Raw genomic sequence first — 54752 nt, forward strand, 5'->3', positions numbered from 1 at the left:
ATTTTATCTTTGTTCTCCTTTTCTGTTTATTTAAGTGAAATGTCTTCGATTTTCCCTCCTTCCTTTAATAATAGTTTTGTATATAAATCACCTGGACCTATGAACTGTTTTGCTTCAGGGGAACGGACTCTAACTTTTCTCTTCACTTCCTCCATTTGGATTCGAATCAGGGTGGATAACTGGGTTTCTTGTTTGGCAAGAACTCCTAAGGTTATCGGCTGCTTTCTATATTTGTGTTTCACATTTTCTGATATGGTTAACAAAGTCATGAATTTAATTCTGGGTGGGACTTTCCGGATAAGCTCCTGAGCTTTCTTGTCTTTCGAACCGTTGGCTTGTGCGGGAACCTTTCGATGTAGCATAAATAGTTTCATACTATCACTACCTTTCCGAAAAGATTATGGGTGTTTTCCCTATAGTTATTAATTCCAGATATTGTGTAAATTTCCTTTAGATTATTCCTCTCTTTTCATCGTCATTTTCCAATAAAAAATGACAAGACTTGTGTGGAATTTGGATAACAGGAAATAAACGTATTTGTCCACTCTTTTTATAATTTCCAGAATTAGCTATCATATAAGTATAATAGAGAATGCCCTTAAGGAGGCCAATACGATCATGCCATTGGAAATCGTTCGCAATGATATAACAAAAATGAAGGTTGATGCGGTTGTGAATGCTGCGAATACCGCTTTGAAAAGGGGCGGGGGAGTATGCGGCGCCATTTTTGAAGCAGCAGGGGCCGAGGTACTCCAAGCGGCATGTGATGAAATCGGTGGCTGCCCATCTGGACAAGCGGTTATCACCGATGCCTTTAAGTTACCGGCCAAATATATCATTCATACACCTGGACCGATTTGGCAAGGCGGTTCCAACAAAGAAGCCGAACTATTAAAGGCCTCCTACGAAAATTCTTTAAAACTAGCGATTAAACACCAATGCGAGTCCATCGCGTTTCCGTTGATTTCGTCTGGAATATACGGTTATCCAAAGGAAGAAGCATTGCAAATTGCCGTCTCCACGATCGGATCGTTTCTATTAAATTATGACATCCTCGTATACCTCGTTGTTTTTGACAAAAAGTCTTTTGGTTTAAGCAAGCAGCTCTTTGCCTCGATCCATCAATACATTGATGAGCATTATGTAGAGGAAGCCGAAATTTGTTATAGCCGTGATCGAAATGAAGAACTTTTTCACATGGAACCATTGCATGAAGCTAAGAGTATCGAACAGGATTATTACAAAATAGAGGAACAAGTACAAAAGCAAAGAAGTTTAATAGATCTGGTGAACCAGCTCGATGAATCCTTTTCTGAGCGGCTGTTTCGTTTAATTGACGAAAAAGGAATGACCGACGCCGAGACCTATCATCGGGCAAATATTGATCGCCGCTTGTTTTCAAAAATTCGCAACGGAGTCGATTATACACCTAAGAAAAAAACAGCGATTGCGTTTGCCATAGCATTGAAATTAAATTTAGATGAAACGATTGACTTATTAGCAGCTGCTGGCTATACATTATCACATAGCAGTAAATTTGATGTAATTGTTAAATATTTTATCGAAGAGGGCAACTACAATATCCACGAAATGAATGAAGCGTTGTTTGCCTTTGAACAGCCTTTGCTCGGAGCTTAACTGAAGGGCGAAGTCTAACTTTCGGAGCTTGCTTAATACATGACACAAAAATGACGTATGAATTGACATACGTCATTTTTTGTATATTGCAGACGTCCTCCCGAAAAAATCAGTTTCGTCTCAGTCGTTCGAGCGCAAAAAAAAAAACACATAAAAATGTGTGGATTTTTTATGTATTAATAAATCATCATTGAGGATTGGCTTCATCCACTTTGTCTAAAGATTATGCGCAAGCTGAAAGGAATAGGCAATCATTTATATAACCGAAATCCCTTGTATGTAACGCAAATAATTATTCTTCGTATTGATACATAACCGGAACGTTTCCAATACTTTTATAATGCTTTGGTGTAATGCCATATTTATTTTTAAAGAGTGCAATGAAATAAGAAATATTCTCATAACCCAGTTCGTAGGCTACTTCAGTAACATTCCGAGTTTTCAGTAAATTCTTTGCGTGAGTCAGTTTGAGGTTTGTTATATACTCCTTTGGCGTCGTTCCAATGATCTTTTTGAAAGAATTACTGAAATTCGTTTCGGACATATTTAGATTGTGTGCCAATTGGCATATGCTTAACGGCTGCCTAATATTCTCCTGTATATACTTGATCGATTGGTAAATAGGATGATCATGTTCAACATTGATGACTTGCTGTATCCCTTTAATCTGAACGAGATGATAAACCATTTCCTGAACGTAAAGATCAATCAGGAATTCTTTATTTTTATCGGCTTTTACAGAAACATTGGTCACTTTATTCAAACATTTTCTAAGCTCGTCATTTATTTTGCCAAGTAAAAATTTTTCCTCATTAAGAGAGTCATAATCTGCATCTATTTCTATACTTATTTTCTCTGTCACCTTTTTTAAGAGACTGTCGTTGAGCTCAAAAACCAAAGCCTTTGTAGGGCAGTCAATTTCCATATGGACATTCGAGTGGGGTGGCAACACAATAAACTGACCCGGATTATATGTAAAATGAATGTCTTTGTTTACTGAAACATGTTTACAGCCGTCTAGTATGGTACATAGCCTCGTGTATTCATACGATTTGTAATCACATTTCATTGGAGAAAGATCATAGTATAACAATCTAGCATAATCCGTTTCCAACCCGTCCGCTAATTCTATTCCTCGATTAAAATTCGTCAGCATCCTTCAAACACCTCCTTATTCGAACACATTTACACCTTTATAGTACTATGAGGGCCAATATTTTAGATATGGACAATTCGTGACAAAAAAAATAGGATTATTTTTTAAAGAAATTTGTTAGTTTTAAAAAAATTTAAGGATTATAGTGAAAGCGTAGTAAATTTTCCGTGTCGAGGAGGTGTAACTGGCATCGCAAATTGCGGTTTCCAGGATAATCATGAGCAAAATTTTAACGATTTCTCCTGAAAAATGCACGAACTGTAGAAGCTGTGAGTTGATTTGTTCTTTTATTAAAATTGGAGAATTCAACCCGAGGGAATCAGCTGTAAATGTCATAGCTTACGAGGAGGCTGCCATTTCAGTACCGGTCATGTGTATGCAGTGTGAAGATGCTGCGTGTATGACAGTTTGTCCCGTCAATGCGTTTTCGAGAGATGAAAACGGCGCAGTTGTATCAAATGGTGAAAAATGTATTGTCTGTAAAATGTGTATCAGTGCCTGTCCACTGGGGAATATTTCCTTCAGCCCGAGCCAAAAAAATATTGTGAAGTGTAACCTGTGTGACGGAGATCCTCATTGCGCCAAAGTCTGTCCATCAGGGGCCATACAGTATGTAGATGGATCCACTGCCAACATCAACAAGAAAAGAGCCATTGCTGAAAAGTTTAAGGATTTGTTTGCGGAGGTGAAGAGTTAATGAACGGTTGGAAGGGAAAGATTATCCGAGTTGATTTAACAAATGAAACAATTAAAACCGAACCCCTGAATATGCAGGATGCAAAGCTTTATCTGGGAGGCCGGGGCCTTGGGACAAAAATCTATCAAAATGAAGTGGACCCAAGGGTAGAAGCTCTCAGTCCCGAAAATAAGATGATTTTCATGACCGGTCCGTTAACCGGCACAATTGCTACCTGTGCAGGAAGATATGAAGTGGTAACAAAATCTCCTTTGTCCGATACGATCGGCGCCAGTAGCTCAGGTGGTCATTTTGGACCTGAACTGAAATTTGCAGGATATGATGGAATCATTTTTGAAGGGAAAGCCCAAAAGCCAATCTACCTCTATATCAATGATGATCATATGGAACTGAGGGAAGCGAGTCATCTATGGGGCAAGGAAGTTCCTGCTACTACAAATGAATTGCTGAAAGAAACCGAGGAGGATGCAAGAGTTGCCTGTATTGGTCCAGCCGGTGAAAAACTCGTCTTGTTCGCCACCATCATGAATGATCTAAACAGAGCTGCCGGACGCTCAGGACTTGGAGCGGTAATGGGTTCTAAAAACTTAAAGGCAATCGTTGTAAAAGGTACGAAGTCGATTACCGTAGCGAAGCCAACGGAATTTCTGAATGCATGCATGGATTCATTGAGCAAAATCAAAGCAAATCCTGTAACTGGCACCGGACTGCCTACATATGGAACAGAGGTACTCGTCAATATTTTGAACGAGTCGGGAGGACTTCCAACTAGGAACTGGCAGGAATCTGTATTTGAAAAAGCAGACGATATCAGCGGTGAGGCCCTTGCAGAAAAGTATCTCGTAAGAAATCGGGGCTGCTTTGACTGTTCGATCGGTTGCGGCCGGGTCACGAAAATCGAGAGATCACAATATACAGACTTTGGTGAAGGACCTGAATATGAAGCAGGCTGGTCGTTTGGAGCGGACTGCGGCGTAGGTAGTTTGGAAGAGGTATGCGAAGCAAACTTCCTGTGCAATGAGCTTGGTATGGATCCGATTACAATGGGTTCAACAATCGCCTGTGCAATGGAATTGTATGAGAAAGGTTACGCAACAAAAAATGATATTGGCAGGGATTTACCTTTTGGAGATGCCAAATCAATTGTTGAGCTTACTAGAATGACAGGTTATCGAGAAGGTTTCGGAGATAAGCTTGCATTAGGCTCCTATAGAATGGCTACAGAATTCGGACATCCTGAACTGTCAATGACTGTAAAAAAATTAGAAATGCCAGCTTACGACGGACGCGCCTTACAGGGAATGGGTCTGGAATATGCTACTTCTAATCGTGGAGGCTGCCATGTTCGCGGGTATATGACATCACCTGAAATCCTTGGCTTGCCTGTAAAAATGGATCCACTTGTGACCGAAGGAAAGGCTGGCATGCTAAAAACCTTCCAGGATCTAACCTCCGTTGTAGATTCGGTAGGAATGTGCCTCTTTACTACATTTGCAATTGGTCTGCCTGAGATTTCAGAAATGGTTCGGACAGCTACAGGTATCAACTATACGGATGAAGAGGTTCTGCAGCTTGGTGAAAGAATATGGAACCTTGAAAAACTCATGAATATGGAATACGGAATTTCTAAGGAAGATGACACTCTTCCTCCAAGACTTTTGAATGAACCTATTACTGAGGGTCCAGCAAAAGGAAAGGTTACCGAGCTGGATAAAATGCTCCCAGAATACTATTCCTTAAGGGGATGGGATCCTGATGGTGTACCAACCGAAATGAAAAAGAAAGAACTTTCGATAAAATCATTTGAAAATACCCCAATTTAAAATGATTTGAATAAAAAAAGTGTCGTAGCGATCGACCTGTGCAAGAGAATTGTTGGTAGCAAATCATCACGCAGAAAGTCGAGCGAGTTATTTTAAAATAACACATAATGGAATAAAAGTAAATAATTTACTTATAATGTGCGGCAGGTTTATACAGCAACGTATAAGCCTGCCAGCAACTTCAATCTCAGGTGATGGTTTATGATAATTAAATTTTTTGCCTATATACGTGATTATACACATACGAAAGAAACCAAGATGGATCAATGCGAAACGCTCGAGGAGCTCTTAAAGAAGCTTTGTCATAAGTACGGAAAAAAATTCGAAGATAAAATATTTGAGAATAACAACCTTAGTGCAGAAATCATCATTCTTGTTAATGGACGGCATATAGAGCATTGTGAGGGAATCCATACAAAATTAAAACAGGAGGATGTCATTTCTATATTCCCTGTTGTTGCAGGAGGTTGATTCATATCAACCTTTTTAATTTAAAAAAGTAAGGGGGGAAATGCATTGAATGCATTGCCATTATTTGGCGTAATCATTTTGCTGCTCTTTGAACTATTGGCAGTTACAAAAACAAAAAAATTAATGGCATTACTAATCTATTCTTCGCTAGCCGAAGTAGGATATATACTTCTTGGGTTTGGCAGCGGCACTTTTGCCGGGCAAACCGGGGCGTTTCTGCATCTTGAATATCAATTTCTGATGAGGGGCTTAGTTTTCCTTGCGGCCTTCCTAATCATTAAACGCGGCGGATCACCATACATTGAGAAATTAAGAGGAGTGGGGCGGACTTCATCATTCATAGCGACGATGTTTGCTTTTGGGATCTTTTCGGTAATGGGTCTATCCCCATTTAAAGGATCGATCAGCAAATTTTTAATCGAATACTCCTACATTGAAACCAGTCAATATCTTTATGCTGCAGCCATTCTAGTAGGTAGCGTTTTGGAAGCATGGTATTTTATCAGGATCATCCATCAAATCTGTTTTGCTAAAGCAGAGGATGGTGCACAAAATCCCGATCAGACTGAAAAGACATTTGCACGTTTTAATTCGGTCCTTTACGGATTTGTAATGGTTCTTGGAGCCCTTACTGCTTTAACTTCGTTGTTCCCTGAACCATTAATAGGGTTTAGCGAACATTTGGCCACTTCACTATTTGGAACACCTGAGCTTGAATTACCTGTTTTTGATTCACATTGGCCGATTACAGTTTTAGTACCTTATATCGGGGCTTTTATCGTTTTCATCATCGGTCATTTTTTGCCGAAGCTGACAGGAACACTTTCAGTCTGTATTGGAGCGGCGACAGTCGGAATCGTTTTAATCGATGGCAATGTCGATGGCCTATCCAAATTTTTTGCGATTATTATTTCAGGTATTATTCTTTTGGCCATCATTTATTCGATCGGATATTTTAAGAATGAAAAGAACAACAACCGTTACTTTTTCTTTTTGCTGCTCACTTTGGGCAGTTTGATCGGTGTTGCGACGAGCACAAAGTTTGGCAATTTCTATGTGTTCTGGGAACTGATGACTTGGGCGTCGTATTTGCTCATCGTTCATGAACCAACAGAGAAGGCTTTAAGTGCAGGATTCAAGTACTTTATGATGTGTGCAACCGGTGCTAATATTATGCAGTTTGGTCTATTAATACTGCAGGACAACGCCGGCACACTTGACATGGGAATGGTGGCGAGCAAACTGCCTTTCATAGAGCCTAGTCTATTAATTGCAGTCATTTGTATGGTTATTATAGGAACCGGAGTTAAAACCGGTCTTGTGCCATTGCACAGCTGGCTGCCTGAAGCCCATCCTGCCGCACCATCACCTGTATCATCTATTCTTTCCGGTATCCTTACAAAAATAGGTGTATATGGACTTGTGAAGATTTTGTTTGCTATTTTTGGTGTCGGTCTATTGACTCAATTAGGGTCTGCTGGAAAGCTTTCCTATGCTGGTTTGGTACTAGCCATATTAGGAATCATAACGTCCCTATATGGAGAGGTAATGGCTTTACTTCAGAAAGATGTTAAACGTCTGCTAGCCTATTCGACTATGGGGCAGATTGGTGAGATTGTCGCCACACTTGGATTGGGGACCTATCTGAGTATGGTTGCCGGCCTTTACCACGTGTTGAACCATGCGATTATGAAAGGATTGCTGTTCCTTGCTGTCGGCATACTCGTACACAAATTGAAAAGCCGGGATATTTCAGCATTAAAAGGAGTCGGAAAGGTCATGCCTTTTACGGCGGGATGCTTGGCTATCGGCATTCTTGCCATTATGGGTTTGCCTCCATTTAACGGGTTCATCAGTAAATTTCTCATGCTGTATGCTGCTGTGAAATCCGGCTACTGGTATATCGCTGCTCTCCTCTTGTTTGGAAGCATTATCGGGGCGATTTGTTATATCAGACTTATCAAAACGATTTTCTTTGAAAAATATGAAGGGTCATCCGTAAAGGAAGGATCTTTGTCAATGCTGGTTCCAATTGGTTTCCTTACTGGACTGGTGTTCTTTAACGGATTGTTCCCTCAGTTTGCCTTGAAGCTCGTAGTTTCTGCAGCAAATTCTGTTGCGCATAACGGAGGATTAACGATCACCGCGATTCCTCAGATTCAGGTGAACTGGCCATTATTCATCATTATCCCGATGCTTGGTAGTTTGTTATCCTACTTTTTGGGGAAACGCACCCCTAAAGTCGCAGGCTGGATATCTGTGGCTGTGATGTCGGTAACACTTGTTGCGATTGCTGTTTTACATGCAAAGATGGATATTTACTCATTAAGCTTTGCAGTGCTGATTGCCTTTGTAGGCCTGCTTAATATGCTGTACTCATTAGGATATATGGAGGCGCACGGACATGCACAGAACCGCTATTACATGTTTTTCTTAATGATGATAGGTGGGCTGATTGGTGTTGCGACAAGCAAGGACTTTTTCTCCTTCTTTATTTACTGGGAGATTATGAGCAGTTGGACGTTGTATTTTTCAATCATCCATGAGGAGACGAAGGCTGCGTTAAAAGAAGGCTTCAAATATTTCTTATTTAACTATATAGGCGCAAGCATTGCCTTTTTAGGAATACTCATTTTAACAGCGAAGACAGGCGCCTTTGACATGAGTGTGCTTATGGAACGCTTGAAAGGAATCGATCTTGGTTCAGCAGGGTTGGGCTTGACCTTAATCACAATTGGTTTTCTTATGAAAGCTGCGGTCCTGCCTTTCCGGATTGACTATCAGATGCACCCTTCAACCGCGCCGACACCTGTCAGCGGATATATTTCTTCCGTACTTTTAAAATGCGCGCCATATAGTCTAATCAAGCTGTTCTTTATCATGGGAGGCGCAGTTGTGGTAGGGCGCCTTGGAATGGTCTTTAATAGTTCTGTTTTGATGTACATTGTGTCATGGATTGCCGGTCTGTCTATTGTAGGCGCGGGTGCGATGGCGCTTGTACAAAGGGGCATTAAAAGAATGCTGATTTACAGTACCGTCAGTCAGATTTGTTATATCATCCTTGGTTTGAGCCTTGGTTCAACGCTGGGACTTACCGGTTCTATGCTTCATTTTGTCAACCATATGTTCTTTAAAGATCTGCTTTTCCTAGCTGCAGGTGCCATTATGGTACAAGCACATATCAGAAATCTCGACGATGTCAGCGGTCTTGGCAGAAAAATGCCTGTAACATTATCGTTCTTTATGATAGGGGCCATGTCCTTAGCCGGCATACCTCCTTTCAGCGGATTTACGTCGAAGTGGATTGTGTATGAAGCGGCAATGGAAAAGGGTGAGGTATTCCTAGCGCTCCTATCATTGGCCGGAAGCGTTATAACGATGGCATATTTTCTAAAATTTTTGCATTCCGCTTTCTTCGGTATACCTTCACACAATTCAGAACATGTCAAAGAAGCACCATGGACAATGCTTGTTCCGATGGGGGTATTATCTGTCATCAGTATTGTTTTCGGCATCATGCCGGGATTACCGCTAATGGTCATATCGAAAGTGTTATCGATGGCAGGTTTCGCCCAACCATCCTTTACATTATTTCGGATTGATACGCCGATTGGAGTATGGCAGGTTGGCATCATCACAATGACCTTACTTTTGGCGTTGATTGTTGGTTTGGCACTCCTCCTTTCCGGAAACAAAAAAATACGATATACCAACGCTTATACTTGCGGTGTATCGGACATTGATGCAGACAAAATCAATGTCTCGTCACAAAACTTGTATGAAACTCCTACAAAGCTGGTGAAGAAATTACACCACCAGGTGATCGTACCTGTTTTTGGTAATGGCGAGGAGGAAGAGGACTAATGGATACTGTAAAACTACTTTTTAATATATTGATCTTTCCAGGCGGCCTTTTTGCCATTGTCTTTGCTTTGTTTCTTCTCGGCGTAGACCGAAAAATTTATGCGCGCCTTCAGCGCCGTGTAGGTCCGCCACTTTACCAGCCGTTTCTTGATATGATAAAACTTTCTCGCAAGGAAATTTTAATACCCGTAACAGCTAACTATACTGCTTTCAGGTTTGCTCCGTTGATGGGTTTTGCAGGTATGATCGCGGCGATTACCATCATTCCTGTCACAGGAATTTATTCCGGTCTTTATCAATCTGGAGACCTACTGGTGTTACTGTATTTACTGGCAGCACCGGCATTGGCGATGATGGTCGGGGCGTCCGCTTCAGGGTCATCTTACAGTTCTGTCGGACTTTCCAGAGAAATGACCATTATGCTGGCTTATGAAATCCCATTAGTGATTGTTTTCTTGACAATAGGAATGAGGGTCGGAATCGCAAGTGGAGGAATGGCTGAGTTTTCGCTAAGCAGAATCATGGATTTTCAGCTCAGTAATGGCGCCTTGCTTTTTGATTGGCCGATGTTGCCGGCCTTCATTGCCTTTATGTGCTGCATTCCCGGGACAATCGGGGTTGTGCCTTTTGACATCCCTGAAGCGGAGACGGAAATTACCGAAGGGCCTTTACTTGAGTATTCAGGCATGGGACTGGCGATGTTTAAACTTACCGGCGGCTTGAAGATGGTGGTGCTGTCTGCATTGGCCATTGCACTGTTTTTCCCGTCAGGCATCGGGAACATTTGGCTCGTAAATCTGTTATGGTTCATTTTTAAATGCATCGTTGTAACGTTCTTTACGATTACACTGATTCGGGCTACAAGGGCCAGAATGCGGATGGATCAGGCATTCAAGTTCTACCTTTTGTTTCCGACCGCTTTGGCGTTAATCAGTCTGGTTTTAACGTTGCTTTCTTTCTAAATGGCTTTTGTTAAACTTGCCTGTTGATTTGCGCTCTAGGCGCTCGCTTTCCGCGGGCGGTCCGTGAGCCTCCTCGGCGCTTTGCGCCTGTGGGGTCTCACAAGACCAGCTTCTCCCGCAGGAGTCTCGCACCTTCCGCTCCAATCAACAACGAGCGTTAACGCAGCCATTAAATATAACCTTTTGAAGGGAATAATATTTATGGCAGAATTACTTCAAAAAATTATAAAAAAATCTCCTTGGATCTACAGAATCAATGCCGGCTCATGTAACGGATGCGATGTGGAAATGGCAACAACCGCTCTCATTCCCCGGTACGATATTGAACGTCTCGGCTGCAGGTATTGCGGCAGTCCGAAGCATGCTGACATTGTGCTGATATCGGGGCCGGTTACTGCGGTTGTGAAAGAGAAAGTTTTACGTGTTTATGATGAAGTGCCAAATCCGAAGGTAGTGGTAGCAGTCGGTATTTGTCCTATATCGGGGGGAGTTTTTAGGGATAGCTATGCGGTTGAAAAACCGCTTGATGAGTACATTCCGGTGGATGTGAATGTACCTGGCTGTCCACCTCGCCCCCAGGCCATTATTGATGGAGTTGCGATGGCAGTTGAAATATGGAAGACCAGGTTCTAGGGGGAATATAAATGAGTAAAACGTTGAAAATGATTCTACAGAATATCATAAAAGGTCCGTCTACTATTAAATACCCCTTTGAAGATTCACCTGCACCAGAAAAACTGAGAGGCAAAATTAAACATAACCCGGAGGCCTGTGTGGCATGTCATATGTGTGAGTATGTCTGTGCAGGGGGTGCCATAAGGATACAGGAGTCCGATGATCACAAAGGAATAGACTTTGTCGTTTGGCACAACACCTGCACATATTGTGGGTTGTGCGAGCATTACTGCCCAACAAAGGCGATTCAATTAACCAATGATTACCATACTGCGCATTTGCAAGAAGATAAATACAACTATACCGAAAGAACTGTGGTTAGAAAACAACCGTGTACACGCTGCGGTGAACCAATTATACCGTTTCCGTCTTACTTGATTGAGAAGTTATATGGCAAAGACGGTGATCAGAAAGGGCTGACCAAAATGTGTGAGAGCTGCCGCAGAAAAGCTGTATGGGAAGGTGGTGCGATTAAATGTTAACAGAAGAAGTCATCAATGATTTTAGTATAAAAATCAACCTGGAATTAGCCGGGAAATTAGATTTGAAATGGGATGTTGATAAAAAAGGCGTTGTATGCGGATGGTGTAGGCTTGTTGACTACGACGATATCGAGAAGGTTGCAAAGCTAATTGCTAGTTTTAAAGGAAGAGTAATGACGATTACCCCATTAAATACGCCAGCCATTATCGCCGACAATGCGCCGGATGAGGCGTTGGTAAAAGAAAAATCGGTTAGTTTGATTATCAATTATCACTTCTTTTTTGAGGGAGTTAATTTTACTGTTCGTATTACATTGCCGGATATCGATAGAACAGTAAAATCAATAACCCCTGTTCTGAAAAGTGCAGACTGGCATGAGCGGGAAATGCAGGAGCTTTATAACATCAAACTAGAAGGCCATCCTAATTCCAAAAGGCTGTTCTTGGATGAAAACATTTACATGACAGATCACACTATGATCCCGCTGTCTGAAGCCATGACGGGAGCAAGCACCAACACCTTGTGGGAAAAAATCATGAAGTCTGACAGAAAGGAAGCGAAAATCGGTGAGTAGCTATACGATTCCTATTGGTCCGGTACACGTAGTCCTAGAAGAACCCATATATTTCAAACTGCAGGTGGAGGGCGAGACGGTAGTCGGTCTTGATATAAATGCCGGCCATGTCCATCGCGGAATAGAATTCCTGGCGATGCAACGGAATTTTTACCAAAACCTAACGCTCACCGAAAGAGTTTGTTCGCTTTGTTCTAATAATCACCCATTTACCTATTGCATGGCAGTTGAACAAATTGCTGGTATTGAGATTCCGGTTAGAGCGGAGTATTTAAGAACCATTGCCGATGAAATTAAACGAATTTCCTCCCATCTTTTCAATATTGGCTTGATTCCACATATTATCGGTTTCGACTCTTTGTTTATGCATGCCATGGAGCTTAGAGAGACGATGCAGGATTTAAAAGAATCGATCTTCGGTAATCGAATGAATTTATCCGTCAATAGTATTGGCGGGGTTAGATATGATATTTCTGACGAGGAAGGCAAATATATCCTTAAAACGCTGGACGGTTTAAAAAAACCGCTTGAAGAAATTACAGGTATCTGCAAGACTAATGCATCGATTCGCCGCCGGACTGAGGGCATCGGCATCCTTCCTGAAGATAAAGCAGTACTTTATGGCGTGGTAGGGCCAGTCGCGAGAGCATCAGGACTCGGATACGATGTGAGGGTGGACAACCCTTATGCAGCTTATGACAAACTAAAGGTAAATGCAGTGACAAGGAAAAATGGCGATGTCTATTCAAGACTCATGGTAAGGCTGGAAGAAGTTGTGGAATCTATTCATATCGTTGAACAGTGTATAAAGCAAATGCCTGGCGGTCCAACCTGCTTGGATTATATGCCGGATATTCCTGCCGGTGAAGCAATTGCAAAATCGGAAGCTCCCAGGGGTGAATTAATCTATTACACAAGTACAAACGGAACGGCGATTCCCGAACGGATCAAGTGGAGAGTCCCTACGTACCCGAACTGGGAAGCCCTAAATGTTATGCTGCCTGGCAGTAAGATAGCGGATATTCCTGTTGTAATAGGAAGCATCGACCCGTGCATTTCCTGTACCGAGAGATAAAAAATAACGATTTTTTAGAAGGAGGTACCGCAAGTTGCATGAACTGGCAATGGTAAGAAGCATTTATGATGTAATTAGTGAAAAAATTAAAGAGTACGGCGTTAAAAAGGTGAAAGAAGTCAAACTTATCGTCGGAGAACTGACCGGCGTAGAAGATATGACGATGAAATCCTGCTTTGAGATTTATGTTCAGGCAACACCTGTAGAAGGAGCAAGTCTTATTATTGAGCGCGTTCCAGTTAAAGTCCGGTGCCGAATATGCGGGAATGAATACGAAACGAAGATTCCTTTTTCAGAATGTGATGTTTGTGGAAACAAAAGTTTTCAAATCATTGCCGGGAAAGAATTATATATTGAAAGTCTGGATGTAGAATAAACTTACATATTCAGTGAAGGTGATTAGGATGTGTGTTGCAGCTTTCGGGAAAGTTACAGAACTAATGGGAAAGAGTGCAGTAGTTAGTTTCAAGGGAGCGTTGAAGGAGGTTTCCGTTGCATTGCTTCCTAAGGTTGGAATTGGTGATACAGTCATTGTTCATGCTGGTTTTGCAACCGAAATACTCAAAGATCCTCAAAAGATGTATCGTGATGTGATTGCTACAGATGCGTATGCAAGACAACTGCTAGATGCTATCGAAAAAGAAAATAAAAGACTTCATGAGCGAGAATTAAAGATCATGAATTTTTGCGGTACCCATGAAAATACGATTGTACAATACGCCTTGCGCGATTTGTTACCTCCCAATATAGAATTGATAAGCGGTCCAGGCTGCCCGGTTTGTGTTACTCCTGAGGAAGAGATTGCGATGGGGTTGAATCTGGCAAAAAGAGAAAATATTATTCTTACAACCTATGGAGACCTTTTAAGAGTGCCGACGAGATGGGGCTCTTTGGAACAATTAAGGCTTGAGGGGATCGACGTGAGGATGGTCTGTGATATCTCACAGGCTCTTCAGATAGCAAAAACGACAAAAACAGAGGTAGTCCATTTCGCTGTAGGCTTTGAAACGACTGCCCCAGGTACAGCCGCAATTATTCAGGAGGCCGGTAATATAGAAAACTTCTCGATTATTTCTTCCCATCGGATCACGCCACCTGCAATGGAATATGTAGTATTAAATGCAAAAATGGATATATTGCTTTGTCCAGGACACGTCGCTATGGTTACCGGAACAGATCCTTTCGACACAATTGTAAAACAATATGGTATACCTTGTGTAATTAGCGGGTTTGAACCTGTTGATGTATTAGAGGCCATTCTTCAGGCAATGTGCCAACATGGTAAAAACGAGTCTGTCTTAATGAATCAATATGATCGAGTAGTAACAGAAAAGGGAAATATACTGGCGCAAAACTTATTAAAAGAAACGTTTACACTTAAAGATGCAAGCTGGAGAGGTGTAGGGACGTTACCACAGTCCCGTCTCGTATTAAAAAGTGAATACAGTAGGTTTGACGCTGAAGCTAAATTCAATCTACAACTACCTGATAATGTAGCGACACCAAGACAGAACTGCCTGTGCGGTGAGGTTCTGAAAGGGATGAAACCTCAAGCGTGCCCAAATTTCGGTAAACAATGCACCCCATCAAATCCAGCAGGACCTTGTATGGTTACGAATGAAGGGGCCTGTAGCATTGCCTATATGAACCGTTCAATGCTTTAAAATGAAAGCTCTACACAGGGGAATACACTTTTATTATTGCAAATGAGGAGAATAATCGATGAGTGCGATAAAAGTTGTAACCAGTATTCTAAAAGCAAACGATGAGATTAATTCCCTAAATAAAAAGATGCTTGATGAAAAGAAGATCTATGTACTAAACGTGATGAGTTCACCCGGTTCAGGTAAAACAACAATCCTTGAGAAGATTATATCCAAGTTACAAGCGGATATTAAAATAGCGGTTATTGAAGGAGATCCCTATACGAGTATCGATGCCCAAAGAATTGAAGCGAAGGGGGTACCGGTTGTTCAGATCAACACCGGAGGAGCTTGCCATCTCGACGCCAACATGATTAAGAATGCAATGGATAATCTTAATCTTAACGAGATCGAACTGTTGATTGTAGAGAATGTTGGCAATTTGGTTTGCCCCGCAGAATTTGATGTTGGCGAAGATATTAAAGTAACGGTAATGAGTACAACCGAAGGGACTTATAAACCCCTTAAATGTCCTTTGGCCTTTGAAAAGTCAGGGCTGGTCATTCTAAACAAGATTGACCTGGTTAAGTATACCAATTTCGATATGGATGAATTTTATAAAAGTGTAAAATCACTTAACGAAAAGGCCATCATTTTTGAAACATCCTGTACACAAGACTTGGGATTAGCTGAATTATGCTCTTGGTTGAAAAATAAAGTACGAGAGAAACGAAATGACTAGTTTACTAGAATTGGATTATGTGAGGAGGTGGCTGATGTGCGATACGAAAGACAATTAATAATCCCTCAAATCGGGCAAGAAGGACAGAAAAAACTGGAGAAAAGTACGGTTACGGTGATTGGTACCGGAGGGCTGGGTTCTCCTGTCCTTACCTATCTCACCAGTGCTGGAGTTGGAACGATTCGAATCTTTGATGATGATGTCGTTTCGGTATCCAATCTGAACCGACAGTTTTTACATAACACGGGAGACGTGGGGAAGTTAAAAACTTTATCAGCAAAAGAGAAATTATCACAGCTCAATCCGAGTGTACATTTAATGGTAATCAATGACAGACTGAATTCGGATAATGCAGAAGATTATATCGCCGGTTCGGATGTGGTGGTCGATTGTGTTGATAATCTAGCGACAAGAATGAATGTCGCAAGAGCGTGTTTGAAACTGAACATTCCGCTTGTCGAAGGTGGTGTGTATGGGTTTTCTGGATATGTAATGGATATTGGAAGAGAATGTGCTTGTCTGTCTTGTCTCGGTTATGACGAAGTAATCCCGAAAACACCAATCCCAGTTTTGGGCGTAACAGCTGGTGTCATTGGCTGCATGCAGGCAAACGAGTGTATAAAACTTCTTTTAGGAATCGGTGAGCCATTTTACGGACGGATGCTCAGCTATGATGGTCTTAGAGGTACTTGGGACGAAATTAGTGTAGAAAAATCGGACAGCTGTCCGGTTCATGGAACTTATAAAAAAGGTAGAATTTAGAACCAAAGGAAAGTGCGGCAAATTTTACAGGGATGGCGACATAATATGATGATGGATGCGTTTAACAGAAAAATAGATTATTTGCGGATTTCGGTGACAGACCGATGTGATTTACGGTGTAAGTACTGTATGCCGAACAGCGGAGTTCAACCTCTGGCAGGTCAGGAAATTCTTTCTTACGAGGAAATTCTCCGCATTGCGGAATGTTTTGCTCGTCTTGGTGTTAGCCGAATTAAAATTACCGGTGGGGAACCACTCGTACGCCGTAATGTAATAGATTTGATTTTTAAGCTTAAGAGAGTTCAAGGTATTGAAAAGGTAACGCTGACCACTAATGGAACCCATTTAGCTGAATTTATCGATGGACTGTCTGAGGCAAAAATCGATGCCATCAATCTCAGCTTAGATACATTAAATCCAGAGCTCTATCAAAAAATCACTCGAAGAAACGCCTTGCCCAAAGTTTTAGAAGGATTTCAAAAGGCATTGGATTACCCAAATATAAAACTCAAAATCAACTGTGTGCCATTAGGAATACCCGAACAAAATCTATTGGAAATTGCCGAACTTGCCAAGAACCATCCAGTCCATGTTCGATTTATCGAAATGATGCCGATCGGCCTGGGGCGGAATTTTCCCTTTAAAAGTGAAACAGACATCATGCAGGAATTGGAGCAGGCTTATGGATCCCTTGAGCCATTTAATGAGGTTTTGGGGAATGGTCCTTGCCGCTATTACAGTCTTTCAGCCTTTCAAGGTAAAATCGGCTTTATCAGTGCAATGAGCCACAAATTTTGCGACAGCTGCAATCGTGTGAGGCTATTAGCCAACGGGAAATTGAAAACATGCTTACAGTTTGATCATGGCGTCAATTTGAAAGACATAATTAGAAGCGGAAGTTCTAATCAGGAATTGGAAGCGATGATCAAACAAGCACTGGAAAGCAAGCCCCGTGAACACCATTTTACAAAAAAGTTCATTACCGAAACAGAAACCAAGTCTATGTTTCAAATTGGTGGATGAAGCAAAAAAGGGGAACGAGGGATTCGTTCCCCTTTTTTGAATAGGGAAGATATGATCCAATTTTATTAATAACGTTCTGTCTTTGTTATGGCTTAATATGTCGCTTTCAAAGCGACCATTTCCAATCTTCTCTTTGTTATCCTAGGTTTATCAAAGAATGGAGGATGACAAAGATGAAAACAGAATTGGTGTTTATTTTGGATAAAAGTGGTTCAATGTCCGGGCTTGAAGCAGATACAATCGGCGGCTACAACTCCATGCTGAAAAAGCAGCAAAAGGCAGAAGGAGAGGCGATTGTCACCACTGTATTATTCAATCATGCTTATGAATTATTGCACGACCGTATCAATGTAAAAGGAATATCACCAATTAACGAAGCAGATTATGAAGTGGGTGGCACAACGGCACTGCTCGATGCCATCGGTCTGACCATCCAAAAAATCGTTAATGTTCAAAAAAGAACAAGTGAGGCGGAACGTGCTGATAAGGTGTTATTCGTCATCACAACGGATGGTTTGGAAAATGCCAGCCGTGAATATTCGGCGGATAAAATCAAAAAAATGGTCAAGCATCAAAAAGAGAAATATGGCTGGGAATTCATGTTCCTTGGTGCCAATATTGATGCTATCTCAACCGCTCAACAATTCGGAATAGACGAGGATTTCGCCGTAGATTACCGCGCTGATGAAATCGGAACCCAATTAAACTATGAAGCTGTAAACGAGGTTGTCATGAAGTTTCGAAGCGGCAAGAAAATTGACCGAAGCTGGAAGGAAGGAATCGAACGGGATTATAATCAGCGTTCGAACAACTAATACTCTCAATTAACAAAAAAATAACGGGGTACTTGCTAGTAAGGTCATCATGGCTGTTCCGTTCTAAGTTTCCAATAGAGTACGATTATCAAAGATTTAAAATGACTAGAAATAGTACAACAAAAAGAGGATTCCTAAAGGGAGTCCTCTTTTTGTTCATGAGGAGGTTGAACTGGAATTTATTGGTTGTTTTTGTTTGTAAACATGGGTAATATTGGTAATACGACTAATTTTAATTGTAAAAAAATGTCTATAAACCCAAGCAGACTTTTTTGCAATTACTAGAAACTCTAGAAAAAAGGGTGAAATTATGACGATTACGGTTGAAAACTTGTATAAAAAATACAACGAGAAAATTGCTATCAATGGGCTGTCTTTTGAAGTTCGACCAGGAGAAGCTTTTGGTTTATTAGGAGGAAATGGAGCAGGGAAAACGACGACAATTCGTTCTATTTTAGGATTAATCGATTTTGATGGGGGGCAAATAAAGTACAAAGATAAAGAAATAGGTAAAATGAAACCAACTATTGGTTACCTACCTGAAGAAAGAGGTTTGTATCCCAAAGAGAAAGTTTCCACTCAGCTGATTTACCTTGCCCAACTCGAAGGAATGAAAAAAAAAGAAGCTCAAAAGGCTTTAGAATATTGGCTGTCTAAGCTTGGAATTTTGGAATATAAAGAAAGTAGAGTAGAAGAACTCTCGAAAGGAAATCAACAAAAAGTTCAAATCGCATCTACTCTCCTTCATAATCCAGATTTGGTCATCTTAGATGAACCTTTTAGTGGATTAGATCCGGTAAATTCTGATTTGCTATCCTCCATTGTTAAGGAGTTAATTGCAATGAAGAAAATGGTGATTTTCTGCAGCCATCAAATGAACCATGTGGAAAAGTTTTGTGAAAATATCTGTATTTTGAAGAATGGTCAAACGTTAGTATCTGGAAGAATAAAAGATTTAAAACACGGTTTTAAAGAGTCAAAGGTCTTTATTCAAACAGAATCAAGACTAGATCAACTGCTGTCTAATCATCCTTTCATTACTAAAATAGACAAAGTGTATAATGGTTGGGAATTGGTTACTTTACCGAAACAAGCACCGCAGTTAGTTGTTAAAGAATTAATATTACAAGAGATAGTAGTAAAAGGATTCCGAATTATGGAGCCGAGCCTCCACGAAATATTTGTCAACGTTGTAGGAGGAGAAAAGCAATGAATGCTTTTAAATTGGTCTTTCTGTATTCATTTTTGGAAAAAATTAAATCAAAAGGTTTTTTTGTTACTACTTTTATTACAGTAGGCTTGCTGGCAGCAGTTATTTTTCTACCTGATCTATATAACAAAATGTCTTCGGATGTGGAGAAAAAGGTATATGTAATCAATGAAATTGAAAACTTACCACTTTCTTCTGAGATATTAAAAGAAAATATATCAAAAGACTATAAATGGATAATAACAAGCAAAGAAAAAGAAAAAAAACTAATCAAATCTATAAACAAAGATGAGAAGATCATGCTGATTAAGATAAGCCAGCCGAACAACACAACCCCAACAGTTGAAGTTACATCAAATAATATGCAGGAGTGGTCATTCGTTAATTCATTTATAAATACTATTCAGAGCATGCATATGATACAGACAATTGAATCAATGGAACTTACCCACGAACAAGCTTCTAAATTAACCACACCGATTGATGTGAAAATGAATGAGGTTAATAATAAAAAGAAGAGTTTTGAAGAAAATTACATACCAATCTATTTAACTCTCTTTTTACTATATTTTCTAATTATGAATTTTGGTTCAAATGTAGGAACATCCATTGCAATAGAAAAAAGTTCGAGAATTAAAGAGGTGTTAATCACGAAGGTAAAACCCATATATTTGTTATCAGGAAAAATTTGCGGCATTGGAACTGCAGGGCTGCTTCAATTTGGGATTATTATCATCTCGTTGTTACTTTTGTTAAAAGTGAATCCAAATAAGACAACTGAGTTATTTGGAATGAACTTTGACTTGTCTATTTTAACTGGAGATACGCTAATCTATCTATTACTATTCTTTATCCTTGGATATATTTTATATTCAGCTTTATTTGCTGCAATCGGCTCTTTAGTTAGCAGATCAGAAGAAATAAATCAAGCAGCTGTTCCTGTTTCAGTACTTATGATGGTAGGATTTCTTATGGGAATTTCCATTATGGCCGATGCAGATAGTCAATTGGCCAGAACTTTATCTTACGTTCCTTTTTTTTCACCATTTATTATGATCGTTCGTATCGGAATGACAACTATTTCCCCAGTTGAGCTTATCTTACCAACGGCTGTTCTATTAATCTTTATCATTCTCACTTGTTTTGTAGCAGCAAAAGTATATAAAGTGGGTGTGCTTATTTACGGTAAAAAACCGAATGTAAAACTGCTTTTTAAAAGCATGAAACAAATGTAGGTGAAAAGAAGGGAAAATGTTTTATTAATAAATGGGATCTCATTATTGGGGTGAATGAAAAAGAAATAATTCACACGCATGCAAAAAAAGGGTGGGGTCATGCTATCTGATAATGAACCGAATCATATCACGTGTAAATTTCAAACGTTACCTCTATACTAATAATGAATAACCATCAGGAGGGATAAACGTGCATATTGAAATGTGGACTGATTTTGCTTGACCATTTTGCTATATTGGCAAAAGGCGTCTGGAGGACGCATTAAAGCAGATTGATCATCCAGTTGAAGTGACATACAGATGCTTCGAATTGGATCCGACAGCGGGTCGGGATATAAAAGAAAATGTATACGAAATGCTAGCAAAGAAATACGGAATGAGCATCGCTCAAGCTAAAGAAAGTAACGATAGGTTAGTACAAACGGCAAAGGAAATTGGATTGGATTATCAAATGGATACTCTAATTTTGACGAACACGTTTGATGCTCACCGATTAACCATGTACGCGAAAAAACAAGGTTTAATGAAAATAATGACCGAACGTATTTTACGCGCCTATTTTACCGAATCCAAGCATATTGGAGATCATCAAACCTTAACGGAATTGGCAGTAGAAGTCGGATTGAACAGGGAAGCTGTAGAACAAATGCTGGCTGGCGATGAGATGGCAGATGCCGTTCGTGCTGACGAGCAAGCAGCCAAACAGTATGGCATTTCAGCTGTCCCATTCTTCCTTATTAATAAAAAATACGCTTTAACGGGCGCTCAGCCAACTGAAGTGTTTGTTCAGGCTTTACAAAAAATCATCGCAGAGGATGAAATCGTCGTTTTAAACAACAAGGACGGAGTAGTCTGTGATGAGGATGGCTGTGAAATTCCTAAAAAACAGTAGACTTCTTAACATTTAATAAAATAAAAAATAGACTAGTCTCCGATACCGAAAATCAGGTATGGGGACTAGTCTATTTTATTTAACCAACAAACTATATCAAAATAAATAAATTAAGAAAAATTTAAGATAAATTTAATCAGGATTTACAATTAAAAGCCGAAAATAATGAACATAAAGATCGAGAGCATATACACCGTGAAAGGAGAAATGCACTATGCTTCCTTATGCAATCATAACAATAAATTTGGCTTTTTTGTTATACACGATTGGGGTTTGGAGCGAAAAAAAGCAAGGCAGCTTGAGAAAATGGCACTTATTAATCTTTTGGTTAGGACTTGGGTTTGATACAATCGGGACCACGTTGATGAGTATCAATGAAAGCGGGTTTATCTTTAATTTACATGGAATTACCGGAGCACTGGCGATTTTATTAATGTTATTTCATGTTGTCTGGGCATCCATTGTCATCATTGCCAACAACAGACAAGCTAAGCTGCATTTTCACAAACTAAGTATCCTTGTTTGGATGATTTGGACCATACCATTCTTCACTGGCGCGAAAATGGGTATTGGGGCATAGGTACATAGGGACGGTTCTACCGTCCCCATTTGCTAAAAAAAGCCTAGGAAAACCTCAAACCGTACTGTTAGTTGGTGAAACAATCCTTAAATAAGAGATTCACGAGAACCGTCCCCATGTGTTAATAAATAATATGTAAGCGCATACATTAATAGTAAGACAATGGAGGTGGTTGAATTGTTTTTTCAAATGAACTCGGAGTATATCCAATATCTTAACGACCCTTATAAAAATGGAATGAATTATGATCAATGGAAGGAACAGAAAAAACGTCAGCAGTCCGATAAAAACAAAAATACTAAAACCACAAAATACACGTAATCTATTTCGTAAGGTAAATTACAATCACCATAAATCTATGTCTAATAATATTTTCATTCACGGCATTCTGTAAAAGGGATGTCGTTTTTATTTTTCAAAAGAAAAGTCCGGTTAGTTAGAACATCCCATTCTCATTAGCGGAATCCTCAGGTATCGGTTGCCCTAAATCCCACAATTCAACGATTTGGTTGTCTTGGAAGCGAAAGATATGGACAACCGCCACACCGAGATCATTTGGATTTTGCTTCACATGCGAGTGCACCACAACAGTATCTTTCTCTTGAATCGCATGCTTGACCTCAAGTGTTTTGTTAGGGTTCTTCGCTGCATTCTCTTCCATCGCGAGCATAAGCGAATCAGCATCACCACGAAAGAAAGGATTGTGGTGACGAAAATTCGGAGCTATGTAATTCTGATAAGCTTCACGAACTCTCCCTGCTGCTACTTTCTGCAGAAACGAAACGGCTATCTCTTTACGAGAGAGTGTAGATAAAAACGGCTGGTCTTTACTCATATCAATCATCCTTCTTATTGCGAATTAATTGAAGTGTAAGGGAAGCATAAAATTATGTCAATTGTGGTAACAAGGGGGATAGTAACAATCCAGATTGACCCCGGTCATCTAAAAAGTATCTACCGTAAGGGGCGGTACCCAGTGATTGCACCTATAGCAGGTAAATGATATGCTGATAAAAATTATACTAATATCATTAAAAGGAGATTTACGATGATTAATAAAGTTGGAAAAATTACATTATATGTTCAAGACCAAGCTCAAGCAAAAGACTTTTGGTTAAATAAAATGGGATTTGTTTTAAAATTTGAACAGCAGATGGGTCCAAACATGTCGTGGATCGAGGTTGGACCAAGTGAAGACGAATTTACCACTTTAGTTCTTTACTCAAAGGCAGCAATGGAACAACATAAACCAGAAAAGGTGGCCCATCCATCCGTTCTCTTCAGCACAACCGATATTGAATCTGCTTATGAAAAAATGAAGCAAAATGGAGTTAAGGTAGACGAACTGTTAAAAATGCCATTTGGAACAATGTTCACTTTTTATGATCAAGATGGTAATGATTATATTTTAAGAGAAGATAAATAGGAGAATTGCTCCTTTGGGGTTATAGCAAAAATTACATAGACACAATAAAAGAAGGTGGCAGGCACCATTTAGATAACATGGGCCTGCCACCTTTTTTTCTTAGCATTAACACGTGAATTCCCAGCGAAAAAGAATTATGATAATAAATAGCTACATATTTTAGAAAGGTTGATTTCTTCAATGCCGAATGCCAATTTGAATAAAAGTCTCAATACCCTTCGAAAAATTTACTCAGATAATCTTTCCGTAACCTTAATTGCTGAAGACTTAATTTCTTGTTCTTTAGATGATGATCCTGAAGCAATTAAAAGGAAAATGGAAGAGTTTGATTTTGATTATTTCGGAGTGGAATCCAATGGAAAAATAATCGGATATATCATGAAACAGGAATTGGGAGATCAATCGATTTCGAATTACGTTCATTATTTTGCGATGGAAGATCTTGTTTCAGAATCAACCTCACTAATAGAAGTATTGCAAATCTTAAAGGAAAAGCACCCTGTCTTTATTTTAGAAAAAAATCAAGTAAGTAAATTAATCACGGTTGCTGATTTACAAAAGCAGCCCATTCGCATGCTGGTGTTTGGTTTGATCTCACTGCTGGAAATGGAATTAGTCCAATTAATTATGAACTCTTATCCCAATGAAGACTGGAAAAGCTGCTTAAGCGAGGGGAGAATGACGAAAGTAGTCCAGGTTCATGAAACGAGGAAAGAGAAGAACGAGGGCTTGGGAGTTATCGAATGCTTACAGCTTTCAGATAAAGGAACCATCATCAAAAAAACACCTGGCCTATTGAAACAACTAGGCTTTGTTTCAAAAACCGATGCAGCACAGTTCTTTCGATCGATTGAAGAAATGCGAAACAATACAGCTCATTCCCAGGAATATGTTTACGAAGATTTTAATGAATTCCTTGAAAATATTAATCGAGTGGAGAAAATATTAGATTTGATTTCGATGTAGATATTACCAGAATGCTCGGGAGGGAAAACCTTGAATATTGCATTTTTTATCATACCTAAAAAAGAAGTTGCCTTTATTAAGTTCGAATCGACGATGAGACAAGCATTAGAAAAAATGGAGCATCATAAATATACAGCAGTCCCATTATTAAGCGAAGACGGGAAATATGTCGGGACGATAACTGAGGGCGATTTATTATGGAAATTTAAAAACACCCCAGGTTTATCGCTTGAAAATGCCCACCAGATCAAGTTAAAAGATATTCCGTTACTTCGCAATAATGAAGCGATCCGAATTGATGCGGAAATTGAAGATATCATCGAAAGAGCCATGGAGCAAAATTTTGTACCTGTAGTGGATGATGGCGGCGTGTTCATCGGAATCGTCACACGTAGAGAGATTATTAAATATTGTGCGGAAAAATTATTTCAAAACAGAATATTAGCTGCAGATTACAGACAATGAAATGAATAAAACGGAGGAGGTATTTGCGATGAATGACCGAGAACGTCGCGATTCCAAAAACTAAATTTAAAAAACTTCAGTTTTTGGAAGAAAACCTCCTCTTTTGTTAAAAAAGTAAAATTTTTCGCGTTTTTTTAGTAAAAACCGGGGCAATTATAAAGAAAATTCCTCTTTTTTTAAAAAAAACTACTTACTTTTTTTAAAATACCTCCTTTTTCAAAAATTTTTGCCCGTTTGGAGGGGCTTATGCTCATTTAAATGTGGATATGAACCATCTAAAAAAATATATGGTACAACTTTAAAAATATATGGACCAACTTTAAAATTATATAGACCAACTTTTAAAATATATAGGACAAGCTGAAAATTTTATGGGACAACTTTAAAAGATATCGGACAACTAATAAATATATGAGACAAATAAGCTCAAAAATATCATGGGGAGGATTCACTTTAAAAAATGAAACCAAACAGTACCCGTGTAAGTAAAGAAGTGATTATTTTCATTTTAAGAGCCGCTGATGAAATTATTGGTCAAGGGGGGAGAACGCTTCTTGCTAAAATTTTAAAGGGATCTAGGGAGAAGAAAGTTTTGCAACTTGAATTGGATCAGTGTCCGGTCTATGGCTGGTTTCGTTCTGAAAAACAAGAGGAGATTTTGAAGAAATCGACTGGGTGATTGACAATGATTTTCTTGATATTAAGTACTTCGGAAAATTGCCCATGATCATTTTCACGGAACGGGGCTGGATGATTGAGGCGAATGAGCGGGCAGACGAATTTTTAAGAGAATGGGATCAATGGTTGGAAGAAGGAAGGTCTAATCCTGAAATGAGCTACTTGAAGGATCGAAATCGCAATATGATCCTTTTATTATTAGAAAAGATTAAAGAAACAAAGGATAAAAAGTACATACCCTATTTAGAGGCTTGGGAGAAAAATTGAGTATAAAAAGGTAAAAGCAGAGATTAGAGCAACAATTAATGCCTTGGAATTGGATGAACCAATTGATCTTCAATCAGCACAAGAAAGGGATGAGCTTCTTAATGAAGCTTTAAAGGGGGCGCCCCCTCAAGACCTACTCCTAAAGTGCTGGGAATGTGGAGAAAGGTTTATTTTTACAATTGGTGAGCAACAATTCTATAAACAAAAAGGCTTTGAATACCCAAAAAGATGTGCAGGATGCCGCGAACGCAGATATGATGACATTTATTAGAGCAAAGTTTTTAATCGAAAAATACCTATCGAGCCTTGTAGGTGAATGAAAGGACGTTCAATATGACATTTTTAGAAAAAATAAAACCACATTTACTAAGTAATGACTTTCTCATACAACAAACTGTACTCTATGCTATCCACGATTACCCATTCGTACCTGAAGAATGGACGGTTGATTTATTAAAAGAAGCTTTTGTAAACGAAGAAAAGCAAGACTCGATTCTCATTTATGTCGAAAATCAAACGTTTAATGAAGACGCAGTCAAGATTTTAATAGAAAATATCCCAATGATGGACAAGACAAAGGTCCATTTAGCAATAAACTTATTAGACCATATTGACCCGGAACTTGCTCTAAAATATAAAGAGCCGTTGGCAAGTTATATTCCCGAGGAGATGTGGACTTTATACGAGTTAATCCAAAACGGTACGGAAGAAGAAGTATACACAGAATATGGAAAAATACTAAATTCCCTTGAAAGCGCTGATACTTTCAAGCATGATCTATACATAAAAGCGAAGAAACTGGCAGCCTGTATTGTTAAAAATAACTGGATTACAGAGGAAGAAATAGACTCCGTTATTCAAGAGGAATTTAAAGAACAGTGGTTTTCATTTAACGGAATCTTGACGATATACATGATTGGTTTACTAAAACTAGATAAGTATATCCCATTGCTGGCAAGCCTATTAGAACGCGATGATGAAATCATGTTGGAAGAAGTTTCCGTTGCCTTAATTGGATTGCAATCGGATGAGGTTGTTCAGGAGGTTAGACCTTATTTAAATAAAGAGAATTCGATTATTTATGCTACCTCCATCGTGGAAAATATAAAATCAGACCTCGCGGTTCAGTCTTTAAGGGTGGCCTATCATGATGCAGAAGAACTTGAAGATCAAGATCTGGTAATCGAAGCTCTCTGTCATCAACTATCTGAAGAGGCAATTCCCGAAATTTGTGATCATATGGATAAAGAGTATTTCTCTAGCCTTGTTGATGTAGAGCAGACGGTATATAGTTATTATTCCATATTAGGCGAGCGCCACCTGGACCTAGAGCTGTGGAGAAAAGTAGCGATGGATAGAGAAATGAATGGCAGAGATAGAAGTAAACAGAACAATATACTGACAACTGCCCCTATCAAGAACGAAAATAAAGTTGGCCGTAATGATCCGTGTCCATGCGGAAGTGGGAAAAAATATAAAAAATGCTGTGGGAAATAGATTTTGGAATCAGGATCTGGTGCAGTGATTTTTAGGTGGGGTACCATTCCAAAGTGGATGGTGCCTTTATTGTGGGTTTGGTTACGGGGCTTAATGGTTCTGTGATCAAGTCTACAGAAATGTGCTGCTAGCCCGCCCTGGATTTAATAAAAGCCTAGGCTTTGGGATAAAATCTCCTCATTTTAAAAAAAATTTATATTTTTCTAGATTTTTTTCGTGTTTTTTAGTAAAAACCGGGACAGTTATCAAGAAAATTCCTCTTTTTTTTAAAAAAACTACGTATTTTCCGAAGAAATACCTATTTTTAAAAAATATTTGCTCGTTTGAGAGAGCTTATGCCCATTTAAATGTGGATATGGACCAACTTAAAAAATATATGGTACAACTTTAAAATTATATGGACCAACTTTAGAAATATATAGACCAACTTTTAAAATATATCGGACAAGCTAAAAATTTTATGGGACAACTTTAACAGATATCGGACAACTAATAAATATATGAGACAACTAAACTCAAGTCTCAAAATTCATGCTTCTCATCATTTTCCACACGATATCAACCCGACAACCCACCCATTTATAGGCACAACAAAGGAAAGCCCCAATATACAACGAGACACACTACTTTTCACCCTCCAAATCCAAGACAGAATACATAGAAATCGTACCACCCAAGATCTCAAAATGAGACAAAACAGGATGACCATCCCATTTTGTCTCATTTTTGTGGCAACATTCTACTAAAAAACCCAATCAAATCGGCTCTAACCGTTTGGCACGCATCTTGCATTATAGGAAGGTGTAAACAAATTTTACAAATAGGGAGGCAGAAAAAATGAGAACGGTAAATAGCAAAGAAATCACTTTAACAAAAGAAAAAGCACAATGGATGTATCAAAAGATGTTGGAGATTCGGATTTTCGAGGATAAGGTGCATGAGTTATTTACTCAAGGTATTTTGCCGGGATTTGTTCATTTGTATGCAGGCGAAGAAGCGGTCGCAGTCGGGGTTTGTGCCCATTTAACCGATAAAGATAGTATTACGAGCACCCATCGCGGACACGGCCATTGTATTGCCAAAGGCTGTGATTTAAATGGAATGATGGCTGAGATTTATGGCAAAGTAACAGGATTGTGTAAAGGTAAGGGCGGATCGATGCACATTGCAGACTTTGACAAAGGGATGCTGGGCGCGAATGGGATTGTCGGCGGAGGCTTTCCGCTCGCATGTGGTTCTGCTTTAACAGCGAAGTACAAAAAGACCAAAAATGTAAGCGTTTGCTTTTTTGGCGATGGAGCACAAAACCATGGTACCTTCCATGAAGGAATCAATTTGGCTGCGATTTGGAAGCTTCCGGTAGTTTTTGTTGCAGAGAATAACGGCTATGCAGAAGCTACGCCATTTACCTATGCGTCCAGTTGTGAATCAATCGTCGATCGTGCAGTTGCTTATAACATCCCGGGAATTAAGGTGGATGGGAAGGATGTCCTTGCTGTCTATCAGGCAGCAGAGGAAGCGGTTGAACGAGCACGCCGCGGTGAGGGTCCAACACTAATCGAATGTGTGACCTATCGAAATTACGGCCATTTTGAGGGAGATGCTCAAAAGTATAAAACTGAGAAAGAAAAAGCCGAACATAAGCAAGAAAAAGACGCCATTCTTCTATTTAAAAATCATCTAGTAAGCGAACAGCTTTTGCCTGAGTCTGAAATTGTCCTATTGGAAAAATCCGTTGAGGAAGCGGTTAATAAAGCAGTGAAATTCAGTGAAGAAAGTCCGTATCCAAGTGCATCCGAATTGTTAACGGATGTCTATGTGTCCTATTAAAGACATGTGGAAATGCCTGATTATCATATAAGTGCAATTTATAAAAATAAAAATCATTCAGTTTAGCCAATTAAAAGGAGGATTCTAACATGACAAGAAAACTAAGTATGTCAGCTGCCATTAATGAGGCGATGAAGTTTGCGATGCGGAAGGACGAAAATGTCATTTTAATGGGTGAGGATGTAGCCGGTGGAGCTGAGGTGGATCATCTCCAGGATGAAGAGGCATGGGGTGGAGTACTAGGCGTTACGAAAGGCCTTGTTCAGGAATTCGGCCGTGAGCGAATTTTAGATACGCCGATTACCGAGGCAGGATATATGGGTGCAGCAATGGCAGCTGCATCGACTGGGCTAAGACCTATTGCCGAGCTCATGTTCAATGATTTTATTGGCAGCTGTTTAGATGAAGTGTTAAATCAGGGGGCTAAATTCCGATATATGTTCGGGGGGAAGACACAGGTTCCCGTCACGATTCGCACCATGCACGGTGCCGGATTTAGAGCAGCAGCGCAGCATTCTCAGAGCTTATATGCTTTATTTACGGCGATTCCAGGTGTAAAAGTAGTGGTTCCGTCCACTCCATATGAAGCAAAGGGATTATTACTCGCAGCAATTGAGGATAACGATCCGGTTATCTTTTTCGAAGATAAAACCCTCTATAATATGACCGGCGACGTACCTGAAGGTTATTATACGATTCCATTAGGAAAGGCAGATATTAAGCGGGAGGGAACAGATGTAACGATTGTCGCCATTGGTAAGCAGGTCCATACAGCACTAGAGGCGGCACAACAGCTTGCCAAAAACGGGATTGAAGTGGAGATAGTGGATCCACGCAGCTTGTCACCATTAGATGAAGAGACGATTCTTTCGTCTGTTGCTAAAACAAATCGCTTAATTGTCATAGATGAAGCAAATCCAAGATGCAGTATCGCGACGGATATTGCAGCGCTTGTTGCTGATAAAGGCTTTGATACGCTTGATGCTCCAATCAAACGGATTACGGCACCACACACACCAGTACCATTCTCTCCGCCGCTCGAAGATCTCTATCTTCCTAAAGCCGATCGCGTGGTGAAAGTGGTCGCGGAGCTATTAGGGACACCAATTGAAGCATAATCCAGGGCTTAGGAAGGAGAGATCGAGATGGCGGTAGAAGTAGTCATGCCGAAACTGGGAATGGCCATGAAAGAAGGTACAGTGTCGATATGGAATAAGGGAGTTGGCGATCCCGTTCAAAAGGGAGAACCAATCGCAAGTGTTAGTTCCGAAAAAATCGAAATCGATGTGGAATCACCTGCAGAGGGAACCGTTTTGAAAATTACGGTTCCTGAAGGTGAAGGGGTCCCGCCAGGAACGGTTATTTGTTATATCGGAAATCAAGGCGAAGAAATTGCAGGGGACCATGCAAATGCAAACTTACAAAATACAAATCTTGAAAAAGAAACCGCTGTTCCAGAAAAAATTGAGTCGATTCTCCCAACACCACCAAGTACTGAAAGTGATCGGGTAAAAATATCTCCGGTAGCTAAGAAAATGGCTGAGGCTGCCAACCTTAATATTGAAACCCTTATCGGGACGGGGCCTGGAGGAAGAATTACGAAGGAAGATGTCCAGGACGCGATACAACAAGCACAAGCACAAACAACACAAGCACAACCTGAGCAGAAGCAGGAAATCGCCAAAGCACCGGTGAAGCCTGTCGAAGAAACACAGCAAATCCCTGTCAGCGGCATTCGTAAGGTAATTGCCGAGCGAATGTATGCCAGCCTGCAAAAAACAGCACAGCTGACGCTTAACATGAAGGTCGATGTGACCGACTTAATCCAATTACAAAAGCAAACAGCCCAAATCATCCAAAAACGATTCGACAACAAATTATCGCTAACCGACTTCATTGCCCGAGCTGTTGTGCTAGCCCTTAAGCAACACGAGCAAATGAACAGTGCCTATATCGACGATAAAATCCATTTATTTAAATCAGTACATCTTGGCATCGCCGTTGCACTAGAACGGGGATTGGTCGTCCCGGTCATTCTCTATGCGGATGGATGCAGTGTTAATGAATTGTCCCGAAACATTAAAGCATTGGCTCAGAAGGCTAGACAAGGCGAGCTTTCCAATGAGGAAATGCAGGGTTCAACGTTTACGATTAGTAATCTCGGCGGCTACGGGATTGAACATTTTACTCCCGTTTTGAATCCGCCTGAAACAGGAATTCTTGGTGTGGGAGCAACCTATGATACCCCTGTGTTTATTGGTGAAAAATTAGAACGAAGAAGCATTCTGCCGCTAAGTTTAACGTTTGACCACCGTGTTTTAGATGGCGCACCTGCTGCAGCATTTTTACAAACGGTCAAACAATATTTAGAAGAGCCCATTACGATGCTTTTATAGAAGGAAGGGAATGCTTTGGCAAAAATCGTAATCATTGGTGGAGGTCCTGCTGGATATGTGGCTGCAATTACTGCAGCCCAGCATGGCCAGGATGTGACGATCATTGATCAGGGATCACTTGGTGGTACTTGCCTAAATCAAGGGTGCATGCCAACCAAATCACTTTTACAAAGTGCGGATGTATATAATCAGTTTAAAAAAGCGAATGAGTTTGGAATTCGCCTGCCTTCTGGTCAAATTGAAATAGATTGGGCAGAGGTTCAACAACGGAAAAATGGAATTGTATCAACTCTCGTTCAAGGGATTCATTATTTAATGAAGAAAAATAAAGTGAAGGTGATCAAAGGAGCTGCTCGTTTCGTCACAAGTCAAGTGTTACAGGTAGAGGCAAATGGAAAAACTGAAGAATTAACTGCCGATAAGACGATCATCGCTACTGGCTCGGAACCTGTCCCGTTACCATTTGCCCCTTTTGACGGAAATTGGGTCATCGATAGCAGTCAGGCGATGTCGCTTCCAACCATTCCGGCTTCGCTGTTGATTATTGGCGGGGGAGTAATAGGCTGTGAGTTTGCTAGTATATATAGTCGACTGGGAACAAAAGTAACCATTGTCGAGATGGCTGACCAGCTGCTTCCGGGAGAGGATAAAGATATCGCCGCGATTCTACATAAGCAGCTTGAATCGGATGGGGTGACGATTTACCTTTCAGCGGCATTAAAAGAATTGAACTCGTCCCAAAAGACCGCGGTATTTGAAAATAATGCTGGTCATCATGAGATTCAAGCGGATTTCGTTCTTGTTTCCATCGGCCGAAAGCCGAGAGTCAATCAATTAGGCCTCGAGAATATCGGTATTGATTTTACAAGAAAAGGAATCCAGGTGGATGAAAGCATGAAAACGACGATTCCGAATATTTTTGCTTGCGGAGATGTAGTCGGGGGCATTCAGCTTGCTCATGTTGCTTTTCATGAAGGAACGGTAGCCGCTTTAAATGCCAGTGGGATGGATGCTAAAGTGAATTATCGTGCCGTGCCGCGCTGTATTTATACTTCGCCTGAAATCGCTAGCGTAGGTTTAACCGAAAAGCAGGCAAGAGGAGAAGTCGGTGATATTCGAATCGGTGAGTTTCCGTTCGCTGCCAATGGAAAGGCGTTAATCGCGAATGAACGTTTGGGCAAAGTTAAAGTGTTAATCGAACCGCAATTTGGAGAAATTCTCGGGATTTCGATAGTCGGAGCACACGCCACCGAACTGATTGGACAGGGAGCTGTTATGCTTCAGGCTGAAATGACAACAGAGGTCATGGAGCATTTCATTGCCGCTCATCCAACCCTTTCAGAAGCCCTCCATGAAGCATTGCTAAGTGCAGTTGGTCATGCTGTTCATGTTTAATAGAACAGTATCGAAAATAAGCAGGATTTTCTTGTTTGAAAAATTCGGCAAACTTCGCGCATCTGACGCGAAGTTTGTTTTTTTATTTTTCAATATAGTTCGGATTCTTCATTGATAGCGAATCTATTTTTTAATATAATTGTATTTGTAAGCGTTTTCAAATCCTCATACAATTAAAATCTATCTGATACCCCGTATTTCTTCTTAGCCAATACATACCGCATAGCGAATTCAAATTTAGGTGAAATTTGAGGTGGTTCCATGAATCCTAATACGATTTATTTAGATACGTGGAAACGATTTGTTAAAGAAGGCGTTCTCGATTCGGCCCGCTTAAACAAGCGCATTTTGGAATCGTGGTATCGCTGCAAAAAAGAACAGGTAAATCCCTATTTAAATAAAGGGCTCCATGTGCTAACTGAGGAGGAACTGCTCAGCAAAAAAGATAAGAATTCACTGCTTTTAGAAATCGCATCCCCTTATTTATCCCAGATGGAACAAGCAATCAAAGACTCCGGAATGATGACGCTGCTTGTCGATCCAGACGGTTATGTCCTATCTTTATCCGGAAATGAAAAAACATTAATGGATGCAAACAGAATTAATTTTGTAGAAGGCGTTCGCTGGACGGAAGCGGAGGTCGGAACAAACGCAATCGGAACAGCCATTCAAACAAAAGAACCGGTCATCATTCACGGTGTCGAACATTATTCTGTCGCTTCCCATTACTGGAGCTGCTCCGCTACACCGATCCTTGATGAAAATAGAAACTTGCTCGGTGTTATTGATGTATCGTGCCCACTCGAGAAATCGCATCCGCTTATGTTTGGGATGGCTACTTCAATTGCCTATGCAATCGAAAAGGACTTAAACAAACGATTTTTTCGAAAAGAAATTTCCTTGATTCAACAAGCGACTGAACTAGCTGAGAAACGGCCAAATCAATTATTCGTTATCTGTAATCGACAAAATGTCATCATTGCTGCGAGTAAAGCGGTTCGCAATAAATTTCCTCAAGTGCTTGGGATGAACCTCCAAGATCTGTTACATAACCGCTATCAAATCGATATTCGCATGCCTTTTCTTGCTAGAGAAGACAACAGTATAAATGGAAGCTGTATTTACTTATCAGAAATTGTCACTTATAAACCACACCAATTACTGGTCGAAAAGCCTTTTATTTATAAAGGGGAATGTGGAACAAGTGAGGTTTTTCAAACCACGTTGAAAAAAGTAAAACTTGTCGCTCCAACCGATGCAACAGTAATGATTACTGGTGAGACCGGGTCGGGAAAAGAGTTGATTGCACAGGCCATTCATGATAATAGCACACGAAAAAACGGGCCGTTTGTCTCGATAAATTGCGGAGCCATTCCGAAAGATTTAATCGAAAGCGAACTGTTTGGTTATGTTGGAGGTGCGTTTACTGGTGCCAGACGGCATGGATATAAAGGGAAATTTGAACAGGCACACACCGGAACGATTTTCCTTGATGAAATAGGCGAAATCCCTCATTCCATGCAGGTCGCTCTATTACGTGTACTTCAGGAAAGGAAAGTAACACCAATTGGGAGTACAAATGAAGTCCCTTTTGATGTTCGGGTGATCGTCGCCACCCACCAGGATTTGGTCGAGCTTGTACAGCAAGGGGATTTTCGTGAGGATTTATTTTATCGATTAAATGTGTATCCAATCGCCGTTCCTCCTTTGAGAAAAAGAAAAGAAGATATTCCTCATCTAGTTGAATATATATGTAATCGCAACAATTGGAACATACCGAATATCGATCAATTATCTTCTAGATTAAAAGACTATGATTGGCCTGGGAATATACGTGAACTCGTGAATGTGCTCGAGCGATTACATATTATCGCTCCGGAAATGGAGTCAGATCAGGAAAACTTCTTTCAAATACTCGGACCGATTGCGGTTAAGGAGCCATCATCGACAGAACAGCAAGTTGAAGAAGCGGAAGCAAAGTTAAAAACAAGAGAAAAAATTCAACGGGATTTAATGTTGGATGCGTTAAATAAGACAAAAGGAAATGTAACGGCTGCGGCAAAATTAATTGATATTCCTAGAAGTACTTTTTACAGAAAGCTACAGAAGTTTGGATTGTAAGGTTAAGCTTCATAGAAAGCCGACTAAGCCGTTAAGCATTTTTAACAGCTTAGTTGGCTTTTTTATTTCAATTTGTGTTATCATAATTCCGCCCTAAAACGTACATTCTTGATAAAATCTACATTAAATGAATCAGGAGGACTAAAATGCCGCAATTAATTTTCAAAGGAATTTCAGTCGAACAGGTGAAAACAATAAGTAGTCCATTGGTCAGGGACCTGGCCGAGCTATGTAATTGTGATACGGACAATTTCACTTTAGAAATCCCACAATCTATTTTTATTTCTAACGGAGAGGAGGTTGCGGCGTTTCCTTTCATCGAAGTGAAATGGTTTGAACGCGGTCAGGAATTACAAGACCAATTTGCCAATATTATTACAAAATCCATACAGTCATTAGGCGTTCCGGAGGTGGAAGTGGCTTTTACAGTATTTTTGGAGTCTGCTTATTATTCAAATGGGAAGCATTTTGCTTGATTAGATTGTCTAGCTCCTTATCGGAATTACACAGACACCACTCTATTAAATGTAGACACCTTTATTTGTTTTAATAAGGAAAATATGCAGGAAAATATCCTCTTTTAATCGAATTAATAGACTAAAAGGAGGGAAAAAGCTATGGGATATATGGAGAACGAACTGAATGATTTGGAAAAAGGAACTATTTATACTACAGAAGAAATAGCCAGTATCGTGAACAACAAAAAAGATGCACTTGTTTTAAGTGAAGATACTTCCTTCTTTGAAAAAGGAGATACTTCATCCCGCTATTTAGTCATGAATAAAATAGAATCTTTTATCCATCGAAATGATGGAGGATCTTATTTTATCCCGAGCTCCAAGCAATTAATTTATATTGTGAAAAAATGTAATTAATTTATTGGCCAACCGTTTTGAAAAAAGTTATCCATGTAGATCGACCGAAATGAATATTGTAAAACGTTAAATTACGGGCTCTCATTCCTTTCTGGAAGAGAGCCTGTTTGCATTGATGGAGGTTGTTTTTTTCATTCCATTAAAAATATCGTTTGTTGAGTTGTTATTCGTCTGATTATTCTTGCTATTTTAAGAAAACTTCGATTTAATAAAAATAAATAAACCTTTTTAGATCCTCTTTTTGAATCAGCAGAACCGTCCCCATGGAAAGGATTGGTGTGAGGTATCATGGATATGGCCCATAAGGTTGTTGAATTTGCCCAGAGTTCGACTAAGTCAAAATCATTCCGGCATAACTATCCTATTTCTGAAAAATTAAGACATGTAATGGTTGATGAGGTATTCCGTGATTTCAACAAATATGCGATGGATCGAAATTACCAATTTTATGTACCGATTATGAAGGTGTTTTTAGATGACCACGATGTAAAAAAGGAGAAGCTAACCGAGTTAGAGCTAAATTTGTTTTGGTGGCGACTGTTGTTTGATCTAAACTTGAATGTTACCAATAGTGTTGAAGACTACATCTCTAAAAACATTAAAAGGCTGAGCAAACAACCCTTTCTTATTTCTTGGCTAAGAGAATGTAAAAGGGCAACCCCAAAATTCTATCGAGTTGGGGATCTACATAATAATGAAGTAATCGATGTTACAGATGTACTAACAAAAGAAACATTTGAGGTATTAATTGAGGTTTCACAAGTGATTTCACCGATAAAAGGAGAAATCGTCATCGGTACTCTGCTTCCTTTAGGAGCTCATTTATTTTTCCCGGTGACCGATTTTTATCATTTTGACTATAAAGCAAGGGTGGTTATCGCCCAAAATCTGCCCTACTACTACGATAAACATTTAAAAGAATCCAACATTCATGAAGCATTCATAAACGTTCTTTCCGCCATGCTGCAGATTGAAAAAATGGTTTTATTATCCTAACTATTTAAGGTTTAATGAATCAAAATAAAAGGCACAACCACCTAATGCTTGGTAGTTGTGCCATACTAGTTGAAACGATCCGATGTTCCCTAGATCGTTCTTGCCACTTCATACGCATCCCAAATCGCTTTCATAACGCTTTCTGGTTTTACGGCATCTCCGATAAGATGGACATTTTCCGCTTTTACTTCTTCGTATAACTTATTGTCACTTTTATATCCTACTGAAACAACGACGTGGTCCGCCTTGATTTCCGAAGGCTCAGGGATTCCATCTGGTCCGGCGGCGAACAGTAATTTTGCTCTGTTCGCGATGTTTGGATAGTTTTTGATCATCGTTGTTACATAGACAGTGCCATCCTCATATTTCGTTACTTTTGAAGATTTCATTACATTTATCTTATAAAAATCTAACATTTCCATTAGCATATTGTAGTTGGCTGCAGATAATCCAAAGGAATTTAGAATCGTGTCGGTCGCTTCAATAACTGTTACTTTTTTACCTTTTTGCCCTAAATCACAAGCAATCTCAACCCCGGTTAATCCGCCACCAACGACGACTACGTTTTCTCCTGTAATTTCAGTGTGCAGCAGGGTGTCGATGGCATAGGTTACATTGGTTGAATCAAAGCCAGGAATATCAAGCTTGCGTTCTTTTGCACCAGTGGCTATGAATATCTCATCATAGTTATTTTCCGTTATAAATCCTTTGGTGATTTCAGTATTGAAATGAATCTTTACCCCTAAATCTTGAACCTGTTTGATATACCATGCCAATAACCGACGGTCATCATCTTTATACTTTAATGCAGAAGCAGGGATAAATGCCCCTCCAAGTTGATCCGTTTTTTCATATAAATCGACCTTATGTCCTCTTAACGCGCAAACTCGGGCTGCTTCCATACCGCCGAGTCCGCCGCCAACAACCAATATCCTTTTTTGCTGGTCAGAGTTTCCAATATCATATGTGTACTCTCTGCCGCAGGCGGGATTCACGGCACAAGAGATATCTTTTCCTTGGAATATTCGAGACAGGCAGCCATTATGACAGGCGATGCATGGACGAATATTTTCTACATCACCCTTGGCAAACTTATTGGCCAAATTAGCATCAGCCAATAACGGACGCCCCAATCCCATCATATCGATTTCGTTATTGGCAATAACTTCATTTGCTAATTCAGGATCATCGAATCTGCCTGCACAAATAACGGGGACGGAAACATGTTTTTTGAGAGCTTTTACATCTTCCAGATTACATGCTTTCGGCATATAAACAGGCGGATGCGGCCAAAACCAAGAGTCATAACTGCCATTATCGCAGTTCAACGCATCATATCCGGCTTCGGCAAGCTTTTGAGCAACAATGAAACTCTCTTCATAATCCCGGCCGAATTCTTCAAATTCTTCTCCTGGCAGGGCCCCTCGGTTAAAGCCTTTCATATAGCTTTTCACGCTGTACCGAACGGTGACAGGGTAGTTGGCACCACAGGCGGCTTTGATCGCTTGGACAATTTCAGTTGGAAAGCGGAGCCGGTTTTCTAAGCTTCCGCCGTATTCATCAGTTCGATGATTTGTATTGGCGATTGTAAATTGATCCAATAAATATCCTTCGTGGACAGCATGGACCTCAACACCGTCAATTCCTGCCAGCTTACAGGCGAGTGCGGCATTGGCGAACATTTCAATGTACTCATGAATTTCCTGCTTCGTCATCTCCCGATTCTTTTTCGTTGGATCCCAAACATTTGGGAGGACACTTGGAGCCGGGTCAGCAGGGTTATGACTGGAACGACCGGATAAGGCTGTAATTTGGACAATGACCTTGGAGCCATATTTATGTATTCCGTCCGCTAAATATTTTTGTTGCTCTACATACTGATCAAAGCCTGCACCCCTGTCGCCGGGACCATGTCCTTTTGGATACCAAGTTACAGGCAGTAGTCCGGTTATGATTAAACCCGTACCACCCTTGGCTCTTTCAATATAATAGTCTGCACCTTCTTTTGTGTAGGCCCCGTAAGGAGTCATCAGTCTTGGAGAAAATACACCCATTGGCATCATTGCAATCCGATTTTTTACTTCCATGCTTCCAATTTTAATTGGTGAAAATAAGGCAGGATAATGCTTTGACATAATAGACTTCCTCTCACATAGAATTTTGTAAGTTTAGTAGAAGTTAACTGACTATGTGAATAATATAACATTCTATTTCAAAAAAACTTTCCACTTCGCCAAATTGTCAAATTATTTTGTATTTTTTATAAAAATAACAATTATAAACTTTTTAAATAGAAGTATGAGGTAAATTTGAGGTTGGGAGAAAGTGACACAGGAGAACCGTCCCCATATTTCAAAAACCGTGTTAGATTATCTTACATGTATGATGTCAGATTTTTTCTCAAGATTTATACTTTTGAAAAATAGTTTTAATAGCCTTCTTCATTTTCATTACTAATACATAGAAGAGTCTATTAACTATTAAAAGAAAATAGGGAGGGTTTATATGAAGTTAAAAAAATCTTTATCGGTATTATTGACAGGAGCTTTATCAATTGGCCTATTGGCTGGATGTGGGGCAAAATCAGAGTCTACTGGCAATGAAGCAAAAACAGACGGGACCAAGGTGATTAAAATTGCCACACAAAGTCCGCTTTCAGGCGGAAGTGCAACACTTGGAGAAGCAATCAAGCTTGGAGCTCAATTGGCTTTAGATGAGCAAAAATCCAAATTTAAGGAAATGGGCTATGACCTACAGCTCGTCCCTTATGATGATCAAGCCGATCCAAAAAAGGGAGTTGCCAATGCTCAATCAATCGGTTCTGATAAAGATGTATTAGCGGTAGTAGGCCATTTTAATTCCGGTGTTGCGATTCCTTCTTCTGAAGTATATGAAAAGTACAGTATTGCGATGGTTTCTCCAGCTAACACAGCGGTTGAAGTCACCGAAAGAGGGCTGAAAACCGTCAACCGCATCGTTGCCCGTGATGACTCACAAGGTCCTGCAGGTGCTGATTATGCCGTTAAAACATTAGGGGCTAAGAAAATTTTTATTATTCAAGATAAAACCGCCTACGGATCAGGCCTTGCTGAAGCATTCAAGAAGGGGGCTGAAGAAGCTGGAGCCGAAATTCTTGGGTTTGAAGGGATTACCATTGGTGAAAAGGATTTTAACGGGGTACTTAACCAGATTCTTTCTAAAAAGCCTGATTTAGTCTATGTTGGCGGAATGTATGCAGAAGGCGGATTAATTATTAAACAAGCTCGTGAAAAAGGCATTGACATTCCTTTCATGGGTGGAGATGGCATGGATTCATCCACTCTTGTAGAAATTGCTGGAGATTCTGTGAAAAATACGTACATTACTTCAGTAGCAGGGGACTCTACTAAAACACAAACTGGTAAAAAGTTTATCGAAAACTACAAGAAAGAATTTAATAAAAATCCTGAATCCTACTCAGTATATGGATATGATTGTATGGGTGTAGTGTTAAAGGGCTTGGAGGATGCCATAAAAGCAAATGATAATAAGTTGCCTACTCGTGAAAAAGTTGCGGAAGCTGTTCGTGGCTTAAAAGACTTCCAAGGGGCTTTAACAAAGGTAAGTTTTGACGAAAAAGGTGACAATGAGTTTGCAAAAGTATTTATCTATGAATTTACTGATGCGAAGTATCCGCCACAATTTGAAGGGGAAGTAAGTAAATAAGATAAATAAATTTAGAAAGGGTATGACTCATCTCTTTAGAGGACATACCCTTTTCTAGTAAAAACTTAATGAAGGAGGATAACGATGCTTAGTGAGATGTTACATACAATGCCGCAGGTGTTAATAGATGGTCTGACGCTCGGAACAGTGTATGCAGTGATTGCCCTCGGATACACCATGGTTTATGGAATCCTGGAATTAATCAATTTTGCACACGGTGAGATCTTTATGTCTGGAGCTTTTATTGGAACGGCGATCCTTATGGTATTAACAGGAATGGGTTGGGTTTCAGCTGTACCCGCAATTGTTATGCTGATTTTTGTTCTATTCATCACGGCTGTCTTGACAGGTTTTGTTGGGATGGGGATAGAAAGGGTAGCTTACCGGCCATTACGCAAAGCACCAAAATTAATCCCACTGATCACGGCAATTGGTATTTCCTTTGTATTGCAGGATATTGTGAGATTCATAGCTGAATTAAAGAATGGAAATTACATTTTAACGGGACCAAGCCTTTTTAATCATCAAATTTCAATAAAAGCATCCTCAATTAGCTCCATTTTTAGCGATGCCTCGATTAAATCATCGTTTGTTATTGTTTTAGTAACCGCTGTTTTAATGATGATTGCTCTTGATTTATTTGTAAACCGCACGAAATGGGGAATGGCGATGAGAGCGGTAGCCCAGGACCGTGATACGGCTTCCTTAATGACAGTTAATGTAAATAAGGTCATCTCGATGACGTTCTTTATCGGATCAGCGCTGGGAGGAGCAACAGGTGTACTTTTTGCCGTCCAATACGGAACGATTGACCCATATATCGGCTTTATTTTGGGATTAAAAGCCTTTATCGCAGCGGTATTAGGTGGAATTGGAAATATCCGTGGCGCCATGCTTGGTGGTCTATTGCTCGGATTAATGGAAATGTTCGCCTCTGCAAATTTAACCCTTCTCACTAGTGGCATGTTTGGTGCTGAATATAAGGATGTCTTTGCCTTTGCCATATTAATTTTCGTGTTAATTTTTAAACCGGAGGGCCTACTAGGCAAACCGGTAACAGAGAAAGTGTAGGTGAGCAAGATGAAAACATGGTGGAAAACTTATAGAAATAATAAAGTCGCCCAAGGAATTTTTCTCTTTTTGTACATCGGAGTGACTTCCCTTGCTCTTTACATGGCTCAAACTTCGGTTACAGCCTTCTTACTATTATTGGCATCATTACTTTTGCTTTATTTTACGAATCTTAACAATCTGACAAAATGGTTGGTTGCTGGAGTCGTGTTGGTCTTCTTACTCCCTTATACGGCAAGTAATGGGGATGCTTTTCAGTCCTATATGGAAGTTGCAACACTCGTCGGCATTTATGTATCCATGGCTCTCGGTTTAAATATTGTAGTTGGCATGGCTGGCCTCTTAGACTTGGGGTTTGTCGCCTTTTTTGCAGTCGGTGCCTATACATATGGTATGTTTGCTACATCCCAAGCTGCTAATTTTATGCCGTTTGGCCATTTTCCGCTTTCTGGAGAGAGCTTTTGGGGCTTCATTATTATCGGATGCATGGTTGCTGCTATTTTTGGTATTTTAATCGGCGTTCCTGTGCTACGGGTAAAAGGGGATTATCTGGCAATTGTCACTCTCGGTTTTGGTGAAATCATCCGCATCGTCTTTAATAATTTGGATAAGCCCGTCAATATTACGAACGGAGCAATGGGAATTTCTTCGATTACTCCACCAAAATTATTTGGCATTGAATTTATTTATCCTAATCAATTCTATTATATTGTTCTCGTTATTTTAGTCTTTACGATCTTTACAGTGCTCCGCTTTGAGCATTCGAAGATCGGCCGAGCCTGGAAAGCGGTCCGGGAAAACGAAATCGCAGCCCAGGCGATGGGTGTGCCTTTGGTTAAAACAAAACTGATGGCATTTGCGATTGGGGCTTCATTCTCAGGAATGATGGGAGTCGTCTTTGCGGCAAAGCAAACGTTTGTCGATCCAACCAGTTTTACTTTACTTGAATCGTTTACGATCTTAGTTATGGTCGTCCTCGGTGGAATGGGAAGTGTCCCGGGAGTCATTTTAGGAGCAGCTGTCATGACCATCCTAAATCTTCAGGTCTTAACAGAGCTGACAAATTGGTTGAATCAATTAAATATATCCGGTGTCATTTCAATTCCAGATGCACTATCCCCATCCAAAATGCAAAAATTGATTTTCGGTGGTTTGTTAATTATATTTGCACTTTATCGACCAAAAGGGTTGTTACCTGCCAAAAATAGAATGTATAAAGTAGAGGCACTAAAAAACCGTCATTTTTCAAAAAGTTTAATCCTCTCAGGAAAAATAGAAAACGAAATCGGTATTCGTAAGGAGGGATGATGAATGACAATCCTTGAAGTGAAAAATTTAACGAAACAATTTGGGGGTCTTTCCGCCAATCAAAATATTTCAATGAAGTTTGAAAAAAACTCCATCACTGCCGTAATTGGTCCAAATGGTGCTGGCAAAACAACCTTCTTTAACATGATTACTGGAGTGTACCAGCCAACTTCAGGTTCGATTTTACTTGAAAATAAAAAAATTGACGGATTAAAACCTCATATCGTTTCAAAAAAAGGAATTGCAAGGACCTTTCAAAACATCCGTTTATTCGGTGAAATGTCTGTTATTGAAAATGTTTTGGTCGGTATGCACACGCATTTGAGAGCGGGACTTTTCGGAATACTATTTAGTCTGCCTACCGTTATAAAAGAAGAGAAAAGTGCTGAAATCAAGGCCTACGAATTATTGGAATATGTTGGTTTAGCGTCTTTATTAAATGAAAAAGCATGCAATTTAAGCTATGGGGCACAAAGAAGACTTGAAATCGCACGAGCATTGGCGACAAAGCCAAAGGTAATTTTACTGGATGAACCTGCAGCAGGAATGAATCCGAGGGAAACAAAGGAACTTACAGAGCTTATTAAAAGTATGAGGGAGGAGTATGATCTTACTGTGATTCTAATTGAGCATGATATGAAGCTAGTAATGGAAATTTCAGAAAGTATTTATGTTTTGGACCATGGGGAAAAAATTGCTGAAGGTCACCCTGAAGAGATACGAAATAATCCAAAGGTCATTGAAGCATATTTAGGGTCTGGTGCTGTCCAGGCAAGATAGGGGGTAAGTAGATGAGTTTACTTCAATTAACAAAAGTTGAAACCTATTATGGAGGAATTCAAGCTTTAAAAGGGATTAATCTAACCGTAAATAAAGGTGAAATTGTAACCCTCATTGGCAGCAATGGTGCAGGAAAATCAACCACCTTAAAGTCAATCAGTGGCCTCGCTTCGGTAAGGGCAGGGAGCATTCTTTATAATGAATTGGACATAACCAGTATGCCAGCACATCAAACCTCTTTTCTTGGGATTGCCCATGTTCCCGAAGGAAGAAAGATTTTCCCAAAACTATCGGTAAAAGAAAACCTGTTAATGGGAGCCTTTTCTGTTAAAAGTAAAGCGGTAATTCAGGAAAGATTAGAAAGAGTATTTCAGTATTTTCCGATTTTAAAAGATCGTCAAAAACAACAGGGGGGAACGATGAGCGGGGGAGAACAACAAATGCTTGCGATTGGGAGAGCGCTCATGTTGAAACCTGATTTATTAATGCTGGATGAACCTTCAATGGGACTAGCCCCCATCATCGTTGAGCAAATTTTTGATATTATTAAAGAGTTAAATGAAGAGGGGATAACGATCCTGCTCGTGGAGCAAAATGCGTATCAAGCGTTGAACATCGCTCACCGGGGCTATGTTATTCAAAACGGAGATATTAAGCTCCAAGGACTAGGGTATGATTTGATAAAAAATGACGAGGTCCGCGAGGCTTATTTAGCTTAAGCAAAGTTCCCACCTTCACGTTTGGAGGAAAGCCATAATTATCGCCATTATTATTTTTTGTTGCCGACTCAACCGGGTCGGCATTTTTGTTTTCTTTGGAGTAAAGCGAATCAACAGGGTGTGCAAAATTTGATATTAACACATTTAATAATACATAGTTTGATATAATATTCTTAATACAAATTCAGAAATTATGATCTTAAAAACTTTTAATTTAAGTAATCTATGTACATATCTTAGGAGTGATCCTTATGGAATTAAGTAGAAAAAAGAGATTCGATTGGAAAAGAATAATAGGAGCGTTTCTTTTTGTCACATTAATCGGATCGATTGTTTTCATTATAATAAGGATGATTATGGCCCCATCAGAAGCAGCTATTGAAGATAATGTAAAAGTAAAAAGTGATTACGTTCTCATGCTCCTGCAATGCGTATTAGGGATTGTGGTCATGATGATCCCGTCCATTGTGGAGAAGAAAAAATCAATTGATATCCCGGATACAATCGAAATCATTTATTTTATATTTCTATACTGCGCCATATACTTGGGGGAGGTACAGGATTTTTATTATTTGATCCCATATTGGGATAGCATTTTACATGCTTTTAGCGGAGCTGTATTAGGGGTCTTAGGGATTATTTTAGTAAGATTTTTGAATAATCAAGAACGAGTTCAAATTCAATTGAATCCGTTTTTTATTTCCTTCTTTGCCTTTTGCTTTTCGGTTGCGGCGGGAACGATTTGGGAGATATATGAATTCTTAGCAGATGGACTTCTATCCCTAAATATGCAAAAGTTTATTTTAGTAGATGGCACCCAGCTAATAGGTCGAGCCGCTCTGTCAGATACCATGTCCGACCTCGTCATCGACACACTTAGCGCACTAATCATCTGCATTATAGCACTTCCCATCCTCAAAAAAAGGTGACGCGGGTTGGTGCAGAGGGACGGTTCTCATGATTCTTTTTCAGGAAGTGACATGAGGACGGTTCTCATGATACTTTTTTAGGATAGAATTCTTACATAATCAACAGAAGGATGAGAGGCTAAATGAAGATCATTGGAATTGATTTATCCGGTCCTGCCAATCACAAAGATACGGCCCTAACTGTTTTTCAATATAAGAATGAGGGTCTATATTTTGAAGACATGATTACGGATGCGAGTGATGAAATGATGATTTCAGCTATTGCATCAGCAGTTTCAACGGATGATGTGGTCATAGGAATTGATGCTCCTTTGTCTTACCAAGACGGAGGAGGAGATCGGCCTCAAGATAAAAGCATCCGTCAATTTATTAAGAAGTGTGGAATGTCAGGCAGTTCAATCATGCCGCCCACACTAACTAAAATGGTTTATTTAACATTAAGAGGTATGGGTTTAACAAGAAGAATTATGGCAATGAATCTAAATAATGATATAAGGATTGTCGAAGTCCACCCAGGGGCAGCCATTGGTACACGGATTGGCACTGATGGTTTAAAACATGCCTTATCCTATAAGAAAGAATTAGAGTCTAGTAAAGCTGTGTTAAATTGGTTAGAAACGATTGGATTAAAGGGGCTGCCTAATGAGATTTACGAGAGTACCCATCAAATCGATTCATGTGCGGCTGCACTGGCAGCGTGGTATTGGGCCGACCCTACCAAACAGCCCACATGGCAGTGGGAAACAACCTCAGCTGAGCATCCTTTTGAGTTGAGTTGTTAATTTTGCTGTATAAAAGTACAGAAATAGTTTTGCGAATTGGTTTGTGTAGTTAGTGTGTTATTTATCGGACTTAAAGGCCCATATTATTGAATTATTCCCTTCTTTTCAACTTTTGGTGGACATGGGGTACCTTATTTACATAAAAACACATGGATAATGTTCATTTTTAACAATTAAGGCATCAGGTGTCCGGTTAGCCTATCAAAACAACACTTTTTTTCAAAATAACGGAAATGATGTCCGTATATTAAAAAAAAGGGCACTGAACTTTCATTGAACTAACCGGACCCGGTAGTTGAAGAATACCAATCTAATAGTATAAGTTTTTCTAATCACTATACCTTCAAATATTATATTTTTGAAACCTTACTGACTTTTTCCCTGTCCTTTGAAACTCCGGTATTTACTCCGGCTGAACGTTCGAAGACCTCTCCATCAAATGAATGACTCACCTTTTCGGAATAATCTTCATTAACCAGTAGACAATCAACGAAGTGGGTAACATCCTCGGGTTTCAAGTCTTTATACCAAGTTCCTTTCGGATAGTTGATAACTACGCACTTATCATGACATCTCCCATTACATAATGTACGCGTTGTGTGTATGGTGTCGTCAAGATCCCGGTCTGAGATTTCTTTCCGAATCGCATGAGTTAGACTTTCGGCTCCATTCCCATTGCAGCTGCTGCCATTACAAATAAGGATATGATGCATAGTATTGCTTAAATCCCAAGTTGCCATATAAAATTCCCTCCAATAAATAAGATAACGTTATCCTAAGACTAAATATATGCACATAAAACGTAATCATTACGATTTGTTTCACCATTTTATCCCATTTTATGAATTGAATCAAGGGGACGGTTCTGCTGTGTTCAATTTGGGTGAAAAGAAATTCGGTAGAACCGTCCCCGCGTGTTCGACCCGTGTGTTCAATTCGAATGAAAATGAACGTAAGAGACCCGTCCTTATGTTTTTTCTTATTTTTCGGAAAATAGATTGACACTGTTAGACAAAGAATGGCACAATAAGAAATTATAGTAGAAAATGGCTTATAAGTTAAAAATAAAGTATCTGAAAAAAGTGGTGTATAAGGGGGAAATTACGATCATGGAACAACGTTGTAAAATTTTAGACTGTACGATTCGTGACGGAGGCTTAGTTAATAATTGGGATTTTAGTGTTGAATTTGTTCAAGACTTATATAACGGCCTTAGTGAAGCGGGTGTCGAATACATGGAAATTGGCTACAAAAACTCCGCTAGACTTCTAAACGCAACTGAGCCTAATCCATGGAGATTTTTAGATGATAACTTCTTAAAAGAAATTATCCCTCAGAAAAAATTTACGAAGCTATCTGCTTTAGTAGATATTGGTCGCGTTGATCCTAATGACATTTTGCCGCGTGAGCAAAGTATTTTAGATATGATACGTGTGGCGTGCTATGTCCGCGAAGTGGACAAAGGCCTAGAGCTTGTCCAAATGTTTCATGATTTAGGATATGAAACTTCTCTTAACATCATGGCTCTGTCAAGTGTGCCTGAGCACCAGCTTATTGAAGCATTTGAAATGGTAAAGGAAAGTCCTGTCGATGTAGTTTATATTGTTGACTCCTTTGGCAGCTTAGATCCTGGTGATATAGAGCATCTTGTCAAAAAGTTCCAGGCAATGCTTCCTAACAAGCAGCTTGGAGTTCATACACATAACAATATGCAATTGGCATTCGCTAATACATTAGCCGCAATGAAAAATGGCGTTACGTTCCTCGATTCATCAGTGTATGGAATGGGACGTGCAGCAGGGAACTGCCACACTGAGCTTCTCGTAAGTTACATTCCAAAAACAACTTACGAACTGAAACCGGTACTTGGCGTTATCGAAAAGCACATGCTAGAAATGCGTCAAAAGTGGGAGTGGGGTTACATCATTCCTTACATGATTTCTGGAGTGCTAAACGAACATCCACGCGTGGCGATGGCATACCGTAACAGCGACGATCGTGACAAATTCGTTGATTTTTATGATAAGGTTACATGCCCTGAAGTGGCAATGGCTCCAGCTTCCAAATAAGTAGCCCTTCTAATATTAATAAAGGTAGAAGCCCTTACTTTTGAGGGATTCTACCTTTTTTGCTTTTGAAAAATAAACAAGTAAGGTTCTTCAATTGGCGGCCATTGAAGGACAAAAAAATTGAAAAAGCCCTGAGAAATGTCCTTGATAGAGGTTATCAAGGACAAAAATTAGAAAAACAACATGAGAAATGTCCTTGATAGGGGTTATCAAGGACAAATATAAGAAAAGTAACATGAGAAATGTCCCTGAAAGGGATTATCAAGGACAAAAAATTCAAAATCAACATAAGAAATGTCCTTGATAGAGGTTATCAAGGACAAAAATCGAAAATAAACATAAGAAATGTCCTTGATAGAGGTTATCAAGGACAAAAATTAGAAAAACAACATGAAAAATGTCCTTGATAAAAGGGAGCCTGCAAAAACTAATAATAGAATCTATGTGGGTACACAAGAACCGTCCCTATGCATTCTTTAGGAACACAAGAACCGTCCCTATGTAATCTTTACCAATTAATAATCCATATTTTACATAATGAATACAGAAAATTAAAATCCTCTTGCTATTCTTTTGATAGATTTACTTTTAAAAAATAGATTGGAGGGTTTGTTATGAAAAATGAGGATTTACAAAAAGGGTTGGATAGAAGAAGCTTTATCAAAATTGGTGGAATAAGCACTCTTGCACTAACACTTGGAACAGCCGGTATTCCAAGGGATTTGCTCACTAAAACTGTCAAGGCAGAATCAACGGATGATAAATGGCTTCAAATTAAACCGGATGGTAAATTTAAAATCGTTCAGTTTAATGATACGCAGGACGATGAGCACATTGACCGCCGTACTGTTCAACTGATGGAAAATGTACTTGATACAGAAAAGCCGGATTTTGTGGTTCTTAATGGCGATAATATCACAGGTGGGTGTGATACACCTATCGAAATGAAACAAGCGATTCATAATGTGGCCCAGCCGATGGAACAAAGGGGGATTAAGTGGGCCATCACATTTGGGAATCATGATGAGGATTCTACTTCAAAAAGTGGACTGAATGAGGAAGACCTGCTTGAGATCTATATGTCTTACAAATACAACATGAACAAGCCAGGAGTAAAGGACATTACGGGAACAGGAAACATGAATCTAGTAATAAAAAATTCTAAAGGAACCGATGCGGCATTTAACCTATGGCTCCTTGATAGTGGAAGATATGCACCGCAACAGATTGCAGGTCAGGATTTTGCAGGTTACCCAACATGGGACTGGCTTCGTTTAAACCAGGTAAGCTGGTATTATGAAACATCCAAGAAACTGGAGCAGCAATGGGGTCATAAGGTTCCTTCACTTGTATTTATTCATATTCCACTATGGGAACATAGATATATGTGGTTCGGAAGTGTAGACGGAAGAACAGATGCACACCACGCAAATGCTTTAATCAAACACAACATAACCGGAGAGAGAAATGAAGAAGAATGTCCAGGCCCAATAAACAGCGGCATGTTTTCGGCTATGCTTGAAAGAGGTGACGTTAAAGGCGTCTTCTGCGGCCATGACCATGTAAACACGTATGTGGGCAACTATTATGGGATCTTACTTGGCTATTCGGGTAGCACTGGTTTTGGTACATACGGCCTCCCAGGTGCAGAACGGAATAGATTACGTGGGGCGAGGGTATTTAACCTAGATGAAAACTCAAATGACATTCTCGTGGAAACCCATATGGTGTTTGCGAAAGACTATGGTATTGATTTAACAGCCAACGACCAGAGCATAGCTCCTGCTCCAATTGATGAGAACAAAAAGAAGGAGAAAGTGGTAAGGAATTAATCTATTGGTAACTGTTTCTATAAAAAAAGCCTCTCTTTTTCTGACAAAAGAGAGGCCACCTCCAATCACTTCCTAGGCTTAATATGAGTAATTAACCCATCATAATTAGTAATATAGAACTCTATGCTCGGCACTTCCTCAAGAAAATGCTCCTGAACCAGCAAATAGCCATTTACCCGACGAAAGTGATCATACGGCAGAATTGGATATTCTTTATGTTCTTTTACATATTGGTCAACGGCTTTTTGAACTTTATCCATAAGTGGGGGGATGTGACGCTCGTGTTCTTCGAAAATTTCATATGTTTCTTTGGACATATAAAACTTCTGCTGAGGTTTTCTAGGTAAGTAGCGAAGCAATTGATCAAAGTCGATGCTGTAATCTTCATTAACCAAAATCGTTCGGAATGTTCCGTCTGGAAGATGATCAGAAAATTTCCGGACCGCTTTGATCACTTGTTCTTTCGTGATATCGTCCTTGAATTTGTCGTCGCTTCCATGTGCTCCCGATCGTTTATGCTTAAAAAAGGAAAAGATGGAGGATTCCTCCTTGGGAGCGGAAGCAACTTCAAAGGTATAAATCGTTCGTGCTATTAAAAGCAAACAGCTTTTGGCTTGTTCTTCGGTAAAGAAAAGCAAATCAAACCGGAAATGGATTTCCTGGAGCTCATTTTCTGCCTGGGGTTTGACCTCTACCATATCCCTTGAATACCCATTTAAACGCAGCTCTGCTTCAACGACTTTGGCTGTTTCAACTGCATCCTTGACTGTAACCTTTACCATAGGGTATTCTTCATCATCCTCGTAATAAGCAAAACCTTCGGGCAAATGGTTTTTTAAAAAATACTCATACTCTTTTTGAATTTCAGCTTCATTCGATAACATTGTATTTCCTCCACTTCTCTAACAAATTATATGAAGCTATGTAGGAAGTAGGAACAAGAAGGTAAACTACTATTCTTATTATATAACAACCCGCAACTGTTTTGGAAACGAATACATTCCATTGTTTGGTATTTTGCTATGAAAATAGTCCTGAAAGCATTACAAATTCCTAAGTTAAATGACCTTCACACCTTTTCACCTTTTTTTAAAAAAAGAACCATATGCTAGGTAATGAAAACATACTCCTTCCAAACATTTTTCATATATATAAATAATAGGAAGGAGGTGTATCAAAAGGATGTCAATGCAGCGAAGAAATCGAGGGTTGTGTTTATTTCCAGGTTATAGATGGTGTGGTCCAGGCTGTAGCGGCCCTGGTGCTCCGATAAATGATGTAGATGCATGTTGTTATCGCCATGATAGATGCCTAAGAATGGGTCGTTCACGCTGCGAATGTGATCGTGAATTTCTCCATTGTCTCAAACCAAAGGTGAACTACCATACCGATAAAGGAAGAAAAGCAGCCATCATGTACGGGTACATGAAATTCCAAACCCTGTTCAGTTGTAATAACGAAAGAAGATTCTAATTCTATAGTTAGGGAGGTCTGCCCACAGATAGTAATTACAATTATATTTGATTACGATAGCATTTTGTTAAAATCTATATCCAATGATAAAATAAAGAATGGGGGTGAAAGAAAGGGAAAATTCAATACGAAGAAAAAACTAAATTTAAAGAAAGGAATGATGTTTTTGTGGAAAAAAATAGGGTAATAGAATTTGCTCAGACAGCGACCAACACAAAAACATTCCGTCATGACTATCCAATTTCTGATGAATTAAAGCGCGTAATGATAGGCAAGGTATTGAATGATTTTATGAAATATGCCTTGGACCGGTATTATCTTGAATACCTTCCAATTTTGAAGGAATTCGTTGATGACCATAGTTTACAGACAGAAAAACAGGATGGATTATTACATAATTTATTTTGGTGGCGAATTTTTTATGATATGAGCTTGGATTTTCGGAGCAGCTGTGTCGCGGACTATATTGCGGAAAACTATCATTGGCTAAGGAAGCGACCGATTCTTATATCTTGGCTAAAGGAATGTAAAAAAGCGATACCAAAATTCTATTATGTTGGGTACAAACATAATGATCGTGCCCTTGTTCTTGTTGATATTTTAAGTGAAAAAACCATCGATGCAGTTGTTTATGATCCAATGGCTATCCCGCCTCAAAAAGGAGAAATCGCTATGGGAACATTAATCCCATTAGGAAATGGGTTATATTCTCCGATTATTGATTTCTATCATTTTGAATTTGAGGCAAGAAAGGATATTGCCATGCACCTACACTATTACTACGACAAACATTTGAAAACCTCCACAATGCACGAAGCATTCATCCACGTCCTTTCCGCTATGTTGCAAATTGAGAAAATTATCTCCACAGAAAATACTTCAAAATAAATAATATCTTTTAATAGAGTATCTAATCAATTTTGTCCCACTTAAAAAGGACACAACATTTAAAAAAGCGATCGGAATATCTAGTCGCTTTTTTTGATGCTTTCATGTCGACTTTGCAAATATTAGCCATAAACCTTTGATATAATGGTAATTAAAGTATTGTATTGTTTAGGGGGTGTGATCCATTGGATAATAAAAATCTAGAATTAGCCAAACAGTTACGGCATGAATTGCATCAAAATCCAGAGCTCTCCAATCAAGAGGTTTGGACGAAAAAGAGGTTAATTTCTTTTCTAAAAGAACATACAAATCTGGAAATAGTAGATAAAGGCCAATGGTTTTATGCCATCTATAGAGCAGGGCAAGGTAAAAAGAACATAGCGTTTCGGGCTGATTTTGATGCTTTACCTATTGAAGAAACCATTGATATCCCCTATGCTTCTAAGAATCCGGGAATCTCTCACAAATGCGGACATGATGGTCACTCTGCAAGTCTTGCAGGATTTGCGTTGGAAATTGACCAGAAGGGTGCAGACAAAAATATCTTTTTTCTTTTCCAGCATGCGGAGGAAACAGGCGATGGTGCAGCTCAATGCGTCTCGTTTATAAAAGAACATAATATCGAAGAAATATTTGCCTATCATAATATGAGCGGTATGGCGTTTAATACTATTAACGTCATCGATGGAACAGCTCACTGTGCATCTAAAGGAATGACAATCTATATGGAAGGTACTCCGGCTCATGCGAGTCAACCGGAGGATGGAGCAAATCCTTCCTTCGCTATTGCCACGATTATTAATGCTATTCCCGATTTGATCTCCTCGAAAAATAATGAAGGATTATTACTTTGTACCGTTGTTCAAGTAAATATTGGGGAAAAAGCATTTGGAGTATCCGCCAGTAAGGGAGAGTTACTGTTAACTATCCGTGCATTATATGAAGCAGAATTGGATAAGCTGCAGAAAAAACTTGAAGAGCTAGCTCTTGCTCAGGGTGAAAAGTATGGACTTAAGGTCAGCTTCTCCTACAACGATATCTTTCCGGAAACAGTAAATCATAAAGACAGTTCCGATAAGGTCCGAAAGGTTTGCAAGGATAAAGGCCTTCAAGTTGTTGAAATGAAAGAAGCATTTAGGGCTTCTGAAGACTTTGGTCACTATTTAAAGGAGATAAGGGGTGCAATATATTACATCGGTAACGGAGAAGATTATCCTCACATCCATACCTATCAGTATGATTTCAGGGATGAAATCATCGAAACGGCAGTTGAACTTTTCAAAGGACTAGCTGAATTGCCATAATAAAACATCCTTTTCTATTTGAGATCAGAAGAATCATCATAATCATAGCGAAACCCGTCTTTTTGTATCGAGACTCCTTTTTTTGTGGATGAGTCTTTCGTCATATTTTTAATAGAATCTTGTTTATTATTTAAATTAATGTCTTTATCTCTTTTGTTTATGTTCATTGGATTAGCCTCCTAATGTAGGGAATTTGATTATTGGATTGGTTTAAATTACCTATTGTAGTGTTATTCAAATGGTGCTAATATATTAATTCCCGGCAGCGAGATGAATTATTCCAATTCACTTCTGTATATCTTCTATAGATAGAAGGGGAAATTTACCATTGATTGATAACTAAAATAATGGTATTATTCAAAAGTTGCACTTCAAAAACACTTTATTGAAAGTGAAAAATTGGTTAAAAGGTTAAAAGTTTTTCTTGATAACACTGTGGATATGTGGTATTATTAATTTTGTCGCTTCAGAGCGATATTGATGAAATTGCTCTTTGAAAACTAAACAAACAAACGTCAACAAACAATAATTATCGTGTTTCTTCTATAATAATTGAAGATCACGAGCCAACGTAACTTTATGAGCTAAATCAACTTTCTTGGAGAGTTTGATCCTGGCTCAGGACGAACGCTGGCGGCGTGCCTAATACATGCAAGTCGA

The 54752-nt window shown here is 39.5% G+C and carries 55 protein-coding genes and 1 rRNA gene; 49 read left to right on the top strand and 7 right to left on the bottom strand.

From position 1 onward, the window contains the following. Positions 1–26 precede the first annotated feature (26 nt). Entirely contained in the window at positions 27–374 is a 348-nt protein-coding gene (locus tag ACI48O_RS21110) for a hypothetical protein (protein WP_435563800.1), read from the bottom strand. Between the two features lie 244 nt (positions 375–618). Here ACI48O_RS21110 and ACI48O_RS21115 point away from each other — a divergent pair, with 244 nt between their 5' ends. Next, positions 619–1638 (top strand): macro domain-containing protein, encoded by a 1020-nt coding sequence (locus ACI48O_RS21115; RefSeq protein ID WP_435563801.1) that lies wholly within the window; start codon positions 619–621, stop codon positions 1636–1638. 292 nt (positions 1639–1930) lie between these two features. Here the strand turns inward: ACI48O_RS21115 and ACI48O_RS21120 are convergent, their stop codons facing one another. Then, entirely contained in the window at positions 1931–2794 is an 864-nt protein-coding gene (locus tag ACI48O_RS21120) for a helix-turn-helix domain-containing protein (RefSeq protein ID WP_435563802.1), read from the bottom strand. A 217-nt stretch (positions 2795–3011) separates the two neighbouring features. On the opposite strand from ACI48O_RS21120, the gene ACI48O_RS21125 reads away from it, so the two are divergent. The 20 genes from ACI48O_RS21125 (at position 3012) to ACI48O_RS21220 (ending at position 22641) form a co-directional block, all read left to right on the top strand. Beyond that, entirely contained in the window at positions 3012–3491 is a 480-nt protein-coding gene (locus ACI48O_RS21125; protein ID WP_435563803.1) for a 4Fe-4S dicluster domain-containing protein, read from the top strand. Next, positions 3491–5314, top strand: coding sequence for an aldehyde ferredoxin oxidoreductase family protein (locus ACI48O_RS21130; protein ID WP_435563804.1), 1824 nt, complete (start codon positions 3491–3493; stop codon positions 5312–5314). Before ACI48O_RS21125 ends, ACI48O_RS21130 begins: the two co-directional genes overlap by 1 nt. Positions 5315–5515: 201 nt before the next feature. Then, positions 5516–5785 carry a ubiquitin-like small modifier protein 1 gene (locus ACI48O_RS21135; RefSeq protein ID WP_435563805.1) on the top strand — a complete coding sequence of 90 codons (270 nt, stop codon included), beginning with the start codon at positions 5516–5518 and terminating at the stop codon, positions 5783–5785. Positions 5786–5830: 45 nt separating this feature from the next. Next, positions 5831–9649 (top strand): proton-conducting transporter transmembrane domain-containing protein, encoded by a 3819-nt coding sequence (locus ACI48O_RS21140; protein WP_435563806.1) that lies wholly within the window; start codon positions 5831–5833, stop codon positions 9647–9649. Further along, positions 9649–10611 carry a respiratory chain complex I subunit 1 family protein gene (locus ACI48O_RS21145; protein WP_435563807.1) on the top strand — a complete coding sequence of 321 codons (963 nt, stop codon included), beginning with the start codon at positions 9649–9651 and terminating at the stop codon, positions 10609–10611. The genes ACI48O_RS21140 and ACI48O_RS21145 overlap by 1 nt, the downstream gene beginning before the upstream one ends. A gap of 201 nt (positions 10612–10812) precedes the next feature. Further along, complete coding sequence (locus ACI48O_RS21150) at positions 10813–11244, top strand: NADH-quinone oxidoreductase subunit B family protein (protein ID WP_435563808.1); 432 nt, start codon at positions 10813–10815, stop codon at positions 11242–11244. An 11-nt stretch (positions 11245–11255) separates the two neighbouring features. After that, positions 11256–11768, top strand: coding sequence for a 4Fe-4S dicluster domain-containing protein (locus ACI48O_RS21155; RefSeq protein WP_435563809.1), 513 nt, complete (start codon positions 11256–11258; stop codon positions 11766–11768). Then, positions 11762–12343, top strand: a complete 582-nt coding sequence (locus tag ACI48O_RS21160; RefSeq protein ID WP_435563810.1) for an NADH-quinone oxidoreductase subunit C — start codon at positions 11762–11764, stop codon at positions 12341–12343. Before ACI48O_RS21155 ends, ACI48O_RS21160 begins: the two co-directional genes overlap by 7 nt. Continuing rightward, entirely contained in the window at positions 12336–13418 is a 1083-nt protein-coding gene (locus ACI48O_RS21165) for a hydrogenase large subunit (RefSeq protein WP_435563811.1), read from the top strand. Before ACI48O_RS21160 ends, ACI48O_RS21165 begins: the two co-directional genes overlap by 8 nt. Positions 13419–13452: 34 nt before the next feature. Next, positions 13453–13794: a hydrogenase maturation nickel metallochaperone HypA gene (gene hypA / locus ACI48O_RS21170; protein ID WP_435563812.1), complete on the top strand. Its 342-nt coding sequence runs from the start codon at positions 13453–13455 to the stop codon at positions 13792–13794. Between the two features lie 28 nt (positions 13795–13822). Next, positions 13823–15082 carry a hydrogenase formation protein HypD gene (gene hypD / locus ACI48O_RS21175; RefSeq protein ID WP_435563814.1) on the top strand — a complete coding sequence of 420 codons (1260 nt, stop codon included), beginning with the start codon at positions 13823–13825 and terminating at the stop codon, positions 15080–15082. A gap of 58 nt (positions 15083–15140) precedes the next feature. After that, complete coding sequence (gene hypB / locus ACI48O_RS21180; RefSeq protein WP_435563815.1) at positions 15141–15803, top strand: hydrogenase nickel incorporation protein HypB; 663 nt, start codon at positions 15141–15143, stop codon at positions 15801–15803. Positions 15804–15839: 36 nt separating this feature from the next. Further along, complete coding sequence (locus tag ACI48O_RS21185; RefSeq protein WP_435563817.1) at positions 15840–16565, top strand: HesA/MoeB/ThiF family protein; 726 nt, start codon at positions 15840–15842, stop codon at positions 16563–16565. Positions 16566–16610: 45 nt separating this feature from the next. Next, entirely contained in the window at positions 16611–17588 is a 978-nt protein-coding gene (gene moaA / locus ACI48O_RS21190; RefSeq protein WP_435563818.1) for a GTP 3',8-cyclase MoaA, read from the top strand. Between the two features lie 164 nt (positions 17589–17752). Next, positions 17753–18403: a vWA domain-containing protein gene (locus tag ACI48O_RS21195; RefSeq protein ID WP_435563820.1), complete on the top strand. Its 651-nt coding sequence runs from the start codon at positions 17753–17755 to the stop codon at positions 18401–18403. A 310-nt stretch (positions 18404–18713) separates the two neighbouring features. Further along, a complete protein-coding gene (locus ACI48O_RS21200) occupies positions 18714–19616 on the top strand; it encodes an ABC transporter ATP-binding protein (protein ID WP_435563821.1) in 903 nt (300 codons plus the stop codon). Continuing rightward, complete coding sequence (locus tag ACI48O_RS21205; RefSeq protein ID WP_435563822.1) at positions 19613–20848, top strand: ABC transporter permease; 1236 nt, start codon at positions 19613–19615, stop codon at positions 20846–20848. Before ACI48O_RS21200 ends, ACI48O_RS21205 begins: the two co-directional genes overlap by 4 nt. A 235-nt stretch (positions 20849–21083) precedes the next feature. Then, positions 21084–21740, top strand: coding sequence for a DsbA family oxidoreductase (locus ACI48O_RS21210; RefSeq protein WP_435563857.1), 657 nt, complete (start codon positions 21084–21086; stop codon positions 21738–21740). 214 nt (positions 21741–21954) lie between these two features. After that, positions 21955–22320 (top strand): HsmA family protein, encoded by a 366-nt coding sequence (locus ACI48O_RS21215; RefSeq protein ID WP_435563823.1) that lies wholly within the window; start codon positions 21955–21957, stop codon positions 22318–22320. Between the two features lie 177 nt (positions 22321–22497). Further along, positions 22498–22641, top strand: coding sequence for a hypothetical protein (locus ACI48O_RS21220; protein WP_435563824.1), 144 nt, complete (start codon positions 22498–22500; stop codon positions 22639–22641). A gap of 115 nt (positions 22642–22756) precedes the next feature. Here ACI48O_RS21220 and ACI48O_RS21225 read toward each other — a convergent pair whose 3' ends face one another. Continuing rightward, positions 22757–23164: a nuclear transport factor 2 family protein gene (locus tag ACI48O_RS21225; RefSeq protein ID WP_435563825.1), complete on the bottom strand. Its 408-nt coding sequence runs from the start codon at positions 23162–23164 to the stop codon at positions 22757–22759. Positions 23165–23368: 204 nt separating this feature from the next. Between ACI48O_RS21225 and ACI48O_RS21230 the strand changes: the two genes are divergently transcribed. The 15 genes from ACI48O_RS21230 (at position 23369) to ACI48O_RS21300 (ending at position 37232) form a co-directional block, all read left to right on the top strand. Next, positions 23369–23746, top strand: coding sequence for a VOC family protein (locus ACI48O_RS21230; RefSeq protein ID WP_435563826.1), 378 nt, complete (start codon positions 23369–23371; stop codon positions 23744–23746). Positions 23747–23926: 180 nt separating this feature from the next. Then, complete coding sequence (locus ACI48O_RS21235) at positions 23927–24712, top strand: hypothetical protein (RefSeq protein ID WP_435563827.1); 786 nt, start codon at positions 23927–23929, stop codon at positions 24710–24712. A gap of 30 nt (positions 24713–24742) precedes the next feature. Further along, the gene (locus ACI48O_RS21240; protein ID WP_435563828.1) at positions 24743–25177 is read left to right on the top strand and encodes a CBS domain-containing protein; all 435 of its coding nucleotides are present in this window, start codon (positions 24743–24745) and stop codon (positions 25175–25177) included. A 460-nt stretch (positions 25178–25637) separates the two neighbouring features. Then, on the top strand, positions 25638–25856 hold the full coding sequence (locus ACI48O_RS21245) for an RQC domain-containing protein (RefSeq protein ID WP_435563829.1): 219 nt from the start codon (positions 25638–25640) through the stop codon (positions 25854–25856). After that, on the top strand, positions 25853–26122 hold the full coding sequence (locus ACI48O_RS21250) for an RQC-minor-1 family DNA-binding protein (protein WP_435563830.1): 270 nt from the start codon (positions 25853–25855) through the stop codon (positions 26120–26122). Before ACI48O_RS21245 ends, ACI48O_RS21250 begins: the two co-directional genes overlap by 4 nt. Before the next feature lie 49 nt (positions 26123–26171). Then, a complete protein-coding gene (locus ACI48O_RS21255) occupies positions 26172–26393 on the top strand; it encodes a zinc-ribbon domain containing protein (RefSeq protein WP_435563858.1) in 222 nt (73 codons plus the stop codon). A 62-nt stretch (positions 26394–26455) separates the two neighbouring features. Further along, entirely contained in the window at positions 26456–27619 is a 1164-nt protein-coding gene (locus ACI48O_RS21260) for a YecA family protein (RefSeq protein WP_435563831.1), read from the top strand. Between the two features lie 837 nt (positions 27620–28456). Beyond that, positions 28457–29449 carry a thiamine pyrophosphate-dependent dehydrogenase E1 component subunit alpha gene (locus ACI48O_RS21265; protein ID WP_435563832.1) on the top strand — a complete coding sequence of 331 codons (993 nt, stop codon included), beginning with the start codon at positions 28457–28459 and terminating at the stop codon, positions 29447–29449. A gap of 89 nt (positions 29450–29538) precedes the next feature. Next, the gene (locus ACI48O_RS21270) at positions 29539–30567 is read left to right on the top strand and encodes an alpha-ketoacid dehydrogenase subunit beta (RefSeq protein ID WP_435563833.1); all 1029 of its coding nucleotides are present in this window, start codon (positions 29539–29541) and stop codon (positions 30565–30567) included. A gap of 27 nt (positions 30568–30594) precedes the next feature. Continuing rightward, on the top strand, positions 30595–31845 hold the full coding sequence (locus ACI48O_RS21275) for a dihydrolipoamide acetyltransferase family protein (RefSeq protein ID WP_435563834.1): 1251 nt from the start codon (positions 30595–30597) through the stop codon (positions 31843–31845). 15 nt (positions 31846–31860) lie between these two features. After that, positions 31861–33240, top strand: coding sequence for a dihydrolipoyl dehydrogenase (gene lpdA, locus ACI48O_RS21280; protein WP_435563835.1), 1380 nt, complete (start codon positions 31861–31863; stop codon positions 33238–33240). A gap of 261 nt (positions 33241–33501) precedes the next feature. Beyond that, the gene (locus ACI48O_RS21285) at positions 33502–35361 is read left to right on the top strand and encodes a sigma-54-dependent Fis family transcriptional regulator (RefSeq protein ID WP_435563836.1); all 1860 of its coding nucleotides are present in this window, start codon (positions 33502–33504) and stop codon (positions 35359–35361) included. A 146-nt stretch (positions 35362–35507) separates the two neighbouring features. Beyond that, a complete protein-coding gene (locus ACI48O_RS21290; RefSeq protein ID WP_435563837.1) occupies positions 35508–35837 on the top strand; it encodes a DUF1904 family protein in 330 nt (109 codons plus the stop codon). 141 nt (positions 35838–35978) lie between these two features. Next, complete coding sequence (locus ACI48O_RS21295; protein ID WP_435563838.1) at positions 35979–36236, top strand: hypothetical protein; 258 nt, start codon at positions 35979–35981, stop codon at positions 36234–36236. A 288-nt stretch (positions 36237–36524) separates the two neighbouring features. Then, positions 36525–37232 (top strand): hypothetical protein, encoded by a 708-nt coding sequence (locus ACI48O_RS21300; RefSeq protein ID WP_435563839.1) that lies wholly within the window; start codon positions 36525–36527, stop codon positions 37230–37232. An 89-nt stretch (positions 37233–37321) separates the two neighbouring features. Here the strand turns inward: ACI48O_RS21300 and ACI48O_RS21305 are convergent, their stop codons facing one another. Then, entirely contained in the window at positions 37322–39367 is a 2046-nt protein-coding gene (locus ACI48O_RS21305) for an oxidoreductase (RefSeq protein WP_435563840.1), read from the bottom strand. 370 nt (positions 39368–39737) lie between these two features. Here ACI48O_RS21305 and ACI48O_RS21310 point away from each other — a divergent pair, with 370 nt between their 5' ends. From ACI48O_RS21310 to ACI48O_RS21340, 7 genes are all read left to right on the top strand, one after another. Beyond that, positions 39738–40937, top strand: coding sequence for a branched-chain amino acid ABC transporter substrate-binding protein (locus ACI48O_RS21310; protein WP_435563841.1), 1200 nt, complete (start codon positions 39738–39740; stop codon positions 40935–40937). 84 nt (positions 40938–41021) lie between these two features. After that, positions 41022–42008, top strand: a complete 987-nt coding sequence (locus ACI48O_RS21315) for a branched-chain amino acid ABC transporter permease (RefSeq protein ID WP_435563842.1) — start codon at positions 41022–41024, stop codon at positions 42006–42008. Positions 42009–42017: 9 nt separating this feature from the next. Further along, entirely contained in the window at positions 42018–43316 is a 1299-nt protein-coding gene (locus ACI48O_RS21320; protein WP_435563843.1) for a branched-chain amino acid ABC transporter permease, read from the top strand. Positions 43317–43319: 3 nt separating this feature from the next. Beyond that, on the top strand, positions 43320–44096 hold the full coding sequence (locus tag ACI48O_RS21325; protein WP_435563844.1) for an ABC transporter ATP-binding protein: 777 nt from the start codon (positions 43320–43322) through the stop codon (positions 44094–44096). 11 nt (positions 44097–44107) lie between these two features. After that, positions 44108–44815 carry an ABC transporter ATP-binding protein gene (locus ACI48O_RS21330; protein ID WP_435563845.1) on the top strand — a complete coding sequence of 236 codons (708 nt, stop codon included), beginning with the start codon at positions 44108–44110 and terminating at the stop codon, positions 44813–44815. A gap of 251 nt (positions 44816–45066) precedes the next feature. Then, positions 45067–45744 (top strand): DUF2238 domain-containing protein, encoded by a 678-nt coding sequence (locus tag ACI48O_RS21335; protein ID WP_435563846.1) that lies wholly within the window; start codon positions 45067–45069, stop codon positions 45742–45744. Positions 45745–45866: 122 nt separating this feature from the next. Next, the gene (locus ACI48O_RS21340) at positions 45867–46526 is read left to right on the top strand and encodes a DUF429 domain-containing protein (RefSeq protein ID WP_435563847.1); all 660 of its coding nucleotides are present in this window, start codon (positions 45867–45869) and stop codon (positions 46524–46526) included. A gap of 350 nt (positions 46527–46876) precedes the next feature. On the opposite strand, the gene ACI48O_RS21345 is transcribed toward ACI48O_RS21340, so the two are convergent. Then, positions 46877–47266, bottom strand: coding sequence for a (2Fe-2S) ferredoxin domain-containing protein (locus tag ACI48O_RS21345; RefSeq protein WP_435563848.1), 390 nt, complete (start codon positions 47264–47266; stop codon positions 46877–46879). A gap of 369 nt (positions 47267–47635) precedes the next feature. Between ACI48O_RS21345 and ACI48O_RS21350 the strand changes: the two genes are divergently transcribed. Together ACI48O_RS21350 and ACI48O_RS21355 are read left to right on the top strand one after the other, a co-directional pair. After that, the gene (locus tag ACI48O_RS21350) at positions 47636–48595 is read left to right on the top strand and encodes an aldolase catalytic domain-containing protein (RefSeq protein ID WP_435563849.1); all 960 of its coding nucleotides are present in this window, start codon (positions 47636–47638) and stop codon (positions 48593–48595) included. 614 nt (positions 48596–49209) lie between these two features. Next, a complete protein-coding gene (locus ACI48O_RS21355) occupies positions 49210–50427 on the top strand; it encodes a metallophosphoesterase family protein (protein ID WP_435563851.1) in 1218 nt (405 codons plus the stop codon). 65 nt (positions 50428–50492) lie between these two features. On the opposite strand, the gene ACI48O_RS21360 is transcribed toward ACI48O_RS21355, so the two are convergent. Further along, positions 50493–51311: a DUF3939 domain-containing protein gene (locus ACI48O_RS21360; RefSeq protein WP_435563852.1), complete on the bottom strand. Its 819-nt coding sequence runs from the start codon at positions 51309–51311 to the stop codon at positions 50493–50495. Positions 51312–51609: 298 nt separating this feature from the next. On the opposite strand from ACI48O_RS21360, the gene ACI48O_RS21365 reads away from it, so the two are divergent. The 3 genes from ACI48O_RS21365 to ACI48O_RS21375 all read left to right on the top strand — a co-directional run bounded on the left by ACI48O_RS21365 (position 51610) and on the right by ACI48O_RS21375 (position 54092). Further along, positions 51610–51900 (top strand): phospholipase, encoded by a 291-nt coding sequence (locus ACI48O_RS21365; RefSeq protein WP_435563853.1) that lies wholly within the window; start codon positions 51610–51612, stop codon positions 51898–51900. Positions 51901–52068: 168 nt separating this feature from the next. Further along, positions 52069–52788, top strand: a complete 720-nt coding sequence (locus ACI48O_RS21370; RefSeq protein ID WP_435563854.1) for a hypothetical protein — start codon at positions 52069–52071, stop codon at positions 52786–52788. A 185-nt stretch (positions 52789–52973) separates the two neighbouring features. Continuing rightward, the gene (locus tag ACI48O_RS21375) at positions 52974–54092 is read left to right on the top strand and encodes a M20 metallopeptidase family protein (protein WP_435563855.1); all 1119 of its coding nucleotides are present in this window, start codon (positions 52974–52976) and stop codon (positions 54090–54092) included. A gap of 14 nt (positions 54093–54106) precedes the next feature. Here ACI48O_RS21375 and ACI48O_RS21380 read toward each other — a convergent pair whose 3' ends face one another. Further along, positions 54107–54259: a hypothetical protein gene (locus ACI48O_RS21380; RefSeq protein ID WP_435563856.1), complete on the bottom strand. Its 153-nt coding sequence runs from the start codon at positions 54257–54259 to the stop codon at positions 54107–54109. A 428-nt stretch (positions 54260–54687) separates the two neighbouring features. On the opposite strand from ACI48O_RS21380, the gene ACI48O_RS21385 reads away from it, so the two are divergent. Then, positions 54688–54752 (top strand): 16S ribosomal RNA (locus ACI48O_RS21385); the annotation flags it as partial.

The sequence above is a fragment of the Neobacillus terrisolis genome, from assembly GCF_051233475.1.
Classification (GTDB): Bacteria; Bacillota; Bacilli; order Bacillales; family Cytobacillaceae; genus Bacillus_BU.

Coding starts and splice junctions, on each gene's coding strand:
- ACI48O_RS21275 (WP_435563834.1), top strand. CDS start 30,595: ATGGCGGTAGAAGTAGTCATGCCGAAACTGGGAATGGCCATGAAAGAA.
- ACI48O_RS21230 (WP_435563826.1), top strand. CDS start 23,369: ATGATTAATAAAGTTGGAAAAATTACATTATATGTTCAAGACCAAGCT.
- ACI48O_RS21300 (WP_435563839.1), top strand. CDS start 36,525: ATGGATATGGCCCATAAGGTTGTTGAATTTGCCCAGAGTTCGACTAAG.
- ACI48O_RS21130 (WP_435563804.1), top strand. CDS start 3,491: ATGAACGGTTGGAAGGGAAAGATTATCCGAGTTGATTTAACAAATGAA.
- ACI48O_RS21155 (WP_435563809.1), top strand. CDS start 11,256: ATGAGTAAAACGTTGAAAATGATTCTACAGAATATCATAAAAGGTCCG.
- ACI48O_RS21215 (WP_435563823.1), top strand. CDS start 21,955: ATGCTTCCTTATGCAATCATAACAATAAATTTGGCTTTTTTGTTATAC.
- ACI48O_RS21245 (WP_435563829.1), top strand. CDS start 25,638: ATGAAACCAAACAGTACCCGTGTAAGTAAAGAAGTGATTATTTTCATT.
- ACI48O_RS21195 (WP_435563820.1), top strand. CDS start 17,753: ATGACAAAGATGAAAACAGAATTGGTGTTTATTTTGGATAAAAGTGGT.
- ACI48O_RS21305 (WP_435563840.1), bottom strand. CDS start 39,367: ATGTCAAAGCATTATCCTGCCTTATTTTCACCAATTAAAATTGGAAGC.
- ACI48O_RS21310 (WP_435563841.1), top strand. CDS start 39,738: ATGAAGTTAAAAAAATCTTTATCGGTATTATTGACAGGAGCTTTATCA.
- ACI48O_RS21265 (WP_435563832.1), top strand. CDS start 28,457: ATGAGAACGGTAAATAGCAAAGAAATCACTTTAACAAAAGAAAAAGCA.
- ACI48O_RS21200 (WP_435563821.1), top strand. CDS start 18,714: ATGACGATTACGGTTGAAAACTTGTATAAAAAATACAACGAGAAAATT.
- ACI48O_RS21260 (WP_435563831.1), top strand. CDS start 26,456: ATGACATTTTTAGAAAAAATAAAACCACATTTACTAAGTAATGACTTT.
- ACI48O_RS21115 (WP_435563801.1), top strand. CDS start 619: ATGCCATTGGAAATCGTTCGCAATGATATAACAAAAATGAAGGTTGAT.
- ACI48O_RS21125 (WP_435563803.1), top strand. CDS start 3,012: ATGAGCAAAATTTTAACGATTTCTCCTGAAAAATGCACGAACTGTAGA.
- ACI48O_RS21205 (WP_435563822.1), top strand. CDS start 19,613: ATGAATGCTTTTAAATTGGTCTTTCTGTATTCATTTTTGGAAAAAATT.
- ACI48O_RS21290 (WP_435563837.1), top strand. CDS start 35,508: ATGCCGCAATTAATTTTCAAAGGAATTTCAGTCGAACAGGTGAAAACA.
- ACI48O_RS21235 (WP_435563827.1), top strand. CDS start 23,927: ATGCCGAATGCCAATTTGAATAAAAGTCTCAATACCCTTCGAAAAATT.
- ACI48O_RS21135 (WP_435563805.1), top strand. CDS start 5,516: ATGATAATTAAATTTTTTGCCTATATACGTGATTATACACATACGAAA.
- ACI48O_RS21345 (WP_435563848.1), bottom strand. CDS start 47,266: ATGGCAACTTGGGATTTAAGCAATACTATGCATCATATCCTTATTTGT.
- ACI48O_RS21110 (WP_435563800.1), bottom strand. CDS start 374: ATGAAACTATTTATGCTACATCGAAAGGTTCCCGCACAAGCCAACGGT.
- ACI48O_RS21315 (WP_435563842.1), top strand. CDS start 41,022: ATGCTTAGTGAGATGTTACATACAATGCCGCAGGTGTTAATAGATGGT.
- ACI48O_RS21365 (WP_435563853.1), top strand. CDS start 51,610: ATGTCAATGCAGCGAAGAAATCGAGGGTTGTGTTTATTTCCAGGTTAT.
- ACI48O_RS21225 (WP_435563825.1), bottom strand. CDS start 23,164: ATGATTGATATGAGTAAAGACCAGCCGTTTTTATCTACACTCTCTCGT.
- ACI48O_RS21270 (WP_435563833.1), top strand. CDS start 29,539: ATGACAAGAAAACTAAGTATGTCAGCTGCCATTAATGAGGCGATGAAG.
- hypB (WP_435563815.1), top strand. CDS start 15,141: ATGAGTGCGATAAAAGTTGTAACCAGTATTCTAAAAGCAAACGATGAG.
- ACI48O_RS21160 (WP_435563810.1), top strand. CDS start 11,762: ATGTTAACAGAAGAAGTCATCAATGATTTTAGTATAAAAATCAACCTG.
- ACI48O_RS21120 (WP_435563802.1), bottom strand. CDS start 2,794: ATGCTGACGAATTTTAATCGAGGAATAGAATTAGCGGACGGGTTGGAA.
- ACI48O_RS21150 (WP_435563808.1), top strand. CDS start 10,813: ATGGCAGAATTACTTCAAAAAATTATAAAAAAATCTCCTTGGATCTAC.
- hypD (WP_435563814.1), top strand. CDS start 13,823: ATGTGTGTTGCAGCTTTCGGGAAAGTTACAGAACTAATGGGAAAGAGT.
- ACI48O_RS21330 (WP_435563845.1), top strand. CDS start 44,108: ATGAGTTTACTTCAATTAACAAAAGTTGAAACCTATTATGGAGGAATT.
- ACI48O_RS21320 (WP_435563843.1), top strand. CDS start 42,018: ATGAAAACATGGTGGAAAACTTATAGAAATAATAAAGTCGCCCAAGGA.
- ACI48O_RS21285 (WP_435563836.1), top strand. CDS start 33,502: ATGAATCCTAATACGATTTATTTAGATACGTGGAAACGATTTGTTAAA.
- ACI48O_RS21145 (WP_435563807.1), top strand. CDS start 9,649: ATGGATACTGTAAAACTACTTTTTAATATATTGATCTTTCCAGGCGGC.
- ACI48O_RS21380 (WP_435563856.1), bottom strand. CDS start 54,259: ATGAACATAAACAAAAGAGATAAAGACATTAATTTAAATAATAAACAA.
- ACI48O_RS21350 (WP_435563849.1), top strand. CDS start 47,636: ATGGAACAACGTTGTAAAATTTTAGACTGTACGATTCGTGACGGAGGC.
- ACI48O_RS21355 (WP_435563851.1), top strand. CDS start 49,210: ATGAAAAATGAGGATTTACAAAAAGGGTTGGATAGAAGAAGCTTTATC.
- moaA (WP_435563818.1), top strand. CDS start 16,611: ATGATGATGGATGCGTTTAACAGAAAAATAGATTATTTGCGGATTTCG.
- ACI48O_RS21295 (WP_435563838.1), top strand. CDS start 35,979: ATGGGATATATGGAGAACGAACTGAATGATTTGGAAAAAGGAACTATT.
- ACI48O_RS21325 (WP_435563844.1), top strand. CDS start 43,320: ATGACAATCCTTGAAGTGAAAAATTTAACGAAACAATTTGGGGGTCTT.
- ACI48O_RS21335 (WP_435563846.1), top strand. CDS start 45,067: ATGGAATTAAGTAGAAAAAAGAGATTCGATTGGAAAAGAATAATAGGA.
- ACI48O_RS21340 (WP_435563847.1), top strand. CDS start 45,867: ATGAAGATCATTGGAATTGATTTATCCGGTCCTGCCAATCACAAAGAT.
- ACI48O_RS21360 (WP_435563852.1), bottom strand. CDS start 51,311: ATGTTATCGAATGAAGCTGAAATTCAAAAAGAGTATGAGTATTTTTTA.